This is a genomic window from Nonomuraea sp. NPDC000554 (assembly GCF_040300065.1).
Classification (GTDB): domain Bacteria; phylum Actinomycetota; class Actinomycetes; order Streptosporangiales; family Streptosporangiaceae; genus Nonomuraea.
Window position 1 is genome coordinate 1 of sequence record NZ_JBEPDC010000026.1, and the last position, 57,221, is coordinate 57,221.

Genomic DNA, 57,221 nt, shown 5'->3' on the forward strand with positions numbered 1-57,221 from the left:
CGGGTCGTCGGGTGGGTCCTCGGGTGGCGGGCTGTTCGGCGGCGGCGGTGGGGGCGGCTCCGCGCCGCGTCCCGCGCGGGCGCCGAGGCCGCGCGCGGCGGAACCGCCGCCGCTGTCGCTGCCCAGGAGGCACGACCGCGGCTCCGGACGCGAGGACTCCGCGGCGCCGCCGTTCTGGATCAGGCCCCGCGGTGCGAGCGGCGAGTCGCGCGGCGACGAGGCCGCCCCGTTCTGGCTCAGATCTCGTAACTCCGACAGGGACTGATCATGGCGCGTGACAGGCGGGGGGTCGTCTTCGCCGCCATCGTGGTGGTCGTGGCCGCCGTCGGGCTCTATCTGACGATGTGGCCCGACTCCGGCACACCGTCCGCCGAGCCGGAGAGCGCGGGCCGTCCGAGCGGCAGCGTGCCCGCGGCGACGTCGAGCAAGCCGCTGGCGACCGCCAGCGGCGCGCCGTTCGACATCTACGCCTTCCTGCCGATGACCAAGCAGGAGCTCGCCGCCGCCGCCGACCTGGCTGAGCGGTTCACCGCCGCGTACGGGACGTTCAGGTACGACGAGGACCCCGCCACCTACGCCGAGCGGATGAAGGCGTTCACGACCAGCGAGTTCGGCAACGTCCTGGTGAGAACCCTCACCTCGCCGGGCACTGTCAGCCACAACCGCGACGACCAGGTGGTCTCCACGGCGACGGCCAAGATGAAGGAGATCAGGCAGATCGACAAGAGCTCGGTCGTGTTCGTGGTCGGCGGGACGCAGCAGATCACCGCCAAGAGCGGCGGCAAGCAGCTGGTGGCCGACTACGCGGTCACGGTCAGCCGGCTCGGCTCCGACTGGCGTGTCTTCGACTTACAGCCCGCGGGCGACGGCCAGGACGGGGACACGCAGGGGTGAACACGTCCCAGGTACGCATCGGTGTGGCGGTCGGCGTCGCCGGAGTGCTGCTGCTGGCCGCCATCATCATGTCCCCGCTGCTCATGACCTCGCTGCCGGCCTTCATCAGCGGCGACGGCCAGCCGCCCGACTGCACCGACAGCGGCGCCCGGGTGCAGGAGGTCTCCGACAAGGGCTCCGCCGACATCCCCGCCGACTATCTGGAGCTGTACAAGAAGTTCGGCAAGAAGATCGGCGTGCAGTGGACGATCCTCGCCGCCGTGGGCAAGCGGGAGACCGACCACGGACGGTCCAACCTGCCCGGCGTGAAGAGCGGCACGAACTACGCGGGCGCGGCGGGCCCGATGCAGTTCCTGATCAGCACCTGGGGCGGCAAGGCCAGGGTCCCGACGTCCTCGCAGGTCAACGGGTACGCCTCCGACGGCGACGGCGACGGGATCGGCGACATCTACAACCCGGCCGACGCCATTCTCGGCGCGGCGAAGATGCTCAAGCGCAACGGCGCCCCGGAGAACGTCCGGCAGGCGCTGTTCGTCTACAACCGGGCCTGGTGGTACGTCGACCAGGTGGTGGAGATCGCCAAGGGGTACGCCAAGTCGGGCGACGTGGAGGTGCCGCCGCAGGCCGAGGAGGCGTGCGACGAGCCGCTGGTCGAGGCCGCGCCGAGCCAGATCGTGGCGCGGATCCTGGAGTACGCGCTGGCCCAGCGCGGCAAGCCGTACCTGTGGGGCGCCACCGGGCCCGACGCGTTCGACTGCTCCGGGGTCATCTACGCCGCCTACCGGGCCGCCGGGCTGTCGATCCCGCGCACCACGTTCGGGCAGTGGCCGTTCGGCGTGAAGATCTCCGCGGGCTCGGAGCAGGCGGGCGACCTGGTGTTCTTCAACGCCGGCCCCGGAACCGGGCCGAACCGTCCCGGGCATGTCGGGATGGTCGTGTCGAAGGGGAAGATGGTGGAGGCACGCTGCCGGCTGTGCGGGCCGATCAAGGTCACCACCTACCAGGATCGCGACAACATCATGGGCTTCACCCGGCCGTTGCAGAACCCCGACGTTCTCGACCAGCTGCAGAAGTTGCAGAATGCGTCCCTATGACAGTGATCGTGGTGGCAGCGGTGATCGTCGCGTCCGGAAGGCGGGTGCTGGCCGCGCAGCGGGCGGAGCCGCCCGCGCTCGCGGGCGGCTGGGAGTTCCCCGGCGGCAAGGTGGACCCGGGGGAGACCGAGGTCGAGGCGCTGGTCAGGGAGTGTCGCGAGGAACTCGGGGTGGAGATCTCCGTCGGTGAGCGCATCGGCGGAGACTGGCCGCTGGCCGAGGGGTACGTGCTGCGCGTGTGGCTGGCCTCCCTGGCGTCCGGCACGCCCGAGGCCAAGGAGCACCGGGCGCTGCGCTGGCTGGGGCCGGGCGAGTACGAGGACGTGGCCTGGCTCGGAGCGGACCTGGAAGTCATGCGAGCCGTGGCGAAGGCATTGCAAGGTGGTTAGTAGGCTCCCTGGTGTGACATAACAGTTACTGTGTGTCACGCGCATCGGGGGGAGCGCTGTGTTCAAACGTGGCTGGATTGCGGCTGGAGGGGTGGCTGCGGCGATGACGTCCACTGTGGCGTCTGCCGGGCCGGGGGCGTGCCCGCCGCCGCCGAGCGGGTCCGACGTGGCGCACGGGGCGCCGTCGGCCGCCGGGGGCGACGTGCGCCTCGCGCTGGAGCGGCTTGACGGGCTGGGGGCGCGGCTGCGTCCCGGGGACGTGATGCGGTTCCGGGTGCGGTTCGAGGGGGTGGCCCGCGAGGCCAGCCTGACCGTCAGCGCCAGCCCCGCGGCGGCGCTCTCCGCCGTGACGTGCGCCACCGCGCAGGCCGCCACTCCGGCGCCTCAGGCCGGGATCCCGCCGGCCGAGGTGACACCGGCCCAGGCGGGGGCACGGGTGTGCCCGCTGGGCGACGTGTCGGGGGAGCGGACCGCGGACGTGCTCGTCAGCGTGCCGGAGGGGGCGAAGGAGGTCGGGGTGTCCGCGGTCGCGCAGCTGCGCGAGCCGAGCGGGCCCGGCCTGGCGATCGTGTCCAGGGCGACGCGGTTGCCGGTCGGCGATTCGCTCGTGCAGGCGGCGCCCACCGGGGTCGCGCCCGACGCCGCCCTGATCGGCGACGACGCGCCACGCCTCTCGGAGGCGAACCTGCCGGTTCAGGGCGAGAAGGAGCACCGCGCTCACAGCGATCTCCACCGCGCTGGTCTGCCTCAGGCCGAGGCGCGCCCCGCGGTGCCCGACCGGGCGAAAGGGGCGAAGAACTCCCGGCGGGCGACAGCCGCCGGTCCCAAGGAGGCCGCCGAGCGCGTGACGCGTCCCGCCCACAGGGAGACCTCTCTCGGTCCCATGGTGGCCTCCGGGCACGTGACACCCGGCGGTCCCAAGGTGACCTCTGGGTGGGTGACGCCTGTCAGCCCCGGGAAGGGCGCCGAGCGCGCGTCACGTCCCGTTCCTGACCAAGGGGCCGTGCCCTTCCGCCTGGGGAACTCCGCCACGGCTTCCCGGCCCGAGGGGAGCGTTGTACGCGGGGCGTCCGAACAGGCTCAGCGGCTCGGCCAGACGCTGCCGCAGCAGCCGCCTGTCGTGGGCGCACCTCAGCCGTCCGGGCTGGTGGCGGGGGCTGGGCCGGTGCTGCCCACGGCCGTCCCGTCGGGGGAGGGCGAGGCCATGGGCGCGCCGCTGCCTCTGGAGGTCACCGCGTCCAGGGAGCGGCCCAGGATCGCCGAGCCGGCGCACATGGCCGCCATGCTCGCGGGAGTGCGCGGGGTTCCGGTGGTGGGCGCCGGGATCGCGGTGCTGCTCGCCGCGTTGTGGGTGGTCGCGGGGGTGCAGCGAAGAAAGCTGCGGAGAAAGGTGGTGTAGTTTCCTTTACTGTTACTTTTACCGGACTAGTATTCCCTTGACCAAGTTCCGGGATTCCGCGGAGGGCACAGGTGGCACGCACCCGAGCGACGGCTGTGTCCGCCCTGGTGTTAGCGCTCGGACTGGCCGGCATCGGGGCCGCGCCCTTCGTCACGCAGAGCGCGAGCGCGTCCGCCTCGGCGTTCGACCCCGTCGAGCCGTGTGACGCGGGCCAGTGCGACACCACGCCGGAGGTCACCGTCACGGTGACCACCACGCTCGACACGCCCACGCCCGAGCAGCCGGAAACGACGATCACCAAGACCGTCACCCAGTCGCCGAAGAAGACGTCGACACCTACACCGAAGAAGACGTCGACACCCACGCCGAAGGCCCAGACGCCGGTCCAGAGCCAGACCACGGAGAACCTCCAGCCGTTACCATCGCAGAGCATCCCGGTGGTCCCGACGACCAGCGACGAGCCGACGCAGGAGCCGACCTTCCAGCTCCCGACCGTGGCGTCCCAGGAGACCACCCCGTCGACGCTGCCCTCCAACACGGAGGCGGCCGACACCACGCCGAGCGACCCGGTCGAGCTGGAGCTGCGCAACGCGGCCCCCGAGTTCGACCAGCGGACGCTGACGCAGAAGCTCAGCATCCCGGCGCTCGTCCTGGTGCTGCTCGCGCTCTTCGCCGTCCTCGTCTTCGAGGGACGGCTGCGCCGGATGGCCCACGCGGCGGCGGTACGCAAGGCGGGCCCGCCGCAGGGAGCCGCGGGAGCCGCGGGAGGGCCGGGTTGGCCGGGAGCGCCCGACCCGCACGGCTACCCGGCAGGCCCCGGCTACGCCTCCGGCGGGTTCCCCGTCCCCGGTTACCCGGGCGGCACCGCGTACGCGCCGATCATCAGCTTCGTCCCGGTGCAGACGTACCCGAGCGGCCAGGTCCAGTACGGGCCCGTCTACGGCGACCCGAACGCGTACGCGCAGCCTGACCCGCTGGCCGAGCAGCCCCCGGCGACGACCCCGGAACCTGTCGTCCTGCATCCGGACGAGTTCGCCTCCTACAGCCACGAACCGGCAGGCCAGACGTACCGGGCCCCGTTCGAGCCCCTGGTGCCGGCGGAGCCTCCGGCGGACATCCCGCCCGGCGGCGCCAGCCCCTACGAAGGCTCGCCGGAGCAGCCGCTCGGCCCCGCGTCCGCCGCCGAATCGGGCGACTCGGAGCCCTGGCAGCAGGAGATCCCGATCCCCCCGCCAGGGGAGGACGCGACCCGGATCCAGCCCCTTCCCTCGGAGGACGGCCCGAAGCGCCCACCGTGGCGTCGCCTTCCCGACGAGTGACGAGGGCGAAGGGCACGCCCTCGTAAGGCGGCCTCGCTCCATCCATCGTGAGTGACGGCTCGGTTCTCGTGGAAATGCAGCGGCCGGTGGAGCTGGGCTCCACCGGCCAGAGGCTAGCGCTGTGGCGGGGTCACTTCGCGCGCTTGAAGATCTTGTTGCCGAGCCAGACCAGCGGGTCGTACTTCCGGTCGACGACGCGCTCCTTCATCGGGATCAGCGCGTTGTCAGTGATCTTGATGTGCTCGGGGCAGACCTCGGTGCAGCACTTGGTGATGTTGCAGTAGCCGAGCCCGTGGTCCTGCTGGGCCGACTCCTGGCGGTCCGCCACGTCGTACGGGTGCATGTCGAGCTCGGCGATCCGCATGAGGAAGCGGGGGCCGGAGAAGGCCGGCTTGTTCTCCTCGTGGTCACGGATCACGTGGCAGACGTTGTTGCACATGAAGCACTCGATGCACTTGCGGAACTCCTGGGACCGCTCGACGTCGACCTGCTGCATGCGGTACTCGCCGGGCCGGACGTCCGACGGCGGCGTGAAGGACGGCACCTCGCGCGCCTTCTGGTAGTTGAACGAGACGTCGGTGACGAGGTCCTTGATGACAGGGAAGGTCCGCATCGGCGTGACCGTGATCGTCTCGTCCTCGGTGAAGGTGGACATGCGGGTCATGCAGCCGAGCCGCGGCTTGCCGTTGATCTCCATCGAGCAGGAGCCGCACTTGCCCGCCTTGCAGTTCCAGCGGACCGCCAGGTCGGGCGCCTGCGTCGCCTGGAGGCGGTGGATGATGTCGAGGACGACCTCGCCCTCGTTCACCTCGACGGTGAAGTCCTCGAGCTTGCCCTCGCCGCCCTCACCGCGCCAGACCTTGAACTTTGCCTTGTAGCTCATGACTTCGCTATCCCGTCGAACTCGGCCATCTCTTCGTCGGTGAGGTACTTCTTCAGCTCGTCCCTGTCGAACAGGGTGATCAGGTCGTCGCGCATCGCCGACTGGACCTTCTCCTCGACGGTGACGGACGAGCCGTCGGCGGTGGAGCAGACGAGCAGCTTGCGCCGCCACTCGGGGTTCATGCCCGGGAAGTCGTCGCGGGTGTGCCCGCCGCGGCTCTCCTCGCGCAGCAGCGCTGCGCGGGCCACGCACTCCGAGACCAGCACCATGTTGCGCAGGTCGAGCGCCAGATGCCAACCCGGGTTGTAGATGCGCGAGCCGGCCGCGCCGACCAGCTTGACCCTTTCCTTGAGCTTCTCTACCACTTCCAGGGCTTCGGACACCTCTGTCGCCTTGCGGATGATGCCGACCAGGTCGTTCATCGTCCGCTGGAGCTCGTGGTGGACCTCGTACGGGTTCTCGCCGGAGCGGTCGAGCGGCGCCAGCGCCTCGGCCCTGGCCTCGTCCACGAAGTCCTGGGCCGCCTGGGGGCGGGAGGCGAGGCCGTCGACGTAGGCCGCCGCGCCCGCCCCGGCCCGCCGTCCGAAGACCAGCAGGTCGGACAGGGAGTTGCCGCCCAGCCGGTTGGAGCCGTGCATGCCGCCGGAGACCTCGCCCGCCGCGAACAGGCCCGGCACGGCCGCCGCGCCGGTGTCGGCGTCGACCTCGACGCCGCCCATGATGTAGTGGCAGGTCGGGCCGACCTGCATGGGCTCGGCGGTGATGTCGACGTCGGCCAGCTCCTTGAACTGGTGGTGCATGGACGGCAGCCGCTTCTTGATCTCCTCGGCGGGGAGGCGGGTGGAGACGTCCAGGAAGACGCCGCCCTGTGGTGAGCCGCGCCCGGCCTTGACCTCGGAGTTGATCGCGCGGGCCACCTCGTCACGCGGCAGCAGCTCCGGAGGGCGGCGGTTGTTGGCCTGGTCGGTGTACCAGCGGTCGCCCTCCTCCTCGGTGGTGGCGTACTTGTCCTTGAACACCTCGGGGATGTACTTGAACATGAAGCGCTCGCCGTCGGAGTTGCGCAGGACGCCGCCGTCGCCGCGTACCGACTCGGTGACGAGGATGCCACGCACGGACGGCGGCCAGACCATCCCGGTGGGGTGGAACTGGATGAACTCCATGTTGATCAGGTTCGCGCCGGCCAGCAGGGCCAGGGCGTGGCCGTCGCCGGTGTACTCCCAGGAGTTCGAGGTGACGACGTAGGACTTGCCGATGCCGCCGGTGGCCAGGACCACGGTCGGCGAGTCGAAAACCACGAAATTTCCGGACTCGCGCCAGTAGCCGAACGCGCCCGCGATCCGGTCGTCGTCCTTGAGCAGCCTGGTGATCGTGCACTCGGCGAAGACCTTGATGTAGGCCTCGTAGTCGCCGTGCGTCTCGTAGTCCTCCTGCTGGAGCGCGACGACGCGCTGCTGGAGCGTGCGGATCAGCTCCAGCCCGGTGCGGTCGCCCACGTGCGCCAGCCGCGGGTACTCGTGGCCGCCGAAGTTCCGCTGGCTGATCTTGCCGTCCTTGGTGCGGTCGAACAGCGCGCCCCAGGCCTCCAGCTCCCAGACCCGGTCGGGAGCCTCCTTGGCGTGCAGCTCGGCCATCCGCCAGTTGTTGAGGAACTTGCCGCCCCGCATGGTGTCACGGAAGTGCACCATCCAGTTGTCGTCGGGGTTGACATTGCCCATCGCGGCGGCGGCGCCGCCCTCGGCCATGACCGTGTGGGCCTTGCCGAAGAGCGACTTGCAGACGATGGCGGTGCGCTTGCCCTGCTGCCTGGCCTCGATCGCGGCCCGCAGCCCGGCTCCGCCGGCGCCGATGACGACGACGTCGTATTCGTGACGCTCTGTGTTGAGATTTTCCACTGACACTGAAGGTGGTCCTTACGCGTACGGGAAGGCGATGATGCCCTTGGCGACCAGGCGGACGTAGAGGTCGGCGCCCATCACGGAGAACATCGACGCCCACGCGAGGGGCTGGTGCTTGGCGTTGAGCTTCGAGACGAACGTCCAGGCCCGGTAGCGGAGCGGGTGGCGCGAGAAGTGGTTGAGCCGTCCGGCCGTGATGTGCCGGCACGAGTGGCACGACAGCGTGTAGGCGACGATCAGGACGGCGTTCAGCAGCAGGATCCAGCTGCCCAGGCCGAGCGGCTTGTGGACGAGCGCCAGGATCGCGTCGTAGCTGAGGATGGCGCCGATCACGATCGCCGCGTAGAAGAAGTAGCGGTGGATGTTCTGGATGATCAGCGGGAACCGGGTCTCACCGGAGTACTTGCCGTGCGGCTCCTGCACCGCGCAGGCGGGCGGCGACAGCCAGAACGACCGGTAGTAGGACTTGCGGTAGTAGTAGCAGGTCAGCCGGAACCCGCCGGGCAGCCCCAGGATCAGCAGCCCCGGCGGCAGCGTGTACCAGTCGCCGAGGGGCGCCCAGCCGAACAGCCTGGCCCCCTCGGGGCAGGTCGCCTCTGCCAGGCAGGGCGACGAGAACGGGGCGATGTACGGATCGATATAGAAGCTCTTGTCGATGATCGCCCACACGCCGTAGACGAGGAACGAGCTGAGCCCGAGAAACGTGAGCAACGGGGCCAGCCACCATCTGTCGGTGCGCAGCGTGCGCACCTTGACTTGCGCGCGCTGCCTTCTGGCCGGAGCGTCGGGCGTCGTCTGGGTCATCGCGGACCTCTCCACCTCCCGCGGACCCTGCTCGCTCGGGGTCCGGGTCGTTCGCTTGGGTGCGCGTGCGGCGGGTGTCGTCCTCGCTCAGGCGCGCGCTTTGGTGGGGGATACGTTACGACGACCGCATCCGGATTTGTGAGCCGGGTCACTCACTTTTTCGAGGACCGCATGTGATTCCTGTCACGTCCGCCGATCAGAAGGGCTGTGCTTGACTTGGAAGTTTGACAACGGTTACGAAAAAATTATCTATCTGTCGTACAACTCGGATGAACTGCTCAAAATCCACGGGTTTGGCGACGTACGCGTTGGCGTGCAGCCGGTAGCTGCGGAGGATGTCCTCCTCAGCCTCGGAAGTCGTCAGGATCACCACCGGGATCGTCCGCAACTCGAGGTCGGCCTTGACCTCCTTCAGCACCTCCAGGCCGTCCATCCGGGGCAGGTTCAGGTCCAGCAGCACCAGGTCCGGGCGTGGGACGTCCGTGAAGGGGGCCTCCCGGCGCAGGAACGCCATCGCCTGCTCGCCGTCGTTCACCACGTGCAGCCGGTTTCGCACCTTGTTGAGGTCGAACGCCTCCCTGGTGAGCAGGATGTCCCCCTGATCGTCCTCCACCAGGAGCACCTCGATCGGCCGACAGTCGGTCATGCGTCGTCTCCGGTCGCGGGCAGGGTCCAGCGGAACGTGGCACCGGGGCCCTCGGCGTCGCCGTCGAGCCACAGCTGCCCGCCGTGGTGCTCGACGATCTTACGGCAGAGGGCGAGGCCGATGCCGGTGCCCGGATACACGTCCCGCGGATGGAGGCGCTGGAAGATCAGGAAGATCCGGTCGGCGTACTTGGCCTCGACCCCGATCCCGTTGTCGGAGCAGCTGAACTCCCACATCTCGCCCGCGCGCCTGGCCTCCACGCGCACCCGCGGCGGCTCCTCCGAGCGGAACTTGACGGCGTTCTCGACGAGGTTCTGGAAGAGCTGGGTGAGCTGGAGCCGGTTGCCGACGACTCGCGGCAGCTCGCCGGAGGTGACGGTCGTCCCGGTGTCCTCGACCGTCGCCGACAGGTTCTCCAGCGCCGCCGCCAGCGCCTCGCCCGTGTCGGTGGGCTCCCGGGCGCCGGTGATCCGGCCGACCCTGGAGAAGTCCAGCAGGTCGTTGATGAGCAGTTGCATGCGCTTGGCGCCGTCGACCGCGTAGAAGATGTACTGCCTGGCCCGCTCGTCGAGCTGGTCGCCGTAGCGCTGCTCCAGCATCTGCGTGAAGCTGGCGACCTTGCGCAGCGGCTCCTGTAGGTCGTGGCTGGCCACGTAGGCGAACTGCTCCAGCTCGCTGTTGGACCTGCGCAGCTCCTCGGCCTGCTCCTCCGCCGTCCGCCAGGCCGCGACGATGCGCCTGCGCATGGAGTCGACGTGGCTCGACAGCTCGGCCAGCTCCAACGGCCTGTCGACGTGCAGCCGGTGGTCGAAATCCCCGGACGCGACCTGCCGCACCTGCTCGCCGAGCTGCGCGATGGGCTTCAGCACGGCGAACCGGACGATCACGATGAGCCCCACACCCCCCGCAGCCAGCACCAGGAACACCCCGACCAGCGCCGCGTTGAGCTCCCCGATCTGGGCCTCGATCGCGGGCCGCGGCCGCGCGTCCTGGACCTGGCTGATCATCACCATGGTGAGCGCCACCCCGGCCAGGAACGCCACGGCGATCAGCGCGCCGGTGAGGACGAACCAGCGGGCGACCGGCAGCCGCCCGATCCCGGTCGGCGGCCTCGGCGGGGGCAGGGGGTTGATGATGCTCACACCGGCCTCCTCTGGACCAGCACCGCCGCGAGGTCGTCGCTCAGCGTGCCCACGTGCCTGATGAGCCGGTCGAGGTCGATCGACCCGTGCTCGCGTACCAGGTCGACCAGCCCGTCGACGCCGAGCGCCTCGGTGCGGTCGCCCACGGCCGCCTCGATCAGGCCGTCGGTGTACAGCATCAGCGACCAGCGCTCGCCGAGCGGGACGTCCAGGACGGCCCACTCGGCGTCCGGGAAGATGCCGAGCGGAGGGCCCGACGGCGCGCCGGGCACCGCCTCGACCACCCCGTCGCGCACCAGCACGGGCGGCGGGTGCCCGACGACCCGCATCCTGGCGTGCCGCAGGTCGGGGGTGAGCGTCACGGTGCAGAGGGTGGTGAAGATCTCGGGGGCCTTGCGTTCGGCCCGCAGCAGCGTGTCGAGCGTGCGCAGCAGCCGGTCGTCGCTCTGCCCGGCCAACACCAGAGCGCGCCAGGCGATGCGCAGCGCCACCCCGAGCGCGGCCTCGTCGGGGCCGTGCCCGCACACGTCGCCCACCACGACGTGGACGGACCCGTCGGGCGTCTGGACGGTGTCGAGGAAGTCTCCCGCCAGCAGCGTGCCCTGGCTGCCGGGCAGGTAGCGGGTGGTGCACTCCAGCGCCCGCGTGCGCAGCAGGGCGGCGGGTAACAGCCCGCGCTCCAGCCGGGCGTTCTCCTTGGCTGTGAGCTCCGCCGCGAGCAGCTTGAGATGGGCCAGGTCGGCCCGCTTGCGCTCCATCGCGTAGCGGATGGACCTGGCCAGCAGCCGGGCGTCGACGTCCTGCTTGACCAGGTAGTCCTGGGCTCCCGCCTGGACGGCGGCGACGCCCACGTGGACGTCCCTCAGCCCGGTGAGCACCAGGACGGCCGTGTGCGGGGCCATCGCCAGCACCCGTTCCAGGGCCTCCAGCCCGGTGGCGTCGGGCAGCGTGAGGTCGACGAGCACGCACTGGACCGAGGAGGTGAGCTTGGCCTCGGACTCCCGCAGGCTGCGCGCCCAGATGATCGTCGGCGGCGCGTCGGCCTGCTTGAGCAGTTCCTCGACGAGGAAGGCGTCACCGTCGTCGTCCTCGATGAGCAGCAGTGTCAGCGGTTCGGAGAGGTTCGCCGTCACCTAGGGCCCCTCAGACCTGTGGTCGCTCATTCTGCTCATTGTGCGATGAGCTCGACCCCTGGGGGAAGCGTGCCCTCGTGACCGGCTTCGACCGTGAAGGCCAGCAGGGTGGCCCGGAACGCCTGCGCCGCCCTGGTCGGCTCCACGTCCTTGCGGTGGGCCAGCGCGATCGTCCGGCTCAGGCCGGGCGGCGCGAGCGGCGTGCCGGTCAGCCCCGGACGCCCGTCGAGCACCATGGACGGCACCACGGCCACGCCGAGGCCCGCCTCCACGAACCGCAGCACCGCGTCCATCTCGCCGCCCTGCACCGCCAGCGTGGGCTCGAACCCGGCCTGGCGGCAGGCGGCCAGCGTCGCCTCGCGCAGGTCGTAGCCGCGCCTGAACATCACCATCGGCCTGCCGCGCAGGTCCTCGATGCGCAGGTACGGCTTGCGGAGCCGCTGGTGCGAGGGGGCCACCACGACGAGGTTCTCGCGCAGGATCTCCTCGGTCACCAGTGAGGGGTCGTCGCTCTGCAGCGGCATGATGATCAGCGACATGTCGAGCTGGCCGCGGGCCAGGGCGCGCACCAGGTCGCGGGAGCCGCCCTCCTCCACCAGCAGCTCGATGCCCGGATAGTCGCGGTGGAAGCGGGCCAGGGCGTCGGCCAGCAGCCCTGCGCAGAGCGACGGCGTCGCGCCGAGCCGGACCCTGCCCTTGCGCAGCCCGGCCAGCTCGGCCACCTCCTGCCTGGCCGTGTCGGCGTCGGCCAGCATCCGGCGGGCGAGCGGCAGCAGGGCCTCGCCGGCGGGGGTGAGCGTCACGTTGCCGCGCGCGCGGGAGAACAGCCGCGCGCCCAGCTCGGTCTCCAGCGCCTTGACCTGCTTGCTGAGGGACGGCTGCGCGACCCGCATCCGCTCGGCCGCCTGGGTGAAGTGCCTGGTCTCCGCCACCGCGACGAAGTAGGAAAGTTGCTGCAACTGCATGTGATTTTCCTCGCACTGGCTGACTGGTTTTCTTTATGCCAGCCGTACAAACCAAGCATCATAGCCGATGGCTATGGAAACCAGGCCCGTCATGACTTGGACGGATCATCGCTGGATATCTAGCGTCGAGAGACGTGACAGCCACGATAGAGCGCGGTGCCTCGACCGCACCTGTTTCCACCCCCAAGGAGCCTTCTCCGGCGAAGGTGCCAACGCCCAAGAAGCCGGGCAGGTTCCTTGGTTCGTCGAACGGCAAGAAAGCCCTCATGGCGGTCACGGGCGCCGTGATGGTGCTCTTCCTCGTCCTGCACATGCTGGGCAACCTCAAGATCTTCCTGGGACGTGACTCGTTCAACGAGTACGCCGAGGCGCTGCGGACTCTCCTGGAGCCCATCGCTCCCTACCGGACCGTCCTGACGATCCTGGAGATCGGCCTGGTCGCCTCGGTCGTCCTGCACATGTGGGCGGCGATCTCGCTCGCGCGCCGCGCCCACCACGCCAGGCCGGTCAAGTACGTGGCCAAGAAGTCGCAGGCCACCGGCTACGTGACGCACATCATGCGGTTCGGCGGCATCACCATCCTGCTCTTCCTGGTCTGGCACCTGCTCGACCTCACCTTCGGCGTGGTGAACCCGAAGGGGTTCGACTCGGCCCCGGCCGACCGCATGATCGCCGGGTTCGCCGCGTCGCGCTGGTGGGTGACCGTCGTCTACCTCGTGGCCGTCGTCATGGTCGGCCTGCACCTGCGGCACGGCATCTGGAGCGCCTTCCAGACGCTCGGCTGGGCCAACCGCAACCGGTACCGGGCGCTGAAGGGGATCGCCGCGCTGGTCTCCGCCGTCCTGGTCATCGGGTTCCTCGCCCCGCCTCTCGCCATCACGTTCGGAGTGGTCAAGTGAAGTACACCGAGGGCTCGGAGATCCACGACACCAAGGCTCCCGCCGGCCCCATCGAGGAGCGCTGGGAGAAGCGGAAGTTCGGCGCCAAGCTGGTGAACCCGGCCAACAAGCGCAAGCTCCACGTGATCGTGGTCGGCACCGGGCTCGCCGGCGGGTCCGCCGCGGCGACCCTGGGCGAGCTGGGGTACAACGTCACGTCCTTCTGCTACCAGGACACGCCCCGGCGCGCGCACTCGATCGCCGCGCAGGGCGGGATCAACGCCGCGAAGAACTACCGCGGCGACGGCGACAGCGTCTACCGCCTGTTCTACGACACGGTCAAGGGCGGGGACTTCCGCGCCCGAGAGTCCAACGTCTACCGGCTGGCCGAGGTCTCGGTGAACATCATCGACCAGGCCGTCGCGCAGGGCGTCCCGTTCGCCCGTGAGTACGGCGGGCTGCTCGACACGCGCTCCTTCGGCGGCGCGCAGGTGTCGCGGACGTTCTACGCCCGCGGCCAGACGGGCCAGCAGCTGCTGCTCGGCGCGTACCAGGCGCTGGAGCGGCAGATCGCGGCCGGGACCGTGACCATGCACACCCGGCACGAGATGCTCGACCTGATCGTCTCCGACGGGCGGGCGCGCGGGATCATCGTCCGCGACATGGTGACCGGCGAGATCGAGCGGCACACGGCCGACGCGGTCGTGCTCGCGACCGGCGGGTACGGCAACGTGTTCTACCTGTCGACGAACGCCAAGGGGTGCAACACCACGGCGATCTGGCGGGCCCACGAGCGCGGCGCGTACTTCGCCAACCCGTGCTACACGCAGATCCACCCGACCTGCATCCCGGTCTCCGGCGAGTACCAGTCGAAGCTGACGCTGATGTCGGAGTCGCTGCGCAACGACGGACGGGTGTGGGTGCCGCTGCGCAAGGGCGACGACCGCGCTCCCGGGGACATTCCGGAAGACGAGCGCGACTACTACCTGGAGCGGATCTATCCGGCGTTCGGCAACCTGGTTCCCCGGGACATCGCGTCCCGCGCCGCCAAGAACGTCTGCGACGAGGGCCGCGGCGTCGGCCCCGGCGGGCTCGGCGTGTACCTCGACTTCGCCGACGCCATCAACCGCCTGGGCAGGGACGCCGTCGAGAAGAAGTACGGCAACCTCTTCGAGATGTACGAGCGCATCACCGGCGAGAACCCGTACGAGGTGCCGATGCGCATCTACCCGGCCGTCCACTACACGATGGGCGGGCTGTGGGTGGACTACGACCTGCAGACCACGATCCCGGGGCTCTTCGTGATCGGCGAGGCCAACTTCTCCGACCACGGCGCCAACAGGCTGGGCGCGTCCGCGCTGATGCAGGGGCTGGCCGACGGCTACTTCGTGCTGCCCACCACGCTCGGCGACTACCTGGCGGCCGGGCCGTTCGGCGAGGTCGACGAGGAGGCCGTGGCCGAGGCGGAGATCAAGGTGCGGTCCAAGGTCGACCGGCTGCTGGCCGTCAACGGGACCCGCACCCCCGACTCCTTCCACCGCGAGCTGGGCAAGCTCATGTGGGACTACTGCGGCATGGAGCGCACCGAGGAGTCGCTGCGCAAGGCCCTGGAGCGCATCCCCGAGCTGCGCGAGGAGTTCTGGCAGAACGTCAAGGTCTCCGGGACGGCCGAGGAGCTCAACCAGGTCCTGGAGAAGGCCGGGCGGGTCGCGGACTTCTTCGACCTGGCCGAGCTGATGTGCCTGGACGCGCTGGTGCGCACAGAGTCCTGCGGCGGCCACTTCCGCGCCGAGTCGCAGGACGCCGACGGTGAGGCCCTGCGCGACGACGAGCACTTCGCGCACGTCTCGGCGTGGGAGCGCACGGAGTCCGGTGAGACGGTGCTGCACAAGGAACCGCTCGAGTACGAGTACGTCAAGATGACCCAGCGGAGTTACAAGTGAACCTGACCCTTAAGGTCTGGCGCCAGAGCGGTCCGACAGATTCCGGACGGATGGTGACTTATCAGGTTAAGGACGTGTCGCCCGACATGTCCTTCCTGGAGATGCTCGACGTGCTGAACGAGCGGCTCATCCTCGAAGGCGACGACCCTGTCGCCTTCGACCACGACTGCCGCGAAGGCATCTGCGGCATGTGCGGCATGGTCATCAACGGCGTCGCGCACGGCGAGCAGCGGGCCACCACGACCTGCCAGCTCCACATGCGTCACTTCGAGGACGGCGCCACCGTCACCATCGAACCCTGGAGAGCCGCGCCCTTCCCCGTCGTCAAGGACCTCGTGGTCGACCGCAGCGCCTTCGACCGCATCATCCAGGCGGGCGGCTTCATCTCCGTCCCCGCCGGCTCGGCCCCCGACGCGCACAGCGTCCCCGTGCGCAAAGAGGACGCGGACGACGCCTTCGACGCGGCCACCTGCATCGGCTGCGGAGCCTGCGTCGCCGCCTGCCCCAACGGCTCGGCGTCCCTCTTCACCGCGGCCAAGATCACCCATCTCAGCCTGCTGCCGCAGGGCCAGCCCGAGCGCCTCACCCGCGCCAAGGCCATGGTGGACCAGATGGACCTGGAGGGGTTCGGCGGCTGCACGAACACCGGCGAGTGCACCGCCGTCTGCCCCAAGGGCATCCCCCTGGACGCCATCGCCCAGATGAACAGCGACTACCTCAAGGCCAACGCCAAGTAGCCGTCCCGGGGCCGCACAGCCACGCTGTGCGGCCCCTTCTCTCGCCGGGCGCTACCTGATTAGTATGTTTGCCAACGTACTAATCAGGAGTCATCCGTGCGCAAACCCGGTCGAGTGCTGGCCCGCGACGCTGAGTGGAGCGCGCTTGCCCAGTTCGTGGAGCATCCCGATCCGCACCTGCGCCTTGGCGTCGTGTCCGGACGCCGTCGGGTGGGCAAGAGCTACCTGCTGCGCGCGGTCGCCGAGGCCAGCGGAGGTCTCTACGTATCGGCCGTCGCCGAGGAGGGAGTGGTCGCCGCCAGGCGGCGCTTCGCCGCGGACATAGCGCGTTACGCGGGCATCGGCGCCGAGCTCGTCGGCGACTCCGACTGGGAAACTCTTCTGTCCACGGCCATTGAGCTGACCACCCGCCATGGCGGGACGTCCGGGCTACTGGTGATCGACGAGCTGCCGTACTGGATGGCTCATTCGCCCGAGATCCCCGGCCTGCTGCAGTTGCTCTACGACCAGTCGCAGGCCGGGCATATGCACGAAGGCGGGCGGGTGATCGTGTGCGGGTCGGCGATGTCGGTCATGAACGAGCTGCTGTCGGGCACCAAGGCGTTGCGCGGCCGGGCTGCGATCGATCTGCAGTTGCACCCGTTCGACCTGGCCACCACAGCGAACCACTGGGGGATCGGCGATCCGTCGGTCGCTCTGCGGGTCCACGCGATCTACGGAGGCTCTCCCGGATATCGCAACCTGGCCAACGTGCCCGGGCCGCAGAGTCTGGCAGAGCTGGACTTCTGGGTGGCCGCCACCGCCTTGGACCCACGTCAGGCGCTCTACTCCGGCAGCGAAGCGGAGTATCTGCTGCGTGAAGACCCGCGCTTCACCGGAAGCGCCCTGCATTACGCGATCATCAACGCTGTCGCGAACGGCGCGACCAGCCCCGCGAAGATCGGTGCGCTGCTGGAGCAGGCTCGGTCGGCGCTGGTGCGTCCCATCAACGCGCTGGTCAGCGCCGGGTACCTGCGATACGAGAGCGACCCGCTGTGGGAGCGGCGACCGGTGATCACAGTTGCTGATCCCATCGTGCGGTTCCACAACCTGATCACCGTCCCGCAGCGAGATCTGGTCGAAACAGGGCAGTCCGCAGAGGCGTGGCGCCGCGCCCGGGCCACGTTCGTCTCTCGCGTGCTCGGCCCGCACTTCGAGGAGTGCGCCCGCGACTGGTTGCGCAGCCAGGAGAACCTGTCCCTGCGAGGGAGCGCCGGGCAGGTCACCTCCACCGTGGTCAACGACAGAAACGGGCAAGCCAAGCACGAGATCGACGTCGTCGCCCTGGATATCAGGTCGGGGCGCGGGGTCATCAGCCTCATCGGCGAGGCCAAAGCGACGCTCACCAGGCGCGGAGTAGCGGACCTCGACCGGCTCGACGGCCTCAAGGCGCTCCTCCACCAGCAGGGACACGAGACAGGCCGCGCCATCCTGGCGATCTTCTCGATGGCGGGCTTCCAATCCGACCTGGTCAGCGCCGCTCGCCGCAGAGGGGACGTCCTGCTGGTCGAACTGCCCACGCTGCTCGGCCTCGGGGAGCCCCTGGTCACGCCGTTGGGGTGATAGCTACGCGAGCCATGGAGGATGGCCGCTAGGCATCCCAGGGTGGACTGTCAGGGGGCTTCGGCGACGGCGATGAAGATCGTGCAGCTGGCCAGGAACGGCTCCGAGGCGAGTCTGTCCAGCCAGGCGGGTGCGGAGGTGTCCAGGTAGCCGGCGTCCACGGCTCTGGCCGTCGTGCGGCGGAGCCCGAAGAGCTGGTCGGCCGTGTCGAAGTCGCTGATCACAGGGGTTACGGCGGTGACGGACCGGACGGTCAGACCAGCCCTGGTGGCCAGCCGGGCGAGGCTGCGGCCGATGTCCGGGTTCCTGATCACCTCGGTGGTGACGTACTGGGTGAAGGCCCGGCTGCGCGACAGGTCGGGGGAGTCGATGAGCAGGCCGTCCCAGTCGGGTTCCGCCATCACGATCCTGGCACCGGGACGCGCGACCCTGCCGAACTCGGCCATCACCCGCACCGGATCGGTCAGGTGCTGCAACACACGGTCCACGCGCGCCCGGTCCACGGTTCCGTCGTCGAGCGGCATGGCGTGCGCGTCCCCGACCCGCACTTCGACGTTCGGGTACGCGGCCAGCCGGGCGCGGGCCTGGTCGACCATGACCAGGTCGTGGTCGAGCCCGATCACCGAACCGGCCGGGGTGACACCGGCCGCGAGGTCGGCCAGGTCGGTTCCCGGGCCGCAGCCGATGTCGAGCGTGGTCTGGCCCGGCTGGAGGTCGAGGGCCGCGAGGACGTTCCGCTTGTAGGCCCGTCCGGGGGCGCTGGCGGCGAGCTGGTCGAGGTAGTCGATGGTGGCCATGCGGGCAGTCAAACAGATCGGTGTGCAGGTCCCGCGGCGCCGATGTCGAGATCCGGTGCACGCGTTCCGCCGAGGCCCGGCTGTTTGTCAGGTTGGTACGGGTTAGACGCGGTGTGCGAGTTGCGTCAGGCTCGGGTGCGCGGTTGCGTCAGGTTTGGGTGCGCGGTTGCGTCAGGTTCGGGTGTGCGGGTTGTGTCAGGTTTGGGTGCGCGGGTTGTGTCAGGTTCGGGTGTGCGGGCTTCGTCAGGGGTGGTCGTCGGGCGCCCAGGCGGCGGTCGCGTCGAGACGTCCGCGCCAGAGCTTCTCGCCCTCGCCGCCCGGCTCCCAGCTGCTGGTGAAGTCGAGGAGGGCGCGGCAGCGGGCGAGCATGGCGGCGTGGCGCTCCGGCCACCCGGGGATTGGGTCGCCGTAGGCGCTGAAGAAACGCGGCAGCAGCGGCACGTGCTCGGGGTGGTGGGTCCGGACGATCCACTCGCACCAGGCGAGATCCTCGACCGGGGTGCCGGGGTGGGCCCATTCCCAGTCGAGGATGGCGGCCGTCTCGAAGGTGGCCGGGTCGAAGAGCAGGTTCTGGGGGCCGTAGTCGCCGTGGACGATCCCCAGCCTGTGGATGCGGGCCAGGGTACGGCCACAGCCCTCCAGGACCTCGACCGCGCGGCCCTCGTCCAGGAGGTCCTGGCCGTGCGCGCCGCGGACGAAGCGGGTGGTCACGCTGGTCGCGGTGACCTCGTGCACGCGCGGCACCGGCAGCCGCCCGCGCAACCTGCGCAGGAACCTGCTCTCGGTGCGCAGCCGCGTCGCCGCGTCAGGGCCCTGGTAACACTTGACGACCAGAGCGCCGTCGCCGACCGTGCTGTTGGTGTACCCGTGCTTCACAGAGACCGATTCTGGCGCACCGGAGAGCCGGACGTTACCTGACGCGCGGTGCATGCGAAAAGGGCATCCGATCGGTGCAGAGGCCGCGTTCCGGACGCCATCGGGGTGAGTCATCCCTCGGGGTAGAGGCCCCGTTCGGGGCGATATCGGGATGGGCTGCCCCTCGGGGTATGCGCCGCTTTCCGGGTGTGATCGGGATGGGCTGGCCTTCGGGGTATGCGTCGCTTTCCGGGCCTGATCGGGATGGGCTGGCTCTCTGGGTATGCGTCGCGTTTCGTCGGATGGGCTTTCTCGTGGGGTGAGGGCCGCTTTCCGGGTGTGATCGGGATGGGCTGGCTCTCTGGGTATGCGTCGCGTTCCGGGTGTCGTCGGATGGGCTTCCTCTGCGGCTACGAAGGTCTGACCCCAGCGTCCAGCGGGCCGCGCGGCTGGGCGCGGGCCGCGTCGCCCGGACGGGCTGGACCTGGCCGCCGCCACCCGTCGCGACCAGGCCATATACCCGCCGGACGACCGTCAGACGCGGCACGCGGACGGACCTGCCGGGCGCCCCTTCCGGCCGGAAAATCATTTGCCCGGCCAGTCAGCGCTCAGTCAACCTTGACGAGCTATGCGCTCCCTTCCTGAAGCCGATCCCGGCGTGCCCGACATCCGCAGCCCGCTGCGCTATTTGTGGTGGAACGCCCGCAGCCAGGCGCCCGCCCTTCTGACGGGCATCGGCTACGCGACCGTGTGGTGGCTGGTGCAGGCGCTGGTCCCGGCCGTGCTGGGGAAGGGCGTCGACGCCGTCACCGCCAAGGACACCGGGGCGCTGATCACCTGGTCGGCGATCCTGTTCGCGCTCGGCCTGGTGCAGGCCGCCACCGGGGTCCTGCGGCACCGGATGGCCGTCTTCAACTGGCTGTCCGCCGCGTACCGGACCGTCCAGGTCACCACTCGGCAGGCCGCCCGGCTCGGCGCGACGCTGCCCAAGCGGCTGTCGACCGGCGAGGTCGTCAGCGTCGGCAACTCCGACATCGCGCACATCGGCGGCTCCATGGAGGTCCTGCTGCGCGGCACCGGCTCCGTGGTGGCGATCATCGCCGTCACCGTGATCCTCATCTCGACGTCGCTGCCGCTCGGCCTGATGGTGCTGTTCGGTGTCCCGCTCATGGCCGTCGCCATCGCGCCGCTCCTCAAACCCCTGCACAAGCGGCAGAAGGAGCAGCGTGACCTGACCGGTGACCTGTCCACCAGGTCCGCCGACATCGTCGCCGGGCTGCGGGTGCTCCGCGGCATCGGCGGCGAGCAGGTGTTCGCCGACCGCTACCGCGAGGAGTCGCAGCGGGTGCGGTTCGCGGGCGTCGGCGTGTCCAGGGTCGAGTCGATGCTCGAAGGGGCGCAGATCCTGCTGCCCGGCGTGCTCATCGCGGTCGTCACCGGCATCGGCGCGTCCTTCGCCATCGGGGGCGAGATCACCGCGGGCCAGCTCGTCGCCTTCTACGGCTACGCGGTCTTCCTGATCGGCCCGATGCGCACGCTCACCGAGGCGGCCGACAGAGTGACCAAGGGGCACGTGGCCGCCCGCCGCGTGGTGCGCATCCTGACGATCGAGCCCGAGGTCTCCGGCGGCGCCGGCACCAGCGAGGGCGGCGTGCTGCGCGACTCCTACAGCGGGGTCACCGTCCAGCCCGGCATGCTGACCGCCATCGCCGCCAACGCCCCCGAGGACGCCATCGCCATCGCCGACCGGCTCGGCCGCTACGCCGACGGCGATGTCACCTTCGGCCCCGTCGACCTGGCCACGCTGCCGATCGACGAGGTCCGCTCGCGCATCCTGATCGCCGACAACGCCGCCCGCCTGTTCACCGGCACGCTCCGCGACGAGCTGGACGTCCGCGGCGGCTCCTCCGACGAGCAGCTGCGCCAGGCGCTGCGGAACGCCTGCGCCGAGGACATCGTCGAAGCGCTGCCCGACGGCCTCGACGCCGAGGTGGCCGAGGCCGGGCGCGAGTTCTCCGGCGGACAGCAGCAGCGGCTGCGGCTGGCCCGCGCCCTGCTCGCCGACCCCGAGGTGCTCATCCTGGTCGAGCCCACCAGCGCCGTCGACGCCCACACCGAGGCGCGCGTCGCCGAGCGGCTGGCCAAGGCCCGCGCCGGACGTACGACGCTGGTCTGCACCACCAGCCCGCTCGTGCTCGACCGCACCGAGCACGTGATCTACGTGGAGGACGGCAGGGTGCTCGCCGAAGGCACGCACCGCGACCTGCTGGACTCCACGCCCGAATACGCCGCCACCGTGACACGAGGGGAGGACTGACGAATGGCTCGCGAGATCCTGCCGGTCGCAGACGAGAAGCAGGTACGCGCCTACGCCAGGCGGCTGACGCTGAAGTACCCGCGCCAGCTCACCTTCGCCCTCGCCCTGCACGGGCTCGCGGCGATCGCCGGGCTGGCCGTGCCGTGGCAGCTCGGCGCGCTGGTGCAGAACGTCCAGAACAACGGCCAGGTGAACGTCACCCTCGTCATCCTCGGCATCGGCGGCTTCCTGCTGCTCCAGTCCGTGCTCATCCGGTACGCGGTGCTCGCCTCCGCGACGCTCGGCGAGCGGGTGCTCGCCGAGCTGCGCGAGGAGTTCGTGGACCGGGTCCTCGGGTTGCCGCTCTCCACTGTCGAACGGGCAGGATCGGGTGACCTGATCACCAGGACGTCCCGCGACGTCGACTCGCTGTCGCGGACCGTCCGGCACGCCGTGCCCGAGACGCTGATCGCGATGGTCACCTTCGCGATCACCATCGGCGCGCTGCTGCTGGTCGGGCCGCTGCTCATGCTGCCCATGCTGATCGCCGCGCCGATCATCTGGATCTCCAGCCGCTGGTACCTGAACCGGGCCCGCGACGGCTACCTGCGTGAGAACGCCGCCTACGCCGACATGACGGAGGGCCTGGCCGAAACCGTCGAAGGCGCCAGAACCGTCGAGGCGCTCGGCCTCCAGCGCCGACGCAGGGAGCGCACCGACCGCGACATCGGCCGCTCCTACGCCGCCGAACGGTACACGCTCGGGCTGCGCACGCGGTGGTACCCCGCCGTGGAGCTCGGCTACGTGATCCCGGTCGTGTCGACCCTGCTGGTCGGCGGCCTGTTCTACAGCAGCGGCTGGGTGACGCTCGCCCAGGTCACCGCTGCCACGCTGTACGCGCAGCAGCTCATCGACCCGCTCGACCGGTTCCTCATGTGGATCGACGAGCTCCAGGTGGGCGGCGCGGCCATGGCGCGGCTGCTCGGCGTCGCCAACGTCCCCGACGACCGTGAGGCGACCGCCGACCGGCCGTCCGGTGAGGCGCTGGAGGCCGACGACGTCCGCTACGCCTACCGGGCGGGCCACGACGTGCTGCACGGCGTGTCGCTGACGGTCCGGCCGGGGGAGCGCCTGGCGATGGTCGGCCCGTCCGGCGCGGGCAAGTCGACGCTCGGACGGCTGCTCGCGGGCATTCACGGCCCGCGCACCGGCGTGGTGTCGGTGGGCGGCGTGCCCCTCGTGGACCTGCCCTTGGACGACCTGCGCGGCCACGTCGCCCTCGTCACCCAGGAGCACCACGTCTTCAAGGGCACCCTCCGCGACAACCTGCTGATCGCCCGCCCCGACGCCGACGACGCGGCCGTCCGCAAGGCGCTCGAAGCGGTGGACGCCCTCGACTGGGTGGACGCCCTGCCCGACGGCCTCGACACCGCCGTCGGCTCGGGCAACCTGACGATCTCCCCGGCACACGCGCAGCAGCTGGCGCTGGCCCGCCTGGTGCTGGCCGACCCGCACACACTCGTCCTGGACGAGGCCACCTCGCTCATCGACCCCCGCGCGGCCAGGAACCTGGAACGCTCGCTCGCGGCGGTGCTCGACGGTCGCACGGTCATCGCCATCGCCCACCGCCTGTACACCGCCCACGACGCCGACCGGGTCGCCGTGGTGGAGGACGGGCGGATCAGTGAGCTCGGGTCGCACGACGAGCTGGTGGCGGAGGGCGGCTCCTACGCCGCCCTGTGGAGCAGCTGGCACGGCACCCCGACCTCCACCCGCACCTGACACCGTCGAGGCCCTGCCGGCCCCTGCCGCCTCCCATGGGGCCCTACCTGCTGGCCTGCTGTCCGAGCCGCCCGGCGAGGCGGTCAGGGAGTGGGTCAGCACTTGGTGCCCGGCTTGGGGAGGGTTCGGTCGGTGAAGTAGCGGTTGATGTGGTCGCGGGCGCAGGGGTTGGCACCGTAGAGGGTGTGGCCGGGGCCGTCGAACGACACCACCGAACTTCCGGGAACCTGGGCGACGACGCGGCCGACGGCGTCGGACTCGCCCCAGGCCCCTGCGCCGAGCAGCGGCGGCAGGCCCTTGGGCAGGGCCGTCGGCGGGTTGGTGACCGGGGTGGGCCAGCCGACGCAGCCCAGGCTGGCCGTCGCGATGGTGTTGGCCGTGCCCGCGTTGGGGGCGACCTTGCGGAGGCGGGCGATGCTCGCGTCAATGTCCGCGCGCTTGGCGGGGCGGGGCCAGTCGACGCACTCGGTGACGCCCGTTGTCTGGTCGGGGTAGCGGGCACCGCGCGCGGGGACGAAGCCGGAGGCGTCGCCCTTGCTCGCCTTGCGGATCGACTCGGCCAGGGCCGGCCACGTGTCAGGGCCCTGCCGGGACGAGGCCACCACGAAGGACTGCAGGTCACGGCCCGTGTACGCGATGCCGGCCGACTTGGCGGGGATCGGCGTGCGATCGGCCCTGGCGACCAGGCCGCGCCAGAGGCGGGGCACGTCCTGGCAGTCGTGGGAGGCGCACCAGGTGAAGAAGCGGTCGATGAACTGCTCGTTGCTCTTGGCCATCTCCTCCAGCTCGCCGTTCCAGTCGGAGGTGCTGTGGTTCCAGGTGCCGTCGAGGACCATGGTGCGGACCTGACCGGGATACAGGCCCGCATAGGCCTGGGCGTAGAAGCCGGCGTAGGAGGCGCCGTAGAAGTTGAGCTTGGCGTCGCCGAGCGCCTTCCTGATCGCCTCCATGTCTCTGGCGTGGTCGGCGGAGCTCATGTTGGCGAAGAGTTCGGGGTCTTTGTTACGGCAGGCCTCGGCGTAGCCGCGGTTGGTGTCGGAGAGCCTGCCGAAGTCGGCGTCGTCGGCGGGGAAGTCGGGCAGGGGGACGCGGGTCCAGGTGCACGGCAGGCCGGTGCTGGTGCCGCCGAACTGCTCGCCGTACCCGCGAGTGTCCCAGGTGACGATGTCCATGCGTTCGCGCAGCTTGGCCCACCAGTCTCCGAGCCGCTGGGTCATGCCGATGCCGGGCGCGCCGGGGCCGCCGTACGCCACCAGGACGGACCCCTCGCTGGTGCCGGTCGACTTCAACCGGCCCAGCTTCAGAGTGATCTTGCGGCCGTCGGGCTTCTGCCAGTTCAGCGGCACCTGGAGATCGGCGCACTGCATGCCGATCTTGTCGTCGGGACAGGCGCCCCAGTCGGGACCGGCAGCCTGCTGCGCGTGGACGCCCGAGCTCACGAGGGCCAGCGCCAGAGCGATTGACTTGAGCATGGCCGCAACGATCCCGGAACGGGGTGCCCGCGCACATCGGCCCACGGTCTGGATCTGCACGGCCGGTAATCAGACCAGAGGATGTCAGCCCACGGTCCGAGAGCACCGGCGCAGGACGGCCGTCACGGGAAGCGCGACCGTCACGGGGAGCGGGGAGCGGCGCGCCCCGCTCGGCCCGCGACTCCGCCTCGGCGTGCCGCCTACTCCCCGAGGGAGCGCTTCAGGAAGTCGACCTGGAGCAGCAGCAGGTTCTCCGCCACGACCTCCTGCGGCGTCATGTGGGTGACGCCCGACAGCGGCAGCACGCTGTGCTGACGCCCCGCCGCCAGCAGCGCGGACGACAGCCGCAGCGTGTGCGCCGCCACCACGTTGTCGTCGGCCAGGCCGTGGATCAGCAGCAGCGGCCGCTCCAGCTTGGCCGCGTCGCCGAACAGGGAGGAGTTGTCGTAGACGTCCGGCTGTTCGTCGGGGTGGCCCAGGTAGCGCTCGGTGTAGCAGGTGTCGTACAGCCGCCAGTCGGTCACGGGCGCGCCCGCGACGGCGGCGTGGAAGACGTCCGGCCTGCGCAGCACCGCCAGCGCGGCCAGGAAGCCGCCGAAGGACCAGCCGCGGATGGCCACCCTGGACAGGTCGAGGTCGTCGGGGTACTGCTCGGCCACGCCGTGCAGGGCGTCGATCTGGTCCTCCAGGGCGGGGGTGGCCAGGTCGTTCAGCACGGCCCGCTCGAACGCGGGGCCCCTACCGGGGGTGCCGCGCCCGTCGGCGACGACGACCGCGAAGCCCTGCTCGGCGAACCACTGGCTCTCCAGGTAGCCGCCGCGCCTGGCCAGTACCCGCTGCGCGTGCGGCCCGCCGTACGGGTCCATGAGGACGGGCAGCTTACGCGAGCCCTGCTCGTGCCAGGACGGGAGCACCACGGCCGTGGCCAGCTCGCGACGCCCGGAACGGCCGAGCGAGACCCGCAGGTCGAGGCCGGGCCGTTCGGCCAGCGACGGGATCGGGATCGCCATGCCGTCGCGCCGCACCACGGTGGTGGACACGCCCTCGTCGTCGAGCGTCTGCTCGGTCAGGACGCCGACGCCGCCGGACATCCGCCCCGAGAACACCCCGGACCGGGTGGACACGGGCAGCAGCGAGTTGCCGTCCCAGGTCCAGAGCTGAATCTCGGTGGGGTCGCCGCTCGCCCTGAACAGCACGCTGTCGTGATCGACGTCCAGCACGTCGCGCACCTGCAGGGTCGGCGGGGTGACCGCGCGGTCGCCGACGAACAGGCGGTTGCCGCCGTCGGCGGACGCCACCCAGACCAGCGAGCCGTCGTCGAGGTGGGCGGGGACGCCGGTGACGACGTCCACCCAAGCAGGGTCGGTGTCCTCGCGGACCAGCGTGGACACCCCCGTCTCCGGATCGACGGAGAACAGGCGCAGCCGCTTCTGGTCGCGGGACATGGTCACGATCGACAGCGCGTGCGAGTCCCAGGACGCCGTCGTGAGGTACTCGTCCTCGAACGGGACGGCCACCCGCGACCCGTCGAGCCCCAGCACGAACAGCTCCGTCACCGCGTTCGGCGTGCCCGCGGCCGGGTAGCGCTGGGCGGAGGCCGGGCGGTCGGGGTTGGCCGGGTCGGCGACGTACCAGGTGCGGACGGGAGCCTCGTCGGCGCGCTCGACCAGGAGCGCGTCGCTCGACGGCGACCACCAGTGGCCGCGCATCCGGTCCATCTCCTCGGAGGCGATGAACTCGGCCAGCCCGTAGGTGACGGTGGAGGACTCGGGCGTGGCCAGGGCCCGGTCGTCGCCGGACGTGAGGTCCTGCACGTGGCACGCGCCACCGGTGACATAGGCGACCTGTCGCCCGTCGGGGGAGATGCGGGGGTCGATGACCGCGCCCGCCGTCTCCAGCCGCCGCGTCAGGCCGCTCGCAAGCTCCGTCACGTACAGGCTGCCTGACAGGGCGAACACGGCCGTACTCACCGCCGAGTCGGTGGAGTAGCCGACCACGCCACCCGCCTGCTCACGGCTGCGCTCGCGCCGGGCCCGCTCCTCCGGGGGCAGGTTCTCCTCGTCGGCGTCGAGCGTGCGCGGATCGACGACCAGGCGTTCGACGTGCGTTTCCGTGTCGAGTTCCCACAAGCAGGTCACCGGGTCGGAGCCGGAGCGCGTCCGTAGGAAGACGACCCTGTCACCGTCGGGAGAGATCGTGAAGCCCCTGGGCACCCCGAGGGTGAACCGGCGGGTCCTGGCAGACAGGCGCGGGAAACTCTCACTCATGGCCCCAATCCTGCCAGTAGCCGGGGATTGGTTACGCTCGGACTCATGACGGACCGACGGCTGCTGCTCGTGCACGCTCATCCGGACGACGAGTCGATCGGCACCGGCGCGACCATGGCGAAGTACGTCGCCGAGGGCGCCCACGTCACGCTCGTGACCTGCACGCTCGGCGAGGAGGGCGAGATCATCCCCGCGGACCTCGCGCACCTGGCCGCCGACCGCGACGACACCCTCGGCCAGTACCGCATCGGCGAGCTGGCCGCCGCGTGCCAGGCGCTCGGCGTGGAGGACCACCGCTTTCTCGGCGGCCCGGGGCGCTGGCGCGATTCGGGCATGATGGGAGTCGCCTCCAACGACCGTCCCAACGCCTTCTGGCAGGCCGACCTGGACGAGGCCGCGGGCGAGCTGGTCAAGGTGATCCGCGAGGTGCGTCCCCAGGTCCTGGTCACCTACGACGAGAACGGCTTCTACGGGCATCCCGACCACATTCAGGCGCATCGCGTCGCGCGGCGGGCGTTCGAGCTGGCGGCCACCCCCGGCTTCGGCGAGGGCGAACCGTGGCAGATCGCGAAGTTCTACCACACGGCCGTCGCCCGCTCCGTGATGTCGCGCACCGCCGAGGCGCTGCGCGAGGCGGACGTCACGTTCATCACCGAGGACGTCGACGACATGCCGTTCGGCAGCCCCGACAGGGAGATCACCACGGAGGTCGACGCGCGTCCCTGGGTCGGCAACAAGCTGGAGGCCATGCGGGCGCACGCCACCCAGATCACCGTCGACGCGCCCTGGTTCGCCCTGTCCAACAACGTCGGCCAGGAGGCGCTGGGCGTGGAGCACTTCATCCTGGCCAGCGGCGTGCCGGGGCCCGCGATGCCGGGCCCACCGGCAGAGTCGGGCGGCATCGGCGGACCAGCTGACCGCGAGAACGATCTGTTCTCCGGCATCCACTAACCTCAGCGGCATGGAGCAACGCAGCCAGGGCGAGTCAGCGCTCGGCGGGGCCGCCTACGGCATGCTGTTCGTGCTGGGCGTGGTCATGGGTGTCGTGGGCGGGTTCACCCAGGCCTGGCAGGTCGGGCCGGTCCCGGTCGCGGCGATCGGGTGGCTGGCCGGGCTCTTCGGGGTCTGCCTCGGGGCGGGCAAGCTGATGGGGTCGCGGCTCGGGGCGTCGGTGACGGCGATCGGGTGGCTGCTGGTGTCGATGCCGTTCTCGTTCCAGCTCGCCCAGGGCGATCTGGTGATCTCCGGCGGGCCCGCCGGGTACGTGTACCTGTACGGCGGGATGGCGGCCGTCGTGGTGGCCATCCTGAAGTCGCCGTCCTCGGGGGGTTCGTGGTTGCTGCGTGGGCACGCTCCGGGGAATTCGACATAGCCGCATAAAGTATCTTTCGTGCACCAAGGTCCCACAGAGCGGCACATCGACGAGCAGACCTACCGCAAGGTCGTCGGACGGTTCGCCACCGGAGTGGCGGTCGTGACCACCAGGCTCGGCGGCGTCGACTACGCCATGACCGTCAACTCGTTCACCTCGGTGTCGCTGGACCCGCTGCTCGTGCTGTTCTGCGCGGAGAAACTCGCGCGCTTCCACGACGCCGTGATGGAGTCCGGCGTCTGGGGCGTTTCGGTGCTTCCGGCGTCCATGCAGGAGGCTTCGCGCTTCTTCGCCCGCCGCGGACGTCCCATCGACGGGCAAGTCGCCCGATGGCCGCACTATCGGGGCGAACTCGGCGTGGCGCTGTTCCAGGACGCCCTCGCCACCCTCGAGGCAACCACGACCGCGGTGCATCCCGGCGGCGACCACTCGATCGTGGTGGGCGCCGTCCATTCACTGGGCACGCCGTCGGACGGGGTACCGCTGATGTACCACGACGGCGACTACAAGACGCTCTGATCCCTGATCCGGACGCCTCCCGCGGCCTTGGCGTCCGAGAACGGCCGTGACCGGTTCGCGCCCGATGACGGCGGGCCGTGACGGGTTCGCGCCCGCTGACGAGCGGCCCGTGACGGCGTCGCGTCGCGCTCTCCTCGTCGGCCCGGCGGCTCGACGCGCTCAGCAAGACGGCCCCTGAGTTCTTGGACGAGGGCCACGAGGACCGGCTGACCGCCCGGCTGGCGGCGGAGGCCAGCCGACCGGAGCTGGCAGGAGAGGCCCTGCGAAGGAGAGGCCCTGCGAGGTTGGGCCCTGCGAGGTTGGGCCCTGCGAAGGAGAGGCCCTGCGAGATAGCGACCCTGCGAGATGGCGACCCTGCGACGGAGGCCGTGGTGGCCCGGTCCGCTGAGGGGCCGGGCCACCGTGGGCGGCGGCCCTACTGGGTCGACGGTGTCGTGCTGGGAGTGGCCGACGGCGTGGTGCTGGGAGTGGCCGACGGTGTGGTGCCGTCCGTCGGGGTCACCGACGGGGTCGCGCACGTGGGGATCGGCTCTTCGGCGGACGCGGGCGGGGTTGTGGTGTCCGTGACCGTGGTGGACGGGGTCGGCGTGTCCGTGGGCGCCGTGACCGTCGGAGACGGCGTCCCAGACGCGGTGGGCGTGTCGGACACGCTGGGCGTCTCAGCCGCGCTGGGTGTGCCAGACGCGCTGGGTATTTCGGACGTCGTGGGGGTGGCGTTCGTGCTGGGCGTCTCCGGCACCGTGGTGTTCGCGTCCGGAGTGTCTTCCGGCTGCTCGGTGCTGGGCTGGCAGGTGACCGTGGCCGTGACCGTCGTGGTGGGGCCCGCCACGGGCTGCGTGACCGTCGTGGCCGGTCCGGGCACGGACTGCGTGACCGTCACCGTCGCCGCCTGGGTCACCGTCACCGTCGCGGCCGGGGAGGCGCCGCTGGACGCGGTGACCGTGCTGGTCGCCTTGGGGGTGGCCGTCACCGTCCTGGTGGGCCAGGGGAGGGCCTTGACCTTGATCGACGGCTTGCCCTTCACCTTGTAGCTGCCCTTGCCGACCTTCTTGCTGGACTTGCCCGCGCCGGTGGTCACGGGGAGGTCGGTGGAGGTCGTCTTGCAGGACTTGCTCTTGCAGACCTTCTGCTTGACAGTGAACCTGGCGGCTCCGTCGTACGTGATGGAGACGTCCAGGTAGGAGACGCCCTTCTTCTTGACGATTTTCGTCTTCGCGGTGTACTTCCCGACCGTGGGGCCGGCCGTCGGCTTCGGGGTCGTGGTCGCCGCGGCTGGTAAGGCCACCTGCGCGTCGGGAGGAGTAGTGGACCGTAGGGGATCGGACGCTGACGTCTGGGTGATCGCGAGTCCGCCGGCTCCGGCCAGGGCCATGGTGCCGATCAGCGCTCCCAGGATGGTGAATCTCATAATCCTGCTCTTTTGGGAGATTTCAGGACGCAGATCATTATTCCGACTTGTCAAGATTGGTCAAGGCTGAGACGCATGGAGAGGCGCTACCGGTTCCGGCGGATGGTGAACTGGCTGAACCTGGCCACGCCGCTCGGACTGTTGATCTCCGTCGTCGGCGGGGCCGCCCGGCAGCCCGGGCCTGACGGGCTCGTGCTCGCCTACGGCTACCGCTACCGTTTCCCCATCGCGGGGGCCTTCACCGTCGGCAACGTGGTGCTGACCAGGCGGAACTCGCTCGACGACCGCCTCATCCAGCACGAGGGACGGCACGCTACCCAGTGGGCCTGGTGCGCGGGGCTGCCGATGCTCCCGCTCTACCTGCTGGCCATGCTGGTCTCGGTGCTCCTCTGCGGGCACCAGGCCTCCTACAACGTGTTCGAACGGCTGGCAGGTCTGGACGACGGCGGCTACCCGCGCGCACCCCTCTGGTGGAGAAGGCGCAGGTGAGGCCGGAGGTGCCGGAGTTCCGCCAGTTGCTGAGCGTCGCCTGGCACGGCGGCTTCCGGCCGGACATCGGAGACGCCGATCAGATCCCCGTGCTGCGCAGCGGCGGCCTCCCGCGTGCCGCCGCCTTGCGCAGGGTGAGGGCGGTGATGGCCAGCGCTGATATCGCGCCCGCGCACAGGACCGACGCCGTCGAGGGGCCCACGAGAGTGATCCCGGCTACCGTCAGGGCGGAGACCAGGGCGGCGATGGCCACGTACGTGCAGGCCGCCTGCCGTACCAGGCGGAGGCGGGCGGTTTCGGTGGCTAACAGGCGCTCTGCCAGCCACGCCAGCGCGGGCAGGAGGAGCACGCCGTGCATCAGCACGGCGTGGGCGGGCTTGAGGGACGTCGCCACGGTGTAGGCCAGTTGCTGGCTGCCCGAGTAGACCTCGATCACGCCACGGGCGATCATGACGGCGCCGAACAGCATCGAGGCCAGCAGGGTGGCGAAGCCTGCCCGCACGGCGAGCCGCATGCTGGGCGAGACCCCCGGGTTGGGCCGGAACGACGCCACCGTCAGCCAGATCGCCACCACGACCAGGCTGCCGCCCCCGGCCGCCAGTGAGCGGGACACCAGCGAGTCGACGGTGGAGGCCATGTTGAAGTGGGACGGGACGCCGCGCCACGCCTGGAGCGTGATGAGCGCGTACTCCGTCACCGCCGCCCCCGTGAACCCCCCGAGCAGCACGTTCCTGGTGCGCCCACGCAGCGGGACGAACCGCGCCACCCACGCCAGCGTGAGGACGCTCAGCCCGAACGAGACCCCGAACGTGAACGGCTTGCGCCACGAGACCGGGCCCTCCCACGGGCCGCCGTCGATCGCGAGCACTCCCAGGTGGAAGAGCCCGGCGAGGATCAGCGCCAGCCCGATCGCATACCAGAGACGAACCATGACGCCCATGGTCGCGAAGGCGCGGCGTTCTGGCGTCAGCCCAGGGTCTGGAGTTGGAGTACGCCCACGGACGTACTTCCAGGACACGAGCCCCCTCGCCGACGCGGCTTCGGAGGTCAGCCCGAGGTCTGGCCTGGGGGAGGCGGATCGCCGTCCATTGAGCTATAGTCGAATTCGTCTAGTCGAATTCGAATAGGAGGGCCGATGCCAGTACGCCCTTTGCGTACCCCGATGACCGTGGCCGTGCTAGGTCTGCTGGCTGAGCGCGCCCGGCACGTCTACGACATGCGTATGGAGATGCGCGAGCGCGGCCACGACCGCACTCTGAAGATCAAGAACGCGTCGTTCTACGACACCCTGCCCCGCCTGCTCAACGCAGGCCTGATCGTCGAAGGCGAGACGGTCCGCGAGGGCACCCGACCCGAGCGGACCCTCTATCGCATCACCGAGGCGGGCGGCTCGCGGCTGCGTGACTGGCTGCGCGAACTGCTCGACAGTCCCGAAGACGACGCCTCCGGTTTCATGGTCGCGCTGATGTTCATGTTCGCCTTGCCCCGAGCCGAGGTGATCGTCCTCCTCGAACGCCGCGCCGAGCGGCTGGAGCAGCATGTCAACGAAACCGGTCACGCGCTGAACGCCGCAGCCCGAGACGGTGTCGCGCCGGTGTTCCTGGCCGATCACGCCTTCCCTCAGGCTCTGCGCCGCGCCGAGCTCGACTGGCTACGCGCGTTCACGATCCAGCTCCGCGACCCGGCCACGCACTGGCCCGGCGCCGATTCCGACTCCACGACGCAGGACTCCACGACGCAGGACTCCACGACGAAAGATCGCGGGTAAATGAATCCTTCCCCCATTCACGAGACCAACCGCCTGCTGGCCCGCACCATCAACATCGGCGCCGACTTCGGCGCCGAGCTGGAACGAGGATGGACCGTTCCGGTCGGTCCGCACCATCTCGACCGGTGCCGCGAGGCCGGATTCTCCGCTATCCGGCTGGCGACGTGCTGGGCCGCGCACACCACCGAGTCCCGAGGACGATTCACGGTGGACCAGGCGGTCTTGGACGGCGTCGACCTCCTGCTCGACCAGGCGGCCGAGCGCGGGGTGGGCGTCGTCCTGAACAACCTGCAGGACCCCGAGCTGAACGCCGACCCGCCCCGCCACCTCGACCGGCTGCTCGCCATCACCCACCAGGTCGCCGAGCGCTTCGCCGGTCGCCCCGCCCAGGTGATGCTGGAGCCACTGGCCGAACCGCGCGGCCCTCTCGATCCCCTCTGGAACGACTACCTGCGGCAGATCCTCACCACCCTGCGCGAGGCCGACCCGGGCCGAGCCGTTGTCATCGGCCCGGCCTCCTACAACAACATGCGGCGCCTGCCCGACCTCCGCCTGCCGCAGGACGACCGCAACCTGATCATCACGGTCCACCAGTACTGGCCGACGACGTTCACCATGCAAGGCGAGACATGGCTTGGCACCGACACCCCGTTCGGCGACCCGGCCTCCTGGCTGGGAACGACGTGGGAAGGCAGCCACGAGGAACGCTCCGTGCTGTCCGGGGCCTTCGCTGAACTGGCCGAATGGGCACGCGTGCACGACAGGCCGATCTTCGTCGGGGAGTTCGGCAGCTCCAACAACGCCGACCCGCGCTCACGCGCCCGCTGGGCCTCCTTCAACCGGCGCCTGGCCGAAGAGCACGGTTTCTCGTGGGGCTACTGGTCCTTCGGGCCGACCTTCGCCTTGTACGACGAGAGCGCCGGCAGGTGGGATCCCGCCCTGCTCCAGGCCCTTGGCCTGGCCCGGGAGAACTGATCGACGCGCCACCGTCCGACAAGACCGGAAATCATCACCAGCATGGAGTCAGGGGGTCAGGAGGAGGGTGTGGGTCGCGGCCTGTTTGACCGACTCCAGCCTGGAGTACATCGGCAGCAGCTCCCCCTTGGCCCACAGGGGCGACTGGTCCCAGTAGTTGTCGTGGAAGGCGTGGCCTGAGGCGCCCGTGAGGTTGATCCAGCGGGACTTGTCCAGGTCGCTCAGGTCGACGACCATCCGCATCGACGGCACGGACGTGACCTCGTACCCCTTCTGCACGTTCCAGCCCGTCGCGGCCACGGCGTCCTTGCTGCCCGGCACCGCGAACGGGCCGCGGTTGAGCAGGGCCTCGACGGGCGCGATGCCGGACGTGCCGAGCGAGCCGTTGGTCAGGGTGAGCTGGTGCAGGTCGCCCCACCGCCAGTTGCGGACGTCGTCGCCCAGCCGGTCCGACAGCTCCTGGTAGGCCGAGGCCATCGCCTGGCGGAGGATGTCGTCGCGGGTCTCGGTCTGGTCCTTGGTCCTGGTGTCGTCCCAGAAGGGGTCGTCCGGGAGGGTGAGCAGCCGCCCCACCACCTCATACCAGCGGTCGCCGCCGCCCGGTCTGGCGCCCTCGGGGAGGTCGTCGTCGAACGTCAGCTTGAGCAGGTGGCGCCAGACCGCGTTGAAGTACGCGGCGGGGGCCGAGTCGAGGCCCTGCGAGCCGTCCCAGCCCTTGAGGAGGTCTCTCGCCTGGACGCTCGGCCCGGCCAGGCTCACCTTCTGCAGCGCGGGGACGAGCGTCTCGGCGAAGCCGTTGCGGCTGTCCTGCTGGATCCTGGACATGGCCGCCGTGTCGATCTTGCCCTTGTCGATCTCCTGCTTGAGCCGGTCGACGATGCGCTGGGAGCGGTATCCGTACGCCCAGTCCCTGGTCAGAAGCGGTTTGTAGCGCCTGGGGTCGGCCACCGCGTTGTTGGCGGTGACGATGTAGCCGGAGGCGGGGTCCTCCACCGAGGGGAGCTGGTCGTAGGGGATGGGCGCGGTCTTCCAGTCGTACTCGCCGGTCCAGCCGGGCACCGGCCAGGTGCCGTCGCCCTTCTGGCGCACCGGGATGCGCCCGGGCGCCTGGTAGCCGATCTTGCCGTTGGTATCGGCGTAGACCAGGTTCTGCGCCGGGACCTCGAACAGCGCCGCGGCCGCCCGGAACTCCTGCCAGTCGGTGGCCTCGTTGAGCGCGAAGACCGCGTCGGCGGTGCGGCCGGGCATGAGCGCGGTCCACTGCAGGGCGACCGCGTTCGCGCCCTCGCCCGGTTTGACGTCGCCCATCACCTCGTTGATCAGCGGCCCGTGCCGGGTGCTCCTGACGTTCAGGGTGACCGTGGCGCCGCCTGCCACCTTGATCTGCTCCTGCCTGGTCTCCAGCTTGGCCCACTGGCCCCGGTACAGGTAGGTGTCGTCCTTCACCTGCTCCATGAAGAGGTCGGCCACGTCGGGGCCCAGGTTGGTGAACCCCCACGCGATCTTGTCGGTGTGCCCGATGATGACGCCGGGCACGCCGGAGAACGAGAAACCGGTCACGTCGTACGAGCAGTCGATCGAGATCTTCCGGCAGTGCAGCCCGATCTGGTACCAGACGGACGGCATCGAGGCCGACAGGTGCGGGTCGTTGGCCAGCAGCGGCTTGCCGCTGACCGTGTGCTCGCCCGAGACCACCCACGAGTTGGACCCGATGCCCTCCCGGTCGGCGGTGCTCATGGTGCTGGGCACCGCGTCGAGCGTCTTGGCCGCCTGGGTGAGCGCGCGGCTGCCGTTCCGCCTGAACCGCGGCGCGGCCTGCTGGTCGAACCGGCCGTGCTCGACCGCGCCCTGGGTGACGATCGGCTGGTGCTTGTCGTACGGGTAGCGCGGGTACAGCTGCTCGACCCGTTCCCGAGGGAGGGTGGTGAGGGCGAGCGCCCTGTCGATCTCGTCCTCCATGTTGGAGCGCAGGTCCCAGGCCATGGCCTTGAGCCAGGAGATCGAGTCGAGCGCGGTCCACGGCTCGGGCTTGTAGCCGCCGTTCTGCAGCTTGAGTATCGAGTACTCCAGGCTGCGGTCGGACGCGTTCGGGTTGGCCGCGAGCCAGGCGTTCACGCCCTTGGCGTACGCGTCGAGGTAGCGGCGGGTGCGGGCGCTCAGCTCGGGCAGCTCCTGCTCGGCGACCCTGCGCCAGCCCATGGTCCTGATGGCCTTGTCGTTGTCGAGCGTCGCCTTGCCGAACAACTCCGAGAGGCGTCCGGACGTGATGTGCCGGCGGAGGTCCATCTCCCAGAACCGGTCCTGGGCGTGCACGAAGCCCTGGGCCATGAAGAGGTCCTCGGCAGAGTCAGCGTAGATCTGCGGAATCCCCGATTTATCGCGATAAATCTCTACATTCCCGGCTAATCCCGGCAGGCGCACCGTCCCGTCCACTTGCGGGAACGACCGGCGGACGGTGTAGACGAGGACCCCGGCCAGCACCAGGGCGAGCACGAGAAGAACGGTCAACACCCGCGCGAGCCATCTCAGCGGCCACGGCATCCACGCAAAGGGCTTCAACCTCACTTACCCCTCCCTCTCCCCATGCTCGGCAACAAGTGTGGCACCCCCTCGCCACTGCCATCGCCGTAGATCCCACTATTTTCGATCTTGTCCAGGGACGATGTCTTCAGCCCGCTTCTCGCCGGTTGGCCGCACAGGTGCTGACCGGGCGCAACGCGATTGCAACCTCGGACCTGGCTAGCTGTCACGTGGTGCTCTCGTCCACACCCCCGCGAAAGGACGGCACCCGGGCGGACGGTCTCCTGCCACACCGTCCGCCCCTCTCAACAGCGTGAGCGAGCTACATCGACCAGCTCTGCCCGTCGGGGGTGTCGGAGACGCGGACTCCCAGCGCGGCGAGGTCGTCGCGGAGCCGGTCCGAGGCGGGCCAGTCTAGGGATTCGCGGGCGCGGGCCCGCTGTTCCAGGAGCTCGGCCGCGCCCGCCGGGAGCACGCGCGGTCTGCCGATCTCCGTCGACAGGTCCAGGGCCAGCAGATGGTCCAGGTGCAGGAACGACTCGAACTTGGCGCCGGGCGCGATCGAGTCGTCCCGCTCCAGCTCCCGCAGGACGCGCAGCGCCGCCGGGGTGTCGAGGTCGTCGTCGAACGCGGCCTCGGCGCGCCGGACGTACTCGGCCGCCATCGGGGCGCTCGGCGACTCCGACCACTGCGCCACCCGGCCGCGCCACCGGCGGACGGTGCGGTCGGCGGCGTGCAGGGTGTCCCAGTTGAGGTTCACCTGGTGCCGGTAGCGATGTTCCAGGAAGGCCAGCCGCACGGCGAGCGGGTCGAGACCGGCCTCCGTGACGTCCGAGAGCAGCACCACGTTCCCCGTGGACTTGGCCATCTTGCGCCCGTCGAACAGCAGGTGCTCCCCGTGCACCCAGTGGCGCACGACCTCGTGCCCGACCGCCGCGTCGGACTGGGCGCGCTCGTCCTCGTGATGCGGGAAGCGCAGGTCGATACCGCCGGTGTGGACGTCGATGCGCTCGCCGAGGAAGCGCAGCGCCATGGCCGAGCACTCGACGTGCCAGCCGGGGAAGCCGCGCCCCCACGGGGTGTCCCAGGACAGCTCTCCCTGAGCGGGCTTCCACAGGGCCCAGTCGGCGTGGAAGCGCTTGCGCGGGTCCACCGGGCCGGGCTTGAGCGCGTCCAGTCGATTTCCGGAAATTTCGCCGTAAGTGGGGAAGGTTCGGACGTCGAAGAAGACCGAGCCGTCAGGCGTCGCGTACGCGTGCCCCTGCTCGATCAGCTTGGCGATCAGCTCGACCATCAGCTCGATCGTCTCGCTCGCCCGTGGCGTGTGCTCCGGCGGCCGCAGGTTCAGCGCGGCGGCGTCCTGGTTGAACGCGTCCTCGTAGAAGCGGGCCAGCTCCCACACCGAGCGGCCCTCCGCCCGCGCCTGCATGAGGACCTTGTCCTCGCCCACCTCGGCGTCGTCGACCAGATGGCCGACGTCGGTGACGTTCCGGCAGACCAGCACGCGTGTCCGCCGGCGCTCCAGCACCCGGCGGATCAGGTCGGAGAGCAGATAGGAGCGCAGGTTGCCGACGTGCGCGTGACGGTAGACGGTCGGCCCGCAGGTGTACATGCGCAGCACGCGGCCGGACGCGATCTCCTCGACCTGCCTCGTGCGCGTGTCGTAGATCCGCAACATCCTCCGAGCCTAGGCCGGACCTCCCAGGAACGTGAGGATGTCGCGGTCGCCGCGCTCGCGCAGCCTGCCCAGCACCTCCTCGCGCGTGGCCGTGTCGGGCAGCCCCATGCGCGCGCCGATCAGCCGCAGCCCCTCCATCTCGGACGTGACAGGCGCGGTGTAACCGATCAGGTAGAGCGCTCGGTTCAGCGGCGGCATCTGGGCGGGGGCGGCCGGCAGGTAGCGGGTCAGCAGCTCGCCGCCGTCGGACACCGTCAGGAAGATGTGGTCGCCCTCGGACGCCTTGCACTCCGCCAGGACGTTCCTGATCGACCCCATCGTCGGCTGGTTGTGCCAGGAGATCACCACGTCGCCGGACGGCGTGGCCGCGGTGAGCTGCCCGCCCGGCGCCATGCCCAGGTAGGCCGCGAACCCCGTCGGCAGCGGCGAGCCGGAGCCGCGCAGGTGCTCGGCGTTGACGTCCACGCGGTGCCACCAGCGCCCGTCGCGGCTGCGGAAGCTGCGCCGGGTCTCCGACACGTCCTTGCGCGGCTGGTACGGCTCCGCCTCGCCCGTGGGGGACGTCCCCGCGACCCTGATCCACCCCCGCTGGGTCCGCTCGAACCCGGGGCCGCCCGAGTAGGCGCGCACCGAGCTCTCACTGACGTCGTAGCGGGAGGTCAGGTTCGTGACGATGGTGCTGACGGACGCCTCGCCGCCGGCCCGCTCGATCTCCCTGGCGATCATCTCCCTGATCCCCAGGTACTCGTCGCCGCCCCACCTGGTCAGCCCGTACTTGTTGCGGTCGAGCCGGCGGAAGCGGTCGTCGGCGGTGAGCTGGTTGCGGATGCCGACGAGACTGTAGTCCTCGCCGATGCGCTCCTGGATCTCCTCGGGTGTCATCGGACGCCCGACCACCGCGAGCACCGCCTCGGCCTTCTCGTTGATGCTGCGCGGCCACGGCACCACGTGCTGGTCGAGCACCCGCAGCTGCGGCACGGCCATGATCCACTGTTCGGCCACGTCCTCGCGGACGCCGAGCTGCGTGACCATGGTCACCGCCTCGCCGAGCGGGCGCGGCCCGTCGGTGAACAGCTGACGGGTCTTCTCGCGCAGCTCGTCGGCGCCGCCCGCGACCAGCCAGCCGTCCGTCTGCTCGTAGCCGGTCAGCAGCGTGCGGACGAACCGCCATGCCGGAATGCCCAGCGTGCGCAGGTCGCCACGGTGCCAGGGCGCCGCCGTCTGCAGGTCGTCGGCCGGGACGGCGGAGCCGAGCTTGCCGCGCAGCCAGGTGACGTGCGCCGCCAGCGGCGCCGCCTCCGGGCTGCCCAGCCACGCCTCGATGTGCTCGCGCAGGTCGCGCTCGATCTGCCTGATGCGCTCCCGCGTCACCGAGAACCGCTGCGCCAGCTCGTCGAGCGTGACGCGCTGCACGGCGTAGAGGCGGTCGCGGGCGATGGCCCGCTGCCGCTCGTCCAGGGGGACGAACACGGAGTCGATCAGGTCGGGCAGCGGCTTGTCCGGCTTCGGCTGCGTGGCGGGCAGGTCCGCGACCGGTTCGAGCAGCCGCTCGAACACTCCGCTGAACAGCTTCTGCGCCACGTCCTTGCCCAGCATCTGCGGCGTCCGCTCGGCCTCCGCGGGGTCGGAGAAGCGCAGCAGCGGCAGGATGTCGCCGAGCAGCAGGTGGCTCCAGCAGGCCACGGCGAGGTCGGCGAGGTGCCGGGCCACCGCCTGCGTCCCGATGATGGCGCATGCCCGGTCGAGGGGGATGGCCTGCCACCAGGCGTCGGGCAGCTGGGGCTCTTCCACGATCTGCGCGATCTGACCAGGGGGGGTCCAGCGCAGGGGTGGAGCGAGGTCGCTCAGGCTGAGGTTCATTGCTGTCCAACCGGCAAAGGGAAGATATCCGCAGTTCAGACTATGTGATCAGAGTTCAAGAAATGGGCTACCTCTTCCTGAATGGGAGATATAGAGCATTGAACGCGCTCGGGTGCAAGCCACGAACAGCATGCTCCGTTCCCTCTGGAGAGCTCTGGCCCGGGCGCCGGGATCGTCCGGCGGCGGCTCGGGCACGACGCCCTCCGCCACCCCGACCAGCACGACCCGGTCGAACTCCAGCCCCTTGAGGTTCGCGAACGTCGAAACGCGCATGTCCAGCTCTCCCAGCGCCCGCTTGGCGGCACGCACCAGCGGCGCCGTGCGCGCCCCGACGGCGATCTCCTCCTTCGGGACGCCGCTCTCCAGCCAGGACGACACCAGCCCCGCCAGCCCGGCCAGCTCCGCCTCCTGCGAGTCGTAGGCCAGGACCACCGGGCGCTCGCCGTTGCGCGTCGCGCGGAAGCCGTACAACCCGGACACGCCCTTGACCAGCCCGTCCGTGGGACCGCCGCCGCGCAGCCTGACGCCGAACGACAGGACCTCCTGCGACAGCCGATAGGAGATCCGCAGCGAGTGCTGGTCGGCGGGGATGCCCACCGCGCCGAGCGTGACCCGCGTGTCGGTCACCCTCTGGTGCGGGTCGCCGACGATGAACAGGTCGTCGTGCGCGCGCGGCACCGCCGCCCGCAGCAGCCGCCACTGCGAGGGGCTGATGTCCTGCGCCTCGTCCACCACGATGTGCCGGTACGGCTTGTGGTCCGGGTCCACGTCGTCCAGCAGGTCACCGGTCGCCCTCGACAGCAGCCTGAGCGCCTCGTCGGTCAGCTCGGCCAGCGTGCGCGCACCCGGCCCCACCAGCGTCGGACGCCGCCCCTCCGCCTCGCCCACGATGCGCATGGCCAGCCGCTCGGCGTTGTCCACCTCGACCCGCTTGCGCGCCGCCTCGTCGGGGAGGAGCAGGTCGAGCCGGCTCGACAGGTCCTCGGCCAGCCCCTGCGAGAACGTCACGAGCAGCACCGGGCCGCGTCCGTGCCTGGCCAGGTGGGCGGCCCGGTGCAGAGCGATGATCGTCTTGCCGGTGCCCGCGCCGCCGATCACCAGGACGGGATGGTCGTAGCGGGCCGCGCGGGCCAGCCGGTGCTGCGGCGGACGCAGGAACGTGCACCAGTCAGGGGAGCCGAGCACCCGGTCGAGCTCCACCTTGTCCGCGGCGAACACCGCCCGGTCCGGGCTGCGGCGCAGCGCCGCGTGGAAGTCGGCAGGGTCGATCGGGCCGGTGTCCTCGTCGGACGCGCGGCAGCCGTCCAGTTCGCGCCACGCCTCCGACAGCGAGCCGCCACGTGCCAGCGCCGCGAGCGGCACGTGCTGGGACGGCGGCAGCAGCGGTTCGAGCGCCTCCACGTCGGCCTCGGTGGTGATCAGCCGCACCAGCGGCAGGGCGCGGACGTCGATGCCCAGCGCGAGCATGTCCCCGTCGCAGATCGGGTCGAACAGCCGCGTCTCACCCGCGGACCTGCGTAACGCGGGCTCGACCCGTTCCAGCGCCTGCGCGTCCCACTCCTCCACGACGCCGATCACCGGGTTGACCCCGTACCTGTGGCGCTGGGCGTGCGACCACGCCTCCGGGGCAGGTAAGACCGTGAGCAGCCAGTACACGTCCCGCTGGCGTACCACCACCCCCCGGAACCCCTGGGCCAGGCGGAGGGTCGCGACCCGGGCGTCCCTGCTGCCCCGCACCCGCTCGGGGTGCGGGGCGCCCGCCGCGTTCAGCAGGAAACGGCGCAGCGCGACCACGACGTCCCTGCGCACCGGCTGGGCCAGTGCGCTGAGCTCCCTGGGAAACTCAGGGCCGATCGCGAGCCGCGGCACGGGCTCAGTCCAAGAGGGCGAGCAGGTCGCGGTCACCGCGTTCGCGGAGCCTGGTGAGCAGGTCGGGAAGGGCGACGGGGCCGGTCATGCCGATCCTGGTGGCGATCACCCTGGCCGCCTGGTCCTTGGTGCCGCCGGGGGCGGTGTAGCCGACCAGGCGGAGGGCCTTGGTGATCTTCTCGGCGCCCTGCGCGGCCACCGGCAGGTGCCTGGCCCGCAGCACGCCCTCGTCGGAGAGGGTGAGGAACAGGTGCCCGCCCTCCTTCGCGCCCACGTCCGCCAGCAGCCGCTCCACCGACTCCAGCACCGGCCTGCCGTGCCAGGTCATGGTCAGCTCGCCGGCGGCGCTCCTGACGGTCCTGCTCTCACCTGGGGACAGGCCCAGGTAGGTCGCGAACCCCGTCGGCAGCGCGCACTCGCCTCCCGACAACTGCTCGATGGTGACGTCGATGCGCAGCCACCACCTGCCGTCGGGCTGGCGGAAGCAGCGCCTGGTCTGGGAGACGTCCTTGAGCGGCTGGTACGGCTTGTCGTCCTGCTCCTCGGACGACCCGTTGGCCTCCTCCACCGCGGGCGCGGCCGGGGCGAACGCCTGGAACCGCGCGCCCGCCGGCTGCCCGTCGGCCGGCTGCGGGGCCGGTGCCTGGGCACCCAGCTGTTGCGGAGCCGGGGCGGGGGACGGCGGGAAGCCCGACGCCTGCCGGGCGCCGAACGCCGACGGCTGCTGCTGCGCCTGCTCCACCGCCCACTGCTCGACGCCGTGCCGCTCCGGACGCGGCTGGGCGCCAGCCCCCTCGGAGCGTTGCTCGGCGACCTGCGGCTCAGGACGCTGCTCGGCGGCCTGCGGCTCGGAGCTTCGCGCTGCGGCCTTGCGCTCGGGGAGCGTCGCCAGCACGAACTGCCACGCCGGGACCTCGAGGGCGCGGACCTCCTTGAGGTGCCAGTCGGCCGCGCCGATCAGATGTTCCCTGGACGCCGACGGGCCGATCGTGCTGCGCAGCTCGTCCAGGTGCGCCCGGTACGGGGCGGCCTCGTCGCCGGCCAGCCACTCATCGAGCCTGTCCCGCAGCCGGTCCTCGGTCGCGGAGATCTCCGAGGGCGGGACGGCGAACAGCTTCGCGAGCTGGTCCACGGCGGACGGCTCGTCGGTGAAGACCCGGTTCTGCGCCACGGCCCAGCTCTTGTCGTCCAGCCTGGCGAACGCCGCCTCGATGAGCTCAAGCAGCTTCAGCCCCTCCGGGGCGGCCTGTCCCTGCTCGTCGGCGGGCTCCTCCTGCGACTCCGAAGCCGCGGGGGGCTCCTCCTCCTGCGCCTGTGAGGGGGCGGGCTCGTCCTGCGGTTGTGCGGCGGCGGGCTCTGGAGCCTGGCCTGGGGCGTCGGCCTCCGCCTCCGATGCCGCGGTGGGCTCGAGGGCTTGGTCGGCCTCGCGGGCTTCCGGCTCCGATGCCTCGTCCGTGGCTCGATCCGGCGCGGGGGCCTCCGCGGCGTCGAGTTCCGGCTCCGGGGCGTCCGCGGCGCCGAGCTCCGGCTCCGGGGCCTCCTCCGGCTCCGACACCGGCTCGGCGGATGCGTCGGGCGCCGACTCGGCGTGCGCGTGGTGCACTGGTTCGGGCTCGTCGGCCTTCCCAGGCGCGCCTTCCTCCGTGCCCTCCGGGGCGGCGTCCTCCGCCGGGGCGGACCCCTCGGACGCGACGGCTCCCTCCGAGGGCTCCTCGGCGGATTCCTCGTCGGCGGACTCCTCGGCGGCGGACTCCTCGGCGGGCGCTGCCTCCTCGCCTTCCCCGGCCTTGTCGCCGACCGGCACGGACTCCTCGCCCGCAGGCCCCTCGGCGTGCTCGACGGCGAGGAGGTCCTCCAGGGCCTCATCGGCGTCCGCCGCGGCGGCGTCGCCCGCCGCAACGGCTGCGGCCGCCCTGTGGGACTCCCCGTTGGCCGCCCCATCGGCCGCCCCATCGGCCGCCCTGTGGGACTCCCCGTCGGCCGCCCTATTAGGCGCTCTGTCGGACTTCGTGGGCGGCGCGGGGGCTGCGGCTGCGGCTGCGGCGGCGGTAGGCGGCTGCGGCGCGGGCGCGTCCGTCACGGCGGGCTGTAGCGCGGGCGCGTCCGTCGCGGGCTGGAGGGCGGGCGCGAGGTCCGAGGGGTGTGCGCGGCCCGGTGTGGCACGCACACCCGGGGCGACGCGCACCAGCACCGCCGAGAAGAGCGTGTTGAGCACCGAGCGGGCCTGGATGAACGGCTGGTCCTTGAGCTCCCTGCCCGTCAGCGCCAGCAGCCCCGGCCACGAGCCCGCGCGGTCGAGCGCGATCGCGATGTGCGGCTCGTCCGCCTCATCGGGGTCGAGCACGTACAGCGCGGGCAGGACGTCGCCCACGGCGGCAGCCGGCCAGTGCTCAAGGGCGATCTCCGTCAGGAGCTCGCCCAGCGACTCGGGGCCGATGGCCGCGAGCACGCGCGGCATGGGCAGGCTGCGCCACCAGGCGTCCGGAAGGTCCGGCTGCCCGGTGAGTAGTGTGATCGTGGACGCGTCGCTCCACCTCAACGGTGGTACGAGGTCGCTCAGGCAGAAGTTCATCCCGTTCCGTTCACCAGCCCCTCACGCCGCCGTAGCGGTGCAGCCATGACTTCGCCGCCCACGGAACAGACCATAGTCTGGCAAAACTGACCTACGCATCCTTGACTACGCATCAGCGCCGAACAGCGGCGAACCGCAGACGGACGTAGTCGGCCATCCAGCCGGTTTCCCTGCGTAGAGCCGGTGCGGCCAGCTCGTTGACCCGTCCGAGCAGCGGCTCGACGATTTCCGGCGGCAGCCCCTCGAGCACCGAGGAGGCGAACATCCGCACCCAGTCGGCGGCCCCGCGCGGGCACTCGTCGAGCGGGGTCGGCCGGTCGAAGTACTCGAGCACCCGGACCACGAAGCCCTCCTGCTCCAGGCGGCGGGCGTACTCGGCCGGCGTGGGAAAGTACCACGGCAGGTCGGGCTCGCGCAGGCCGTACTCGCGCCAGGCGGTCAGCATCGCGGCGGTCAGCTCCGCGCAGTTGCCCGCGCCGCCCATCTCCGCCACGAAGCGCCCGCCGGGGGTGAGCGCCTGGTGGATGTTGGCGATGACCACGCCGGGTTCGCGGTTCATCCAGTGCAGCGCGGCGTTGGAGAAGACGGCGTCGTAGGCGTCGGCGACGGTGAAGTCATGACCGTCGCCGACGATGAAGTCGATGCCCGGGTGCTGGGCGAGCGCCTTCTCGATCATCGCGGGGGAGCCGTCGATGCCGAGCACGTCGGCGCCCCGCGCGGCGATCTGGGCGGTGAGCACGCCGGTGCCGCAGCCGAGGTCGAGCACGCGCTCGCCCGGTCGCGGGTCGAGCAGGTCCACCAGCGGCGCGCCCTGGGTGGAGACGTAGCCGAAACTGCTGTCGTGGACGCGACTGTGCCACCGGTCCAGGCTCGGTGTGTCGTATCGCAAGACGATCAGCTCTCATTCGTCAGACATCGGGCCCCCGTGGCCGTGCTGTCCGTTTACTTTAGAGGCTGAAAGTCTCTACGACATATCAAGTCACAATGGTCTCATCCCACACGTTGGGCCCACTGCCTCTTGAGGTAGGACTTAGCGGCATCTGTCTGCGGGATCGTGAGCAGCACGGGCGGGCCGGGCGCGGCCGGTAGCTTGGCTGCCTGCTCGGTGTCGAGGGTGCCCCGCATCAGCATCGCCTCGCCTCGCACCGGACGGGCGTAGCCCTTCTGCAGCAGGTTCTGGCCCTCGTCCGAGAAGAGGAACTCCTCCCAGAGCCGGGCGGCGGCCGGGTGGGGGGCGTCCTTGGAGATCGCCTCGATGTGGTAGCCGCCGAGCGGCGCGTCGCGGGGGATCGTCACCTTCCACGCCTCGGCGTTCTTGGCGCTGCGGGCCGCGTTGAGGTGGTCCCAGTCGACGATCACGTTGGCCTTGGCCGGGTCGGTGAGCCTGCCCTCCCGCTTGAGCCTGGTGAACAGCTCGATCCCCTGCGCGGGCTGCGGCTCGCCGCCGCGCAGGGAGGCGGCCATCACGCCGTCGAAGGCCGCCACGGAGCGCAGCGGGTCGCCGTCGAGCGCCACCTTGTAGTCGGGCTTGAGCAGGTCGGCGAAGGACGCGGGCGCCGGGACGGCACGCGGGTCGTACCCGAGGGACATGTAGCTGCCGTAGCCCGCGTACCAGGCCCCGGACAGGTCCTTGACGTGGTCGGGCACGTCCTGCCAGCCCTGCACCTTGTACGGCGCGAACTTGCGGGAGTTGGCCACGGCCACGTCCAGGGTCAGGTCGAACACGTCGGGCTTGAGCTGCGCGGCGGCGTCGATCTCGCGCTTGCTGTTGGCGGTGGGCTCCAGCTCGGTCACCTTGATGCCGTACCGGTCGGCGAAGGTGTCGATGATCTCGCCGAAGTTCACCCAGTCGCGGGGCAGCGCGATGACGTTGAGCGCGCCCTCCTGCTTCGCGGTCTCGACGAGCCGGTCCATCGTGCCGAAGCCCTTCAGCGACGAGGCCTTGGCGTTGACCGGCGGGAGCGGCTTGGATTCCGTGGTGGACGCGCCGCATCCGGCGCTGGCGAGGATGGCTGCTGCGGCGGCACAGATACGTACGGTCACACGGTGAATACTTACCGCTACCGGCGCCCAGGTCGAGGAGGCGCGGCGGGAACCACCCTGGCTGCCACCAGCGAGTCTTCGTCGATCTCCACCAGGGTGCCGTCACGTTTGCGTAGGCTGAGTATGCCGCCGGACCAGGATTCGAGGATCCCCACCGCGTCGCGGAACCCTTCGGGAACCCGCCTGCGCGTGGTGATCCGGACGCCGATGTCCGCGGGTGTGACGGCGATCACAAGGCGACCGGCCACGAGTTTGCCACCCTCCGTTTCGGCCAGTTGGCAAGCACGGCAATACTAGGGCGTAGCAAACCGCGGTCAGTCATGCCATGGTGCGGAGAGAAGGAGCTCGAGGTGACCTACGTCATCGCGCAGCCTTGCGTGGACGTCCTGGACAAGGCGTGCATCGAGGAATGCCCTGTCGATTGCATCTACGAGGGCGAGCGCATGCTTTATATCCACCCTGACGAGTGCGTGGACTGCGGCGCGTGCGAGCCAGTGTGCCCCGTCGAGGCGATCTTCTACGAAGATGACCTTCCCGAGCAGTGGAAGGACTACTACAAGGCCAATGTCGACTTCTTCGAGGACCTCGGCTCGCCGGGCGGCGCCTCCAAGGTCGGCAAGATCGAGAAGGACCACCCGGTGGTGGCCGCCCTTCCGCCGCAGGCCGAGGAGCACTAGCCCGCTGGCGGGGCCGCTCCAGGGCGCGCCCCGCCCGGTACGGCTCGCACCACCGAGACCTGGAGAATCGTGAACAAGCTGCCTGACTTCCCCTGGGACCGGCTGGAGCCGTACAAGGAACGCGCGCGGGCGCACCCCGACGGCATCGTCGACCTCTCGGTCGGCACGCCCGTCGACCCGGTGCCGGCGATCGTCCAGGACGCGCTGGCCGGGGCCGCCGACAGTCCCGGCTACCCGCTCACGCACGGCACCCGGGCGCTGCGCGAGTCCGCCGCGGGCTGGCTCGCGCGCAGGCACGGCGTCACCGTCGACGAGCGCGACGTGCTGCCGCTGATCGGCTCCAAGGAGTTCGTCGCCTGGCTGCCCACCTACCTGGGCGCCAAGCGGATGGTCTTCCCCGAGCTGGCGTACCCGACCTACGACGTGGGCGCCCGGCTGGCCGGGGCCTCCGCGGTGGCGTCCGACGGGCTGCTGGCGCTCGGCCCGGAGCGGGTCGACCTGGTCTGGGTGAACTCGCCGGGCAACCCGACGGGCAAGGTGCTGCCCGCCGAGCACCTGCGCAAGGTGGTGGCCTGGGCGCGCGAGCGCGGCGCGGTCGTCGCCTCCGACGAGTGCTACCTGGAGCTGGGCTGGGAGGAACAGCCCATCTCGATCCTGCACCCCGACGTGTGCGAGGGCTCCCACGAGGGGCTGCTCGCCGTCCACTCGCTCTCCAAGCGCTCGAACCTGGCGGGCTACCGCGCCGGCTTCGTGACCGGCGATCCCGTCCTGGTGAAGCGGCTGCTCGAGACCCGCAAGCACGCGGGCATGATCATGCCGGCACCCGTCCAGGCCGCGATGACGGTCGCGCTCGGCGACGACGCGCACGCCGACGAGCAGCGCGAGCGCTACGCGGCGCGCCGGGCGCTGCTGCGGCCCGCCCTGGAGCGGGCGGGCTGGCGCGTCGACCACTCGACCGCGGGGCTGTACCTGTGGGCGTCCAACGGGGAGAACGCCTGGGACCAGGTAAGCAAGCTCTCCGAAATCGGGATTTTGGTCGCGCCGGGCGATTTCTATGGAGCGGCCGGTGAACTGCACGTTCGCGTGGCCGTGACCGCCACGGACGAACGAGTCGCTGCGGCGGTGCGCCGCCTCCAGTAGGATCGCGCGGCAGATACGCAGATATACAGCGATATAGAGCGTTGGCCGGGGCAGACCGCGAGTGGAGCGAGCCGAACGATGAGCGTGACCTCCATGGTCGTACTCGGACTGAGCATCGCCACCGTCCTCCTCCTGCTGGGGGCCTTCATGGCCACCATGCGCCAGGACAGGAAGGGCCGCAGGAGCGCGCCGCCGGTCGAGCCGGCTGCGCGGGAGGCTCCGCTGTCGGCGCCGGTGAGCGCGCCGGGGCATGCGGGGTCCGACTACACCGATCCCCGCACGATCAAGGTCGGCGATCGGATCGAGGTGCACGGCTCGCAGTTTCGCGCGCTCGGCGCCCTGTACATCTCCTGGCAGGGGCAGGAGTGGATCGAGTTCCTGCTGCGCGACCGCCGCACCCGCCGCCACGAGTGGCTGTCGGTGCAGGTGCACCAGGGCCAGGCTCCCGGTGAGTCGCCGCACCTGGAGGTGCTGGCCTGGACCGACGTGCCCACCCAGGGCATGGTGCCCGCCAAGAGCATGCTGATCATGGACGGCGTCGAGTTCCACCCGATCGAGCGCGGCACGGCCGCCTTCAGGTCCGAGGGTGACACCGGCTACCCCGACAGGGGGCTGCTCGACTTCGCCGACTACCGCGCGGCCGACGGGCGGCTGCTCTCCTTCGAACGCGTCCAGGGCCGCTCCTGGACCGCCGGCTACGCCAGGCCGCTGGCGCCCGGCTCGATCGCCATCGTCAGCCGCGCCCGCTAGGACAGCTCCACCTGCTTGGCGGACGCCTTGCCGCCCGACTGCCAGCCGCCGGCCTCCAGATCGTTCGAGATGTCGTTCGTCCATGTCACGCCGCTGAAGCCGACCTGGCGCAGGCCGTACTTCTGCGCGTGGGCCACCGACCAGGCGGCGATCAGCCAGCCGCGCTTCGGCGTGGTGATCGACGTGTCGCCGAGCGCCCTGGCGAGCTGGCGGCGCGCCTCGTCGGTCTTCGGCTGCGGAGCCGGGGTCTGCGTCTTGCCCGGCGGGTACCAGCACCGCACGGCCTTGGGGACGCGCCCGGTGAACGCCGCCGCGAGGATCCGCGCGTCCTCCTCGTGCTGGGCGTAGGCGTAGCCGCCCGCGGACCGTTGCACGGCCTGGGCCGCGTCCTCGAGCTTGAGCTTGCGGTAGTTCTTCACCTTCACCAGCGCCGCGAAGAACCTGTTCGTCGCGTACACCGGGTCCATCAGCTGCTTCTTCGTCCCCCACCCCTGCGACGCGCGCTGCTGGAACACGCCGACGGAGTCGCGGTCGCCGTAGGGGAGGTTGAACAGCTTCGACTCCTGCAACCCGGTCACGTACGCGATCACCAGGGCCCGCTCGGGCAGCCGCCTGCGCTCGGCGACGGCCGCGATGGTCGCCGCGATCTCCGCCTGTTCGGGGTCGAGGTCGCGCTCTCCTCTGGGCGTCTTCACGACGCAGTGGGCTTCTGGGACGGCCAGCGGCTGCGTCTTCCTGAGCAGGGCGAACAGCGCCATCGACACCCCGATCGCGAGGACGATGACGATGACCGCGATCGTGATGACCCCGCGGGAGAAGCGCACGTGCACCTGAGAAACCTACCCGGCCAGATAGGCTCCGAGGCCATGAGCCACCAGAGCGTCCCGTCACCGCTGCCCGCCGCCGTGGACGAGCTATGGGAGCGCCGCGCGGAGCTTTCGCCGCGCGACGTCGACGCGCGGGCCGTGGTGGTCGGCGCGGTCGACCTGCTCGACGAGGGCAAGGCGCGGGTCGCCCGGGTGTCGGACGACGGCGAGGTGGTCGTGGACGAGCGGGCCAAGCGGGCGATCCTGCTCGCCTTCAAGGTGCTCGGCATGGCCAGGTCGCAGGTCGGCGACTTCCACCACCACGACAAGGTGCCGTTGAAGTCCCGGTTCGACGGGGTGCGCGTGGTGCCGGGGGCGATCGCCCGCTGGGGCTCCTACCTGGCGCCCGGCGTGGTGCTGATGCCGTCGTTCACGAACATCGGCGCGTACGTCGACTCCGGGACGATGGTCGACACCTGGGTCACGGTGGGGTCCTGCGCCCAGATCGGGAAGAACGTCCATCTGTCGGGCGGGGTGGGGCTCGGTGGCGTACTGGAGCCGCCCAACGCCGTGCCGGTCGTGGTGGAGGACGACGCGCTGATCGGCAGCCGGTCGATGATCGTGGAAGGTGCCCGGGTGGGCCGCGGCGCCGTCGTGGGAGCCGGGACGATCCTGTCGGCGTCCATCCCGGTGATCGATGTGCAGACCGGCGAGGAGCTGGCCCGTGGACGCGTCCCCGACTGGTGCGTGGCGGTGGGCGGCACCCGGCAGAAGGAGTTCCCCGGCGGCACGTTCGGCCTGCCCTGCGTGCTGGTGATGAAGCGGCTGGAGCCGGGGCAGCGGCATGACAAGGCGGCGCTCAACGAGGTGCTGCGCGAACACGGAGTGAACACCTGATGCTTGACCTGACGCAGGACGTGCGGGCGCTGACCGCCGCGATCGTGGACATCGAGTCGGTGAGCGGCGCGGAGAAGGAGCTGGCCGACCAGGTCGACGAGGCGCTGCGGGTACTGCCGCACCTGACCGTCGACAGGTCGGGCGAGACGGTCGTGGCCCGCACCGAGCTGGGGCGCGGCGAGCGCGTCCTGATCGCCGGCCACCTCGACACGGTGCCGGTCGCCGCGAACCTGCCGAGCCGCGTCGAGGGCGACCGGCTCTACGGCTGCGGCACGTCCGACATGAAGGCGGGGGTGGCGGTCGCGCTGCGGCTGGCGGCCGGCCTCGCCGAGCCGAACCGCGACGTCACCTACGTCTTCTACGACTGCGAGGAGATCGAGGCCGAGCGGAACGGGCTGACCAGGGTCGCCCGCGACCACCCAGACTGGCTGGCCGCCGACTTCGCGGTGCTGATGGAGCCGACCGACGGCGTGATCGAGGGCGGCTGCCAGGGCACGCTCAGGGCCGAGATCGTGGTGACCGGCAAGCGCGCGCACAGCGCCAGGTCGTGGTTCGGGCTCAACGCCATCCACCGCGCCGAGCCGGTGCTGGCCAGGCTGAACGCCTACGAGGCCAGACTGCCGGTGGTCGACGGGCTGGAGTACCACGAGGGGCTGAACGCGGTCGCCGTGCACGGCGGCGTGGCGGGCAACGTGATCCCGGACGAGTGCGTGGTCTCGGTCAACTACCGGTTCGCGCCCGACCTGTCGGTCGAGCAGGCGCGCCGGCACGTGCGCGAGGTGTTCGACGGGTTCGAGGTCCGCTTCGTCGACGCCGCTCCCGCCGCCAGGCCCGGCCTTACCCACCCGGTGGCCGCCGCCTTCACAGCGGCGGTCGGCGGCGAGCCGCGCGCCAAGCTGGGCTGGACGGACGTCGCCCGCTTCTCGGCCCTGGGGATCCCGGCCGTCAACTACGGCCCAGGAGACCCGAACCTGGCGCATCAGCAGGGGGAGTACGTGTCGCTCGACAAGATCGTGGAGAGCGAGCGAGCGATGGTCGACTGGCTCACAACGTGAAAGTGGCCTTCCTCGCCGGCCATTTGGCGGGGAAAGCCACTTTCAGTCCCGAGCAGCACCCTCGCCAGTTAGACGGGGGCAAGTCGAAATTCGGTTCCCTGCTTTTTTCAAGATTTTTTAGATGCTCGAAAAGGGCGGCTGAGCAGGGAGAACGGCCGTTCGACGCAGGGATCGGGTGAAGCGGGCTAGCGTGTCGGCATGAAACAGACACGTCCCGAGCGTCGTCAGGGGCAGGCCGTGGTCCGCGGCAGTCTCGTGCCCCAGTCGACCTACGATCAGCGCCTGCTCGACACCCAGGGCCCGGCCGACTGGGTGCACCAGGACCCGTGGCGGGTGCTGCGCATCCAGGCGGAGTTCGTGGAGGGCTTCGGCGCGCTGGCCGAGCTGCCCAGGGCCGTCACCGTCTTCGGCTCGGCCCGCACCCACGAGGGCTCGTCCGACTACGCGATGGGCCGCCGCCTGGGCAGGGCGCTGGCGGAGGCCGGGTACGCGGTGATCACCGGCGGCGGGCCCGGCGTCATGGAGTCGGTGAACCGGGGCGCCTCCGAGGTCGACGGCGCGGTCTCGGTGGGGCTGGGCATCGAGCTGCCGTTCGAGCAGCGCCTGAACGACTACGTGGACCTCGGTATCGAGTTCCGGTACTTCTTCGTGCGCAAGACGATGTTCCTCAAGTACTCGTGCGGCTTCATCGCCCTGCCCGGCGGGTTCGGCACGCTCGACGAGCTGTTCGAGGCCCTCACGCTGGTGCAGACGCGCAAGGTCACCTCCTTCCCCGTGGTGCTGATGGGCTCGGAGTTCTGGGGCGGCATGCTGACCTGGATCAAGGAGTCGCTGCTCGGTACCGGCAAGGTCGCCGCCCAGGACCTCGACCTCATCTCCGTCACCGACGACGTCGACGAGGCCGTGCGCATCATCGTGGACGCCGACCTGGCCCGGTCGAAGCAGCAACTGGAGGAGCTGGAAGCCGCCGCGGTCCAGGAAGGCGAACCCCAATAGGCTGATATTTCGTGAATATCTGCGTCTACTGCGCCTCCAGTCTGAAGATCGACCAGAAGTACCTCACCCTCGCCGCAGAGGTCGGCGCCGAGCTCGCCAGGCGTGGTCACACGCTGGTGAGCGGCGGCGCCACCGTCTCCTGCATGGGCGCCGTCACCGCGGCCACCAGACGGGCGGGCGGCCGCACGATCGGTGTGATCCCGCAGGTGCTGGTGGACATCGAGGTCGCCGACAGGGGCTCCGACGAGCTGATCGTCACCGCCGACATGCGCGAGCGCAAGGGCGTCATGGACGCCCGCTCCGACGCCTTCCTGGTGCTGCCCGGCGGGATCGGCACCCTGGAGGAACTGTTCGAGATGTGGACGTCCCGCGTCCTCGGCATCCACGACCGTCCCCTGGTGATCCTCGACCCGTGGGGCCTGTACGCGCCGCTGCGCCAACTGGTGGAGAACATGTACGAGGAGGGCTTCACCAGGGCCAACGTCTTCGACGCGATCTCCTGGACGGCCACGGTCGACGACGCGTTCAGCCACCTGGAGCGCAGGGCCAAGCCGGTGCGTCCGAGCGTGGCGGAACTGGGCGAGGCCGCGGGCTGACAGGGCGGCGAGATGGGTCCGGAGAGGTACCGGTCGGGGTAAGTGCGGGGCTCGTGCCTCGATGGTATGAGTACGATGCCAATGTGCTGGTCGTACTCGCCATCGCCGCGCTCGCCATCCTGGCCGCCGTGGTCCTGGTCTCCCTGGGCAAGGGCGGTGAGCTGACCGAGTTCCCGCCGGACGTGCCACCCCTCGACCTCCCCGAGCCGGGGCAGCTCACGGCCGTCGACTTCATGGCGCTGCAGCTGCCGGTGAACCTGGTGGGCTATCACACGCAGAGCGTCGACGAGACCCTGCGCAGGGCCGCGAACGCGATCAGCGCCCGCGACACCCGGATCGCCGTGCTGGAACAGCGGGTCTCCGAACTGCTGTCCGCCAGGCTGTACGCCCGCCAGGAGGTCTACGCGGCCCCGGGCAGCGGCCCGCGCACCGACCACGAGCCTGAGGCTCCCGCCGCGCCGAGAGAGCTCCCGGAGGACGGCGACCCGGAGCCCGAGGCCGTCGGCGACGAGCCTGAGCCTGCGGTCGCCGACGGCGGGTCCGCGCAAGAAGAGGAGCCCGTGCGCGCCGCGCTGGGCAAGGACGGGGACGAGCGTTCGTGACGGATGTGATCCGCTGCACCTGGGCCGGCATGACCGACCCGCTCTACATGACCTACCACGACGAAGAGTGGGGCAAGCCGGTCACCGGCGACGACCGCGTCTTCGAGCGGGTCAGCCTGGAGGCGTTCCAGTCGGGTCTGTCGTGGCTGACGATCCTGCGCAAGCGGGAGAACTTCCGGGCGGCCTTCGACCGGTTCTCCATCTCCAAGGTGGCCGCCTACACCGAGCAGGACGTCGAGCGGCTGCTCGGCGACCCCGGCATCGTGCGCAACAGGGCCAAGGTGGAGGCGGCGATCAGCAACGCCAGGGCCGCGCTGGAGCTGCCCGACGGGCTGTCGGACCTGGTCTGGCGGTACGCCGACCCCGGCTCGCCGGTCCCCGTGGCCATGGCCGACATCCCCGCCGTCACCCCGGCGTCCAAGGCGCTGGCCAAGGAGCTGAAGCAGCACGGGTTCAAGTTCGTCGGCCCGACCACGGCGTACGCGCTGATGCAGGCCATAGGCCTGGTCAACGACCACATCAAGGGCTGCGTGGCCCGCGACGGCGGCGTCGTCCCGGCCGCGGGCTGACGGCGGCACGCGCCGGTTCAGCGGCCGTGGAACACCGGGCGCTCCTTGGCCAGGAAGGACCTGGTCGCGTCCAGGTGGTCCTGGGAGGCCGCGCAGGCGTCCTGCAGGTCCGCCTCCAGGGCCAGCGACTCCCGCAGCGGGTGCGCCGCCGCGAAGGCCAGCGCGCGCTTGGTGGCCGCGTAGGCCAGCGTCGGCCCCTGCGCCAGCCGCACGGCCAGCTCCTGGGCCGTCTTCAGCACCTCGTCGGCGGGCACCACGCGGGTGACCACGCCCAGCTCCAGCGCGCGGGACGCGTCGAGCGGCTCGCCGAGCAGCATCAGCTCGGCAGCGCGGCCGGGGCCGACCAGCCGCTGCAGGGTCCAGGAGGCGCCGGAGTCGGGGGCCAGGCCGATCCCGGCGAACGCCAGCGCGAACCTGGCCTTCTCCGAGGCGATCCGCAGGTCGCAGGCGAAGGCCAGGGACGCGCCCGCCCCCGCCGCGACCCCGTTGACCGCGGCCACGACCGGCTTGGCCATGGTGGTGATCAGCTCGACGATCGGGTTGTAGTGCTCGCGCACGGTGTTGGCCAGGCCGCGGCCCGCCTTCAGGTTGGCGGCGTGCTCGCGCAGGTCCTGGCCCGCGCAGAAGGCCCGCCCGGAGCCGGTGAGCAGCACCGCCCTGACCTCCGGCGACTCCGCCGCGCGGCGCAGCGCGTCGAGCAGGGCCGCCTTCACCTCGGCCGTCAGCGAGTTCATCGCGTCGGGCCGGTCGAGCGTGATGGTGGCGACGGCGTCGGTCACGTCATAACGGATCACATGTACTCCCTGTCGACGAACGCGGCGGCGGCGGGCAGCAGGCGGGCGGCCTCCTGCTCGAAGTAGGCCCTGGCCTTCTCCCCTGGCCAGCCGGGTGGCAGCAGTTCGGGCGGCAGGCCGGGGTCGCGGAACAGGAAGTTGCGCCAGCCGTGCACGAGCTTGCTCCTGGTCGCGAACACCTGGTCGGGCGGGGCCCCGTCCGGCAGCCCGGCGACCAGCGTGACAGCCTCGGCCAGCCACAGCTCGTACGCCTCGCCGATGGCCGTCAGATCCCACGCCCGCGCGACCAGTTCGCGCGGGTCGCCCTCCAGCGCCGCGTCGAACCTGTCGGCGCGCACGCCCTCGGCCTCCAGCAGGTTGTCGAGCTCGATCGAGGAGCGCGGGCCGATCCAGGTCGTCTCCGACAGCGCCGCGTAGCCGAGAAAGGTCAGGTCGGCGCGGATCCGCTCCCTGCGCGGGCGGTCCTTGACGGGCTCGAACACGATCAGGTGCCACCTGCCGCGCCAGCTCAGGGTTCCGGCTCGGTAAATTCTCAGCGCCGCCTCGTCCAGCCGTCTGACGCACTTCGGCGTGAGCCCGTAGCCGGCCCCCTGCGGCAGCCGCACCGGACACAGCCAGCCCTGCCTGACCATCCGCGAAACGGCTGTCCGCACGGCCGGAGGCGCGATGTCCAGCGCTTTCATCAGACGCACGAGCGCGGCCACGGACGCCTGCCCACCGCGCGATCGCAGGTGGTCCCCGTACAGGTCGAACAGAGCGGCACGAGCATGCACGAAGTCCAGTTTGGACGTCTTCGACCCCCTCGACAACGCATTCTGGGAGGAGATCGTTACCCATGAGGGCTCTCGATGCGGGAGAATAGGACATCACAGAAGACGTGAATGCGCCGACCACCCCCTACGGGCGGTCGAAAATCGCGGGCCGCGGGAGCCCAAGGCAGGAAGGGATGCACGCATGGCGGCGATGAAGCCGCGGACCGGCGATGGTCCGCTCGAGGTCACCAAGGAAGGGCGCGGCATTGTCATGCGGGTCCCTCTGGAAGGTGGCGGCCGGCTCGTCGTGGAGATTTCCGCCGACGAGGCGAAGGCGCTCGGCGAGGCGTTGAAGAACGTCGTCGGCTGAGAGTTCCCGAGACAAACGGTGTTCCACGACCCTGGCGTTCCGTCCGCGCCAGGGTCGCAGACGTTCGAGGAGACGTTTCGTGCCCATTGAGACCACTGCATCGGTGGTCGCAGAGGTTCCCGCCGACGCCGAGCTGCTCGCCGTCCCGTACAACCCCGACCTGCGCCCCGGCTTCGACCTGCACCTGCACGTGCCGGTGTCCGACCTGCTCGCACACTACGACTCCAAGGGGGAGGCCGGCGAGATCGTCGAGGTCCCCGTGGCGCGGGGTGGCGGCGTCGGCCGGGTGCTGCTGTACGGCGTCGGCGACGGCTCGCCGCGCGCCCTGCGCAAGTCCGCGTCCGCGCTCACCCGCCGGGTCAAGGGCCGCGACGGGCTGGTCGTGGTGCTGCCCGAAGGCGACGCCGCCGTCTTCGCGGAGGCCGCGCTGCTCGCCGCGTACACGTTCAGGATCGGCGCGCCGGGCAAGAGGCCCGTCCGCGAGCTGACCTTCGTGACCCCCGACGAGCAGCCCGTACGCCGTGCGCAGCGGGTTGCCGAGGCGGTGGCGCTGGCGCGCGACCTGGCCAACATGCCCTCCTCCACGAAGAACCCCGCCTGGCTCGCGGAGCGCGCGGCCGAGCAGGGCGTCCCGGTCCGGGTGTGGGACGAGGAGCAGCTCCAGGCCGCCGGATTCGGCGGCATCCTGGCCGTCGGGCAGGGCTCGGCCAACCCGCCGCGGCTCATCCAGCTCTCCTACACGCCCGACGAGCCGACCGACCGCCACGTCGTGCTGGTGGGCAAGGGCATCACGTTCGACTCGGGCGGCCTGTCGCTCAAGCCGACCGAGAACATGAAGACGCAGAAGACCGACATGGCGGGCGGCGCCGTGGTGATCGCGGTGCTCGGCGCGCTGGCCGAGCTGGGCGCGCCCGTGCGGGTCACCGGCCTGGTCGCCGCCGCCGAGAAC

General features: G+C 70.7%; 52 protein-coding genes and 1 pseudogene (1 of these 53 running past the window's edge). 29 read left to right on the forward strand and 24 right to left on the reverse strand.

Annotation, left to right across the window (positions count from 1 at the left end):
- The 6 genes and pseudogenes from ABT294_RS37325 to ABT294_RS37350 all read left to right on the forward strand — a co-directional run.
- Positions 1-265, forward strand: a pseudogene (locus ABT294_RS37325) (hypothetical protein); the annotation flags it as partial.
- Positions 266-267: 2 nt separating this feature from the next.
- Positions 268-894: a hypothetical protein gene (locus tag ABT294_RS37330; protein ID WP_350811124.1), complete on the forward strand. Its 627-nt coding sequence runs from the start codon at positions 268-270 to the stop codon at positions 892-894.
- On the forward strand, positions 891-1,988 hold the full coding sequence (locus ABT294_RS37335) for a C40 family peptidase (protein ID WP_350811125.1): 1,098 nt from the start codon (positions 891-893) through the stop codon (positions 1,986-1,988). The genes ABT294_RS37330 and ABT294_RS37335 overlap by 4 nt, the downstream gene beginning before the upstream one ends.
- On the forward strand, positions 1,985-2,377 hold the full coding sequence (locus ABT294_RS37340) for a (deoxy)nucleoside triphosphate pyrophosphohydrolase (protein WP_350811126.1): 393 nt from the start codon (positions 1,985-1,987) through the stop codon (positions 2,375-2,377). Before ABT294_RS37335 ends, ABT294_RS37340 begins: the two co-directional genes overlap by 4 nt.
- A 103-nt stretch (positions 2,378-2,480) precedes the next feature.
- Entirely contained in the window at positions 2,481-3,776 is a 1,296-nt protein-coding gene (locus ABT294_RS37345; RefSeq protein WP_350811127.1) for a hypothetical protein, read from the forward strand.
- Positions 3,777-3,847: 71 nt separating this feature from the next.
- Positions 3,848-5,095, forward strand: coding sequence for a hypothetical protein (locus tag ABT294_RS37350; protein ID WP_350811128.1), 1,248 nt, complete (start codon positions 3,848-3,850; stop codon positions 5,093-5,095).
- Between the two features lie 130 nt (positions 5,096-5,225).
- On the opposite strand, the gene ABT294_RS37355 is transcribed toward ABT294_RS37350, so the two are convergent.
- The 7 genes from ABT294_RS37355 to ABT294_RS37385 all read right to left on the reverse strand — a co-directional run bounded on the left by ABT294_RS37355 (position 5,226) and on the right by ABT294_RS37385 (position 12,566).
- Positions 5,226-5,978: a succinate dehydrogenase/fumarate reductase iron-sulfur subunit gene (locus ABT294_RS37355; protein ID WP_350811129.1), complete on the reverse strand. Its 753-nt coding sequence runs from the start codon at positions 5,976-5,978 to the stop codon at positions 5,226-5,228.
- The gene (locus tag ABT294_RS37360) at positions 5,975-7,879 is read right to left on the reverse strand and encodes a fumarate reductase/succinate dehydrogenase flavoprotein subunit (protein ID WP_350811130.1); all 1,905 of its coding nucleotides are present in this window, start codon (positions 7,877-7,879) and stop codon (positions 5,975-5,977) included. Before ABT294_RS37360 ends, ABT294_RS37355 begins: the two co-directional genes overlap by 4 nt.
- Before the next feature lie 12 nt (positions 7,880-7,891).
- The gene (gene sdhC, locus ABT294_RS37365; protein WP_350811131.1) at positions 7,892-8,680 is read right to left on the reverse strand and encodes a succinate dehydrogenase subunit SdhC; all 789 of its coding nucleotides are present in this window, start codon (positions 8,678-8,680) and stop codon (positions 7,892-7,894) included.
- 196 nt (positions 8,681-8,876) lie between these two features.
- On the reverse strand, positions 8,877-9,326 hold the full coding sequence (locus ABT294_RS37370; protein WP_350811132.1) for a response regulator: 450 nt from the start codon (positions 9,324-9,326) through the stop codon (positions 8,877-8,879).
- On the reverse strand, positions 9,323-10,468 hold the full coding sequence (locus ABT294_RS37375; protein ID WP_350811133.1) for a sensor histidine kinase: 1,146 nt from the start codon (positions 10,466-10,468) through the stop codon (positions 9,323-9,325). Before ABT294_RS37375 ends, ABT294_RS37370 begins: the two co-directional genes overlap by 4 nt.
- Complete coding sequence (locus ABT294_RS37380; protein ID WP_350811134.1) at positions 10,465-11,601, reverse strand: PP2C family protein-serine/threonine phosphatase; 1,137 nt, start codon at positions 11,599-11,601, stop codon at positions 10,465-10,467. Before ABT294_RS37380 ends, ABT294_RS37375 begins: the two co-directional genes overlap by 4 nt.
- A gap of 35 nt (positions 11,602-11,636) precedes the next feature.
- Positions 11,637-12,566, reverse strand: coding sequence for a LysR family transcriptional regulator (locus tag ABT294_RS37385; protein ID WP_350811135.1), 930 nt, complete (start codon positions 12,564-12,566; stop codon positions 11,637-11,639).
- A 134-nt stretch (positions 12,567-12,700) separates the two neighbouring features.
- Between ABT294_RS37385 and ABT294_RS37390 the strand changes: the two genes are divergently transcribed.
- From ABT294_RS37390 to ABT294_RS37405, 4 genes are all read left to right on the forward strand, one after another.
- Entirely contained in the window at positions 12,701-13,465 is a 765-nt protein-coding gene (locus ABT294_RS37390) for a succinate dehydrogenase cytochrome b subunit (protein ID WP_350811136.1), read from the forward strand.
- Positions 13,462-15,387, forward strand: a complete 1,926-nt coding sequence (locus tag ABT294_RS37395; protein ID WP_350811137.1) for a fumarate reductase/succinate dehydrogenase flavoprotein subunit — start codon at positions 13,462-13,464, stop codon at positions 15,385-15,387. The genes ABT294_RS37390 and ABT294_RS37395 overlap by 4 nt, the downstream gene beginning before the upstream one ends.
- A complete protein-coding gene (locus ABT294_RS37400) occupies positions 15,384-16,124 on the forward strand; it encodes a succinate dehydrogenase/fumarate reductase iron-sulfur subunit (protein ID WP_350811138.1) in 741 nt (246 codons plus the stop codon). The genes ABT294_RS37395 and ABT294_RS37400 overlap by 4 nt, the downstream gene beginning before the upstream one ends.
- A gap of 96 nt (positions 16,125-16,220) precedes the next feature.
- Entirely contained in the window at positions 16,221-17,726 is a 1,506-nt protein-coding gene (locus ABT294_RS37405; RefSeq protein WP_350811139.1) for an ATP-binding protein, read from the forward strand.
- A gap of 50 nt (positions 17,727-17,776) precedes the next feature.
- On the opposite strand, the gene ABT294_RS37410 is transcribed toward ABT294_RS37405, so the two are convergent.
- Complete coding sequence (locus ABT294_RS37410) at positions 17,777-18,523, reverse strand: methyltransferase domain-containing protein (protein ID WP_350811140.1); 747 nt, start codon at positions 18,521-18,523, stop codon at positions 17,777-17,779.
- A gap of 243 nt (positions 18,524-18,766) precedes the next feature.
- Positions 18,767-19,399, reverse strand: coding sequence for a phosphotransferase (locus ABT294_RS37415; RefSeq protein WP_350811141.1), 633 nt, complete (start codon positions 19,397-19,399; stop codon positions 18,767-18,769).
- Between the two features lie 607 nt (positions 19,400-20,006).
- On the opposite strand from ABT294_RS37415, the gene ABT294_RS37420 reads away from it, so the two are divergent.
- Both ABT294_RS37420 and ABT294_RS37425 read left to right on the forward strand, forming a co-directional pair.
- Complete coding sequence (locus tag ABT294_RS37420; RefSeq protein ID WP_350811142.1) at positions 20,007-21,695, forward strand: ABC transporter ATP-binding protein; 1,689 nt, start codon at positions 20,007-20,009, stop codon at positions 21,693-21,695.
- Positions 21,696-21,698: 3 nt separating this feature from the next.
- The gene (locus tag ABT294_RS37425; RefSeq protein ID WP_350811143.1) at positions 21,699-23,456 is read left to right on the forward strand and encodes an ABC transporter ATP-binding protein; all 1,758 of its coding nucleotides are present in this window, start codon (positions 21,699-21,701) and stop codon (positions 23,454-23,456) included.
- Between the two features lie 95 nt (positions 23,457-23,551).
- Here the strand turns inward: ABT294_RS37425 and ABT294_RS37430 are convergent, their stop codons facing one another.
- Together ABT294_RS37430 and ABT294_RS37435 are read right to left on the reverse strand one after the other, a co-directional pair.
- The gene (locus tag ABT294_RS37430) at positions 23,552-24,928 is read right to left on the reverse strand and encodes an alpha/beta fold hydrolase (RefSeq protein WP_350811144.1); all 1,377 of its coding nucleotides are present in this window, start codon (positions 24,926-24,928) and stop codon (positions 23,552-23,554) included.
- 200 nt (positions 24,929-25,128) lie between these two features.
- On the reverse strand, positions 25,129-27,195 hold the full coding sequence (locus ABT294_RS37435) for a S9 family peptidase (RefSeq protein ID WP_350811145.1): 2,067 nt from the start codon (positions 27,193-27,195) through the stop codon (positions 25,129-25,131).
- 45 nt (positions 27,196-27,240) lie between these two features.
- Here ABT294_RS37435 and mshB point away from each other — a divergent pair, with 45 nt between their 5' ends.
- The 3 genes from mshB to ABT294_RS37450 are packed head-to-tail and all read left to right on the forward strand — an operon-like array spanning position 27,241 to position 29,086.
- The gene (gene mshB, locus ABT294_RS37440; RefSeq protein ID WP_350811146.1) at positions 27,241-28,146 is read left to right on the forward strand and encodes an N-acetyl-1-D-myo-inositol-2-amino-2-deoxy-alpha-D-glucopyranoside deacetylase; all 906 of its coding nucleotides are present in this window, start codon (positions 27,241-27,243) and stop codon (positions 28,144-28,146) included.
- Between the two features lie 10 nt (positions 28,147-28,156).
- Entirely contained in the window at positions 28,157-28,567 is a 411-nt protein-coding gene (locus tag ABT294_RS37445) for a DUF6113 family protein (RefSeq protein ID WP_350811147.1), read from the forward strand.
- Positions 28,568-28,585: 18 nt separating this feature from the next.
- Positions 28,586-29,086, forward strand: a complete 501-nt coding sequence (locus tag ABT294_RS37450) for a flavin reductase family protein (protein WP_350811148.1) — start codon at positions 28,586-28,588, stop codon at positions 29,084-29,086.
- Positions 29,087-29,501: 415 nt separating this feature from the next.
- Here ABT294_RS37450 and ABT294_RS37455 read toward each other — a convergent pair whose 3' ends face one another.
- Entirely contained in the window at positions 29,502-30,494 is a 993-nt protein-coding gene (locus ABT294_RS37455; protein WP_350811149.1) for a hypothetical protein, read from the reverse strand.
- Positions 30,495-30,569: 75 nt separating this feature from the next.
- Here ABT294_RS37455 and ABT294_RS37460 point away from each other — a divergent pair, with 75 nt between their 5' ends.
- Positions 30,570-30,983 carry a hypothetical protein gene (locus tag ABT294_RS37460; protein WP_350811150.1) on the forward strand — a complete coding sequence of 138 codons (414 nt, stop codon included), beginning with the start codon at positions 30,570-30,572 and terminating at the stop codon, positions 30,981-30,983.
- A 79-nt stretch (positions 30,984-31,062) separates the two neighbouring features.
- Here the strand turns inward: ABT294_RS37460 and ABT294_RS37465 are convergent, their stop codons facing one another.
- Positions 31,063-31,914: a hypothetical protein gene (locus tag ABT294_RS37465; protein WP_350811151.1), complete on the reverse strand. Its 852-nt coding sequence runs from the start codon at positions 31,912-31,914 to the stop codon at positions 31,063-31,065.
- 204 nt (positions 31,915-32,118) lie between these two features.
- On the opposite strand from ABT294_RS37465, the gene ABT294_RS37470 reads away from it, so the two are divergent.
- Complete coding sequence (locus tag ABT294_RS37470; RefSeq protein ID WP_350811152.1) at positions 32,119-32,751, forward strand: PadR family transcriptional regulator; 633 nt, start codon at positions 32,119-32,121, stop codon at positions 32,749-32,751.
- On the forward strand, positions 32,752-33,726 hold the full coding sequence (locus ABT294_RS37475) for a glycoside hydrolase family 5 protein (RefSeq protein WP_350811153.1): 975 nt from the start codon (positions 32,752-32,754) through the stop codon (positions 33,724-33,726).
- A gap of 48 nt (positions 33,727-33,774) precedes the next feature.
- On the opposite strand, the gene ABT294_RS37480 is transcribed toward ABT294_RS37475, so the two are convergent.
- The 8 genes from ABT294_RS37480 to ABT294_RS37515 all read right to left on the reverse strand — a co-directional run bounded on the left by ABT294_RS37480 (position 33,775) and on the right by ABT294_RS37515 (position 46,516).
- On the reverse strand, positions 33,775-36,267 hold the full coding sequence (locus tag ABT294_RS37480) for a penicillin acylase family protein (protein ID WP_350811266.1): 2,493 nt from the start codon (positions 36,265-36,267) through the stop codon (positions 33,775-33,777).
- Positions 36,268-36,568: 301 nt separating this feature from the next.
- Positions 36,569-37,924 carry a cysteine--tRNA ligase gene (gene cysS / locus ABT294_RS37485; protein WP_350811154.1) on the reverse strand — a complete coding sequence of 452 codons (1,356 nt, stop codon included), beginning with the start codon at positions 37,922-37,924 and terminating at the stop codon, positions 36,569-36,571.
- Positions 37,925-37,933: 9 nt separating this feature from the next.
- Positions 37,934-39,784: a sigma factor-like helix-turn-helix DNA-binding protein gene (locus ABT294_RS37490; RefSeq protein WP_350811155.1), complete on the reverse strand. Its 1,851-nt coding sequence runs from the start codon at positions 39,782-39,784 to the stop codon at positions 37,934-37,936.
- 48 nt (positions 39,785-39,832) lie between these two features.
- Positions 39,833-41,653 (reverse strand): UvrD-helicase domain-containing protein, encoded by a 1,821-nt coding sequence (locus tag ABT294_RS37495; RefSeq protein ID WP_350811156.1) that lies wholly within the window; start codon positions 41,651-41,653, stop codon positions 39,833-39,835.
- Positions 41,654-41,657: 4 nt separating this feature from the next.
- Positions 41,658-44,225 (reverse strand): hypothetical protein, encoded by a 2,568-nt coding sequence (locus ABT294_RS37500; RefSeq protein ID WP_350811157.1) that lies wholly within the window; start codon positions 44,223-44,225, stop codon positions 41,658-41,660.
- A gap of 112 nt (positions 44,226-44,337) precedes the next feature.
- Positions 44,338-45,114 carry a class I SAM-dependent methyltransferase gene (locus tag ABT294_RS37505; protein WP_350811158.1) on the reverse strand — a complete coding sequence of 259 codons (777 nt, stop codon included), beginning with the start codon at positions 45,112-45,114 and terminating at the stop codon, positions 44,338-44,340.
- Between the two features lie 101 nt (positions 45,115-45,215).
- On the reverse strand, positions 45,216-46,268 hold the full coding sequence (locus ABT294_RS37510; protein WP_350811159.1) for an ABC transporter substrate-binding protein: 1,053 nt from the start codon (positions 46,266-46,268) through the stop codon (positions 45,216-45,218).
- Between the two features lie 17 nt (positions 46,269-46,285).
- Entirely contained in the window at positions 46,286-46,516 is a 231-nt protein-coding gene (locus tag ABT294_RS37515; protein ID WP_350811160.1) for a putative acetyltransferase, read from the reverse strand.
- A 102-nt stretch (positions 46,517-46,618) separates the two neighbouring features.
- Between ABT294_RS37515 and fdxA the strand changes: the two genes are divergently transcribed.
- From fdxA to ABT294_RS37530, 3 genes are all read left to right on the forward strand, one after another.
- Positions 46,619-46,945, forward strand: coding sequence for a ferredoxin (gene fdxA / locus ABT294_RS37520; RefSeq protein ID WP_350811161.1), 327 nt, complete (start codon positions 46,619-46,621; stop codon positions 46,943-46,945).
- A gap of 69 nt (positions 46,946-47,014) precedes the next feature.
- Positions 47,015-48,085, forward strand: a complete 1,071-nt coding sequence (dapC, locus tag ABT294_RS37525; protein ID WP_350811162.1) for a succinyldiaminopimelate transaminase — start codon at positions 47,015-47,017, stop codon at positions 48,083-48,085.
- Between the two features lie 78 nt (positions 48,086-48,163).
- Complete coding sequence (locus ABT294_RS37530; RefSeq protein ID WP_350811163.1) at positions 48,164-48,835, forward strand: DUF4178 domain-containing protein; 672 nt, start codon at positions 48,164-48,166, stop codon at positions 48,833-48,835.
- Here ABT294_RS37530 and ABT294_RS37535 read toward each other — a convergent pair.
- Positions 48,832-49,665, reverse strand: a complete 834-nt coding sequence (locus ABT294_RS37535) for a hypothetical protein (protein WP_350811164.1) — start codon at positions 49,663-49,665, stop codon at positions 48,832-48,834. The two genes, ABT294_RS37530 and ABT294_RS37535, sit on opposite strands and share 4 nt — an antisense overlap.
- Before the next feature lie 36 nt (positions 49,666-49,701).
- Here ABT294_RS37535 and ABT294_RS37540 point away from each other — a divergent pair, with 36 nt between their 5' ends.
- From ABT294_RS37540 to ABT294_RS37565, 6 genes are all read left to right on the forward strand, one after another.
- Positions 49,702-50,538, forward strand: coding sequence for a 2,3,4,5-tetrahydropyridine-2,6-dicarboxylate N-succinyltransferase (locus ABT294_RS37540; RefSeq protein ID WP_350811165.1), 837 nt, complete (start codon positions 49,702-49,704; stop codon positions 50,536-50,538).
- On the forward strand, positions 50,538-51,593 hold the full coding sequence (gene dapE, locus ABT294_RS37545; RefSeq protein ID WP_350811166.1) for a succinyl-diaminopimelate desuccinylase: 1,056 nt from the start codon (positions 50,538-50,540) through the stop codon (positions 51,591-51,593). Before ABT294_RS37540 ends, dapE begins: the two co-directional genes overlap by 1 nt.
- 198 nt (positions 51,594-51,791) lie before the next feature.
- On the forward strand, positions 51,792-52,589 hold the full coding sequence (locus ABT294_RS37550; RefSeq protein ID WP_350811168.1) for an LOG family protein: 798 nt from the start codon (positions 51,792-51,794) through the stop codon (positions 52,587-52,589).
- Positions 52,590-52,600: 11 nt separating this feature from the next.
- The gene (locus ABT294_RS37555) at positions 52,601-53,185 is read left to right on the forward strand and encodes an LOG family protein (protein ID WP_350811169.1); all 585 of its coding nucleotides are present in this window, start codon (positions 52,601-52,603) and stop codon (positions 53,183-53,185) included.
- Positions 53,186-53,268: 83 nt separating this feature from the next.
- Positions 53,269-53,787, forward strand: a complete 519-nt coding sequence (locus tag ABT294_RS37560; protein WP_350811170.1) for a hypothetical protein — start codon at positions 53,269-53,271, stop codon at positions 53,785-53,787.
- Positions 53,784-54,356, forward strand: coding sequence for a DNA-3-methyladenine glycosylase I (locus ABT294_RS37565; protein ID WP_350811171.1), 573 nt, complete (start codon positions 53,784-53,786; stop codon positions 54,354-54,356). The genes ABT294_RS37560 and ABT294_RS37565 overlap by 4 nt, the downstream gene beginning before the upstream one ends.
- 17 nt (positions 54,357-54,373) lie before the next feature.
- On the opposite strand, the gene ABT294_RS37570 is transcribed toward ABT294_RS37565, so the two are convergent.
- Together ABT294_RS37570 and ABT294_RS37575 are read right to left on the reverse strand one after the other, a co-directional pair.
- Positions 54,374-55,150 carry an enoyl-CoA hydratase-related protein gene (locus ABT294_RS37570; protein ID WP_350811172.1) on the reverse strand — a complete coding sequence of 259 codons (777 nt, stop codon included), beginning with the start codon at positions 55,148-55,150 and terminating at the stop codon, positions 54,374-54,376.
- Positions 55,147-55,923, reverse strand: coding sequence for a PaaX family transcriptional regulator (locus tag ABT294_RS37575; RefSeq protein ID WP_350811173.1), 777 nt, complete (start codon positions 55,921-55,923; stop codon positions 55,147-55,149). The genes ABT294_RS37570 and ABT294_RS37575 overlap by 4 nt, the downstream gene beginning before the upstream one ends.
- 181 nt (positions 55,924-56,104) lie before the next feature.
- On the opposite strand from ABT294_RS37575, the gene ABT294_RS37580 reads away from it, so the two are divergent.
- Together ABT294_RS37580 and ABT294_RS37585 are read left to right on the forward strand one after the other, a co-directional pair.
- Positions 56,105-56,272 (forward strand): DUF3117 domain-containing protein, encoded by a 168-nt coding sequence (locus tag ABT294_RS37580; RefSeq protein ID WP_020545024.1) that lies wholly within the window; start codon positions 56,105-56,107, stop codon positions 56,270-56,272.
- A gap of 79 nt (positions 56,273-56,351) precedes the next feature.
- On the forward strand, positions 56,352-57,221 hold the 5' portion of the coding sequence (locus ABT294_RS37585; RefSeq protein WP_350811174.1) for a leucyl aminopeptidase. The gene runs 540 nt beyond the window's last position; only the first 870 of its 1,410 coding nucleotides appear in the window; it begins with the start codon at positions 56,352-56,354; its stop codon lies off the right edge, out of view.

Coding starts and splice junctions, on each gene's coding strand:
- ABT294_RS37330 (WP_350811124.1), top strand. CDS start 268: ATGGCGCGTGACAGGCGGGGGGTCGTCTTCGCCGCCATCGTGGTGGTC.
- ABT294_RS37340 (WP_350811126.1), top strand. CDS start 1,985: ATGACAGTGATCGTGGTGGCAGCGGTGATCGTCGCGTCCGGAAGGCGG.
- ABT294_RS37345 (WP_350811127.1), top strand. CDS start 2,481: ATGACGTCCACTGTGGCGTCTGCCGGGCCGGGGGCGTGCCCGCCGCCG.
- ABT294_RS37355 (WP_350811129.1), bottom strand. CDS start 5,978: ATGAGCTACAAGGCAAAGTTCAAGGTCTGGCGCGGTGAGGGCGGCGAG.
- sdhC (WP_350811131.1), bottom strand. CDS start 8,680: ATGACCCAGACGACGCCCGACGCTCCGGCCAGAAGGCAGCGCGCGCAA.
- ABT294_RS37370 (WP_350811132.1), bottom strand. CDS start 9,326: ATGACCGACTGTCGGCCGATCGAGGTGCTCCTGGTGGAGGACGATCAG.
- ABT294_RS37385 (WP_350811135.1), bottom strand. CDS start 12,566: ATGCAGTTGCAGCAACTTTCCTACTTCGTCGCGGTGGCGGAGACCAGG.
- ABT294_RS37410 (WP_350811140.1), bottom strand. CDS start 18,523: ATGGCCACCATCGACTACCTCGACCAGCTCGCCGCCAGCGCCCCCGGA.
- ABT294_RS37420 (WP_350811142.1), top strand. CDS start 20,007: ATGCGCTCCCTTCCTGAAGCCGATCCCGGCGTGCCCGACATCCGCAGC.
- ABT294_RS37425 (WP_350811143.1), top strand. CDS start 21,699: ATGGCTCGCGAGATCCTGCCGGTCGCAGACGAGAAGCAGGTACGCGCC.
- ABT294_RS37430 (WP_350811144.1), bottom strand. CDS start 24,928: ATGCTCAAGTCAATCGCTCTGGCGCTGGCCCTCGTGAGCTCGGGCGTC.
- ABT294_RS37435 (WP_350811145.1), bottom strand. CDS start 27,195: ATGAGTGAGAGTTTCCCGCGCCTGTCTGCCAGGACCCGCCGGTTCACC.
- mshB (WP_350811146.1), top strand. CDS start 27,241: ATGACGGACCGACGGCTGCTGCTCGTGCACGCTCATCCGGACGACGAG.
- ABT294_RS37445 (WP_350811147.1), top strand. CDS start 28,157: ATGGAGCAACGCAGCCAGGGCGAGTCAGCGCTCGGCGGGGCCGCCTAC.
- ABT294_RS37455 (WP_350811149.1), bottom strand. CDS start 30,494: ATGAGATTCACCATCCTGGGAGCGCTGATCGGCACCATGGCCCTGGCC.
- ABT294_RS37460 (WP_350811150.1), top strand. CDS start 30,570: ATGGAGAGGCGCTACCGGTTCCGGCGGATGGTGAACTGGCTGAACCTG.
- ABT294_RS37465 (WP_350811151.1), bottom strand. CDS start 31,914: ATGGTTCGTCTCTGGTATGCGATCGGGCTGGCGCTGATCCTCGCCGGG.
- ABT294_RS37470 (WP_350811152.1), top strand. CDS start 32,119: ATGCCAGTACGCCCTTTGCGTACCCCGATGACCGTGGCCGTGCTAGGT.
- ABT294_RS37475 (WP_350811153.1), top strand. CDS start 32,752: ATGAATCCTTCCCCCATTCACGAGACCAACCGCCTGCTGGCCCGCACC.
- ABT294_RS37480 (WP_350811266.1), bottom strand. CDS start 36,267: ATGCCGTGGCCGCTGAGATGGCTCGCGCGGGTGTTGACCGTTCTTCTC.
- cysS (WP_350811154.1), bottom strand. CDS start 37,924: ATGTTGCGGATCTACGACACGCGCACGAGGCAGGTCGAGGAGATCGCG.
- ABT294_RS37490 (WP_350811155.1), bottom strand. CDS start 39,784: ATGAACCTCAGCCTGAGCGACCTCGCTCCACCCCTGCGCTGGACCCCC.
- ABT294_RS37500 (WP_350811157.1), bottom strand. CDS start 44,225: ATGAACTTCTGCCTGAGCGACCTCGTACCACCGTTGAGGTGGAGCGAC.
- ABT294_RS37530 (WP_350811163.1), top strand. CDS start 48,164: ATGAGCGTGACCTCCATGGTCGTACTCGGACTGAGCATCGCCACCGTC.
- ABT294_RS37540 (WP_350811165.1), top strand. CDS start 49,702: ATGAGCCACCAGAGCGTCCCGTCACCGCTGCCCGCCGCCGTGGACGAG.
- dapE (WP_350811166.1), top strand. CDS start 50,538: ATGCTTGACCTGACGCAGGACGTGCGGGCGCTGACCGCCGCGATCGTG.
- ABT294_RS37550 (WP_350811168.1), top strand. CDS start 51,792: ATGAAACAGACACGTCCCGAGCGTCGTCAGGGGCAGGCCGTGGTCCGC.
- ABT294_RS37580 (WP_020545024.1), top strand. CDS start 56,105: ATGGCGGCGATGAAGCCGCGGACCGGCGATGGTCCGCTCGAGGTCACC.